The organism is Janthinobacterium sp. GW460-12-1-14-LB5, from assembly GCF_059423585.1.
Genome location: NZ_JBWKYD010000015.1, coordinates 55,136 through 112,200, shown reverse-complemented (window position 1 = coordinate 112,200; position 57,065 = coordinate 55,136). Strand labels below are relative to the sequence as shown.

At 63.5% G+C, this 57,065-nt stretch carries 52 protein-coding genes and 1 tRNA gene (2 of these 53 running past the window's edge); 30 read left to right on the top strand and 23 right to left on the bottom strand.

Going from position 1 to position 57,065, the window contains the following annotated elements:
- The 3 genes from AC07X6_RS17020 to AC07X6_RS17010 all read right to left on the bottom strand — a co-directional run.
- A protein-coding gene (locus AC07X6_RS17020; RefSeq protein WP_494791725.1) for a glycosyl hydrolase family 18 protein crosses the window boundary here: on the bottom strand, positions 1-5,960 show its 5' portion. The gene continues 1,645 nt to the left of window position 1, outside the view; only the first 5,960 of its 7,605 coding nucleotides appear in the window; its start codon is at positions 5,958-5,960; the stop codon falls past the left edge of the window.
- Positions 5,961-6,047: 87 nt separating this feature from the next.
- On the bottom strand, positions 6,048-6,383 hold the full coding sequence (locus AC07X6_RS17015; RefSeq protein ID WP_230537666.1) for an immunity protein Imm33 domain-containing protein: 336 nt from the start codon (positions 6,381-6,383) through the stop codon (positions 6,048-6,050).
- A gap of 7 nt (positions 6,384-6,390) precedes the next feature.
- Positions 6,391-6,771 carry a hypothetical protein gene (locus tag AC07X6_RS17010; protein WP_494791724.1) on the bottom strand — a complete coding sequence of 127 codons (381 nt, stop codon included), beginning with the start codon at positions 6,769-6,771 and terminating at the stop codon, positions 6,391-6,393.
- 289 nt (positions 6,772-7,060) lie between these two features.
- Between AC07X6_RS17010 and AC07X6_RS17005 the strand changes: the two genes are divergently transcribed.
- Entirely contained in the window at positions 7,061-7,375 is a 315-nt protein-coding gene (locus AC07X6_RS17005) for a hypothetical protein (RefSeq protein WP_494791723.1), read from the top strand.
- A gap of 179 nt (positions 7,376-7,554) precedes the next feature.
- Positions 7,555-7,803 carry a DUF3297 family protein gene (locus AC07X6_RS17000; protein WP_010398340.1) on the top strand — a complete coding sequence of 83 codons (249 nt, stop codon included), beginning with the start codon at positions 7,555-7,557 and terminating at the stop codon, positions 7,801-7,803.
- Positions 7,804-7,890: 87 nt separating this feature from the next.
- On the opposite strand, the gene AC07X6_RS16995 is transcribed toward AC07X6_RS17000, so the two are convergent.
- From AC07X6_RS16995 to AC07X6_RS16965, 7 genes are all read right to left on the bottom strand, one after another.
- A complete protein-coding gene (locus tag AC07X6_RS16995) occupies positions 7,891-8,760 on the bottom strand; it encodes an HvfC/BufC family peptide modification chaperone (protein WP_494791722.1) in 870 nt (289 codons plus the stop codon).
- Entirely contained in the window at positions 8,750-9,685 is a 936-nt protein-coding gene (gene bufB, locus AC07X6_RS16990) for an MNIO family bufferin maturase (RefSeq protein ID WP_494791721.1), read from the bottom strand. The genes AC07X6_RS16995 and bufB overlap by 11 nt, the downstream gene beginning before the upstream one ends.
- Positions 9,685-11,709 (bottom strand): ferritin-like domain-containing protein, encoded by a 2,025-nt coding sequence (locus AC07X6_RS16985; RefSeq protein ID WP_494791720.1) that lies wholly within the window; start codon positions 11,707-11,709, stop codon positions 9,685-9,687. Before AC07X6_RS16985 ends, bufB begins: the two co-directional genes overlap by 1 nt.
- A gap of 282 nt (positions 11,710-11,991) precedes the next feature.
- Positions 11,992-12,639, bottom strand: coding sequence for a hypothetical protein (locus AC07X6_RS16980; protein WP_494791719.1), 648 nt, complete (start codon positions 12,637-12,639; stop codon positions 11,992-11,994).
- A complete protein-coding gene (locus AC07X6_RS16975) occupies positions 12,636-13,490 on the bottom strand; it encodes a hypothetical protein (RefSeq protein ID WP_494791718.1) in 855 nt (284 codons plus the stop codon). The genes AC07X6_RS16980 and AC07X6_RS16975 overlap by 4 nt, the downstream gene beginning before the upstream one ends.
- 80 nt (positions 13,491-13,570) lie before the next feature.
- Entirely contained in the window at positions 13,571-14,389 is an 819-nt protein-coding gene (locus AC07X6_RS16970) for a glutaminyl-peptide cyclotransferase (protein WP_494791717.1), read from the bottom strand.
- Positions 14,390-14,415: 26 nt separating this feature from the next.
- A complete protein-coding gene (locus AC07X6_RS16965; RefSeq protein ID WP_494791716.1) occupies positions 14,416-15,324 on the bottom strand; it encodes a LysR family transcriptional regulator in 909 nt (302 codons plus the stop codon).
- A 103-nt stretch (positions 15,325-15,427) separates the two neighbouring features.
- On the opposite strand from AC07X6_RS16965, the gene AC07X6_RS16960 reads away from it, so the two are divergent.
- Together AC07X6_RS16960 and AC07X6_RS16955 are read left to right on the top strand one after the other, a co-directional pair.
- Positions 15,428-15,886, top strand: coding sequence for a CidA/LrgA family protein (locus AC07X6_RS16960; protein ID WP_494791715.1), 459 nt, complete (start codon positions 15,428-15,430; stop codon positions 15,884-15,886).
- The gene (locus AC07X6_RS16955; protein WP_494791714.1) at positions 15,883-16,572 is read left to right on the top strand and encodes an LrgB family protein; all 690 of its coding nucleotides are present in this window, start codon (positions 15,883-15,885) and stop codon (positions 16,570-16,572) included. Before AC07X6_RS16960 ends, AC07X6_RS16955 begins: the two co-directional genes overlap by 4 nt.
- Here the strand turns inward: AC07X6_RS16955 and AC07X6_RS16950 are convergent.
- Entirely contained in the window at positions 16,569-17,252 is a 684-nt protein-coding gene (locus AC07X6_RS16950; RefSeq protein ID WP_494791713.1) for a TetR/AcrR family transcriptional regulator, read from the bottom strand. The two genes, AC07X6_RS16955 and AC07X6_RS16950, sit on opposite strands and share 4 nt — an antisense overlap.
- 89 nt (positions 17,253-17,341) lie before the next feature.
- Here AC07X6_RS16950 and AC07X6_RS16945 point away from each other — a divergent pair, with 89 nt between their 5' ends.
- The 12 genes from AC07X6_RS16945 (at position 17,342) to AC07X6_RS16890 (ending at position 27,169) form a co-directional block, all read left to right on the top strand.
- Positions 17,342-18,484, top strand: coding sequence for an FAD-dependent oxidoreductase (locus AC07X6_RS16945; protein ID WP_494791712.1), 1,143 nt, complete (start codon positions 17,342-17,344; stop codon positions 18,482-18,484).
- A 79-nt stretch (positions 18,485-18,563) separates the two neighbouring features.
- Positions 18,564-19,652, top strand: a complete 1,089-nt coding sequence (gene mnmH, locus AC07X6_RS16940) for a tRNA 2-selenouridine(34) synthase MnmH (RefSeq protein ID WP_494791711.1) — start codon at positions 18,564-18,566, stop codon at positions 19,650-19,652.
- Positions 19,653-19,697: 45 nt separating this feature from the next.
- Positions 19,698-20,762: a selenide, water dikinase SelD gene (gene selD, locus AC07X6_RS16935; protein WP_494791710.1), complete on the top strand. Its 1,065-nt coding sequence runs from the start codon at positions 19,698-19,700 to the stop codon at positions 20,760-20,762.
- A gap of 25 nt (positions 20,763-20,787) precedes the next feature.
- Positions 20,788-21,657 carry a putative selenate ABC transporter substrate-binding protein gene (locus AC07X6_RS16930; protein ID WP_494791709.1) on the top strand — a complete coding sequence of 290 codons (870 nt, stop codon included), beginning with the start codon at positions 20,788-20,790 and terminating at the stop codon, positions 21,655-21,657.
- Positions 21,658-21,756: 99 nt separating this feature from the next.
- Entirely contained in the window at positions 21,757-22,569 is an 813-nt protein-coding gene (locus AC07X6_RS16925; RefSeq protein WP_494791708.1) for a phosphonate ABC transporter ATP-binding protein, read from the top strand.
- Positions 22,563-23,399, top strand: coding sequence for a PhnE/PtxC family ABC transporter permease (locus AC07X6_RS16920; protein WP_494791707.1), 837 nt, complete (start codon positions 22,563-22,565; stop codon positions 23,397-23,399). Before AC07X6_RS16925 ends, AC07X6_RS16920 begins: the two co-directional genes overlap by 7 nt.
- Positions 23,396-24,193, top strand: a complete 798-nt coding sequence (phnE, locus tag AC07X6_RS16915) for a phosphonate ABC transporter, permease protein PhnE (protein WP_494791706.1) — start codon at positions 23,396-23,398, stop codon at positions 24,191-24,193. The genes AC07X6_RS16920 and phnE overlap by 4 nt, the downstream gene beginning before the upstream one ends.
- A 24-nt stretch (positions 24,194-24,217) precedes the next feature.
- Positions 24,218-24,583, top strand: a complete 366-nt coding sequence (locus AC07X6_RS16910; protein ID WP_494791705.1) for a hypothetical protein — start codon at positions 24,218-24,220, stop codon at positions 24,581-24,583.
- A 96-nt stretch (positions 24,584-24,679) separates the two neighbouring features.
- Positions 24,680-25,102: a DUF4019 domain-containing protein gene (locus tag AC07X6_RS16905; RefSeq protein ID WP_494791704.1), complete on the top strand. Its 423-nt coding sequence runs from the start codon at positions 24,680-24,682 to the stop codon at positions 25,100-25,102.
- Positions 25,103-25,360: 258 nt separating this feature from the next.
- Positions 25,361-25,732, top strand: a complete 372-nt coding sequence (locus AC07X6_RS16900) for a DUF2147 domain-containing protein (protein WP_474291286.1) — start codon at positions 25,361-25,363, stop codon at positions 25,730-25,732.
- On the top strand, positions 25,729-26,223 hold the full coding sequence (locus tag AC07X6_RS16895) for a GNAT family N-acetyltransferase (RefSeq protein ID WP_494791703.1): 495 nt from the start codon (positions 25,729-25,731) through the stop codon (positions 26,221-26,223). Before AC07X6_RS16900 ends, AC07X6_RS16895 begins: the two co-directional genes overlap by 4 nt.
- A 274-nt stretch (positions 26,224-26,497) precedes the next feature.
- Positions 26,498-27,169, top strand: a complete 672-nt coding sequence (locus AC07X6_RS16890) for a hypothetical protein (RefSeq protein ID WP_494791702.1) — start codon at positions 26,498-26,500, stop codon at positions 27,167-27,169.
- Here the strand turns inward: AC07X6_RS16890 and AC07X6_RS16885 are convergent, their stop codons facing one another.
- The 7 genes from AC07X6_RS16885 to cyoA all read right to left on the bottom strand — a co-directional run bounded on the left by AC07X6_RS16885 (position 27,170) and on the right by cyoA (position 33,959).
- Positions 27,170-27,706 carry a response regulator transcription factor gene (locus AC07X6_RS16885; RefSeq protein ID WP_034788474.1) on the bottom strand — a complete coding sequence of 179 codons (537 nt, stop codon included), beginning with the start codon at positions 27,704-27,706 and terminating at the stop codon, positions 27,170-27,172.
- On the bottom strand, positions 27,696-29,045 hold the full coding sequence (locus tag AC07X6_RS16880) for an ATP-binding protein (protein WP_230537643.1): 1,350 nt from the start codon (positions 29,043-29,045) through the stop codon (positions 27,696-27,698). The genes AC07X6_RS16885 and AC07X6_RS16880 overlap by 11 nt, the downstream gene beginning before the upstream one ends.
- A complete protein-coding gene (locus tag AC07X6_RS16875) occupies positions 29,029-29,790 on the bottom strand; it encodes an SURF1 family protein (protein WP_494791701.1) in 762 nt (253 codons plus the stop codon). The genes AC07X6_RS16880 and AC07X6_RS16875 overlap by 17 nt, the downstream gene beginning before the upstream one ends.
- Positions 29,791-29,867: 77 nt before the next feature.
- Complete coding sequence (gene cyoD, locus AC07X6_RS16870; protein WP_034748058.1) at positions 29,868-30,254, bottom strand: cytochrome o ubiquinol oxidase subunit IV; 387 nt, start codon at positions 30,252-30,254, stop codon at positions 29,868-29,870.
- Positions 30,251-30,889 carry a cytochrome o ubiquinol oxidase subunit III gene (gene cyoC / locus AC07X6_RS16865; protein ID WP_034788486.1) on the bottom strand — a complete coding sequence of 213 codons (639 nt, stop codon included), beginning with the start codon at positions 30,887-30,889 and terminating at the stop codon, positions 30,251-30,253. The genes cyoD and cyoC overlap by 4 nt, the downstream gene beginning before the upstream one ends.
- Complete coding sequence (gene cyoB, locus AC07X6_RS16860; protein WP_230537641.1) at positions 30,882-32,885, bottom strand: cytochrome o ubiquinol oxidase subunit I; 2,004 nt, start codon at positions 32,883-32,885, stop codon at positions 30,882-30,884. Before cyoB ends, cyoC begins: the two co-directional genes overlap by 8 nt.
- Positions 32,886-32,975: 90 nt before the next feature.
- Positions 32,976-33,959 carry a ubiquinol oxidase subunit II gene (cyoA, locus tag AC07X6_RS16855; protein ID WP_230537640.1) on the bottom strand — a complete coding sequence of 328 codons (984 nt, stop codon included), beginning with the start codon at positions 33,957-33,959 and terminating at the stop codon, positions 32,976-32,978.
- A 217-nt stretch (positions 33,960-34,176) separates the two neighbouring features.
- Between cyoA and AC07X6_RS16850 the strand changes: the two genes are divergently transcribed.
- The gene (locus AC07X6_RS16850) at positions 34,177-35,523 is read left to right on the top strand and encodes an MFS transporter (protein WP_230537639.1); all 1,347 of its coding nucleotides are present in this window, start codon (positions 34,177-34,179) and stop codon (positions 35,521-35,523) included.
- Positions 35,524-35,607: 84 nt separating this feature from the next.
- Here the strand turns inward: AC07X6_RS16850 and AC07X6_RS16845 are convergent, their stop codons facing one another.
- Positions 35,608-36,060 carry an Hsp20/alpha crystallin family protein gene (locus tag AC07X6_RS16845; protein WP_230537638.1) on the bottom strand — a complete coding sequence of 151 codons (453 nt, stop codon included), beginning with the start codon at positions 36,058-36,060 and terminating at the stop codon, positions 35,608-35,610.
- Positions 36,061-36,342: 282 nt separating this feature from the next.
- On the opposite strand from AC07X6_RS16845, the gene AC07X6_RS16840 reads away from it, so the two are divergent.
- The 4 genes from AC07X6_RS16840 to AC07X6_RS16825 are packed head-to-tail and all read left to right on the top strand — an operon-like array spanning position 36,343 to position 44,790.
- Entirely contained in the window at positions 36,343-39,822 is a 3,480-nt protein-coding gene (locus AC07X6_RS16840) for a response regulator (protein WP_494791700.1), read from the top strand.
- 13 nt (positions 39,823-39,835) lie between these two features.
- A complete protein-coding gene (locus AC07X6_RS16835) occupies positions 39,836-40,717 on the top strand; it encodes a CheR family methyltransferase (protein ID WP_494791699.1) in 882 nt (293 codons plus the stop codon).
- On the top strand, positions 40,707-41,897 hold the full coding sequence (locus tag AC07X6_RS16830) for a hybrid sensor histidine kinase/response regulator (RefSeq protein ID WP_494791698.1): 1,191 nt from the start codon (positions 40,707-40,709) through the stop codon (positions 41,895-41,897). The genes AC07X6_RS16835 and AC07X6_RS16830 overlap by 11 nt, the downstream gene beginning before the upstream one ends.
- Positions 41,898-41,904: 7 nt before the next feature.
- Positions 41,905-44,790, top strand: coding sequence for a hybrid sensor histidine kinase/response regulator (locus AC07X6_RS16825; RefSeq protein ID WP_494791697.1), 2,886 nt, complete (start codon positions 41,905-41,907; stop codon positions 44,788-44,790).
- Here AC07X6_RS16825 and AC07X6_RS16820 read toward each other — a convergent pair.
- A complete protein-coding gene (locus AC07X6_RS16820; protein ID WP_494791696.1) occupies positions 44,784-48,023 on the bottom strand; it encodes a PAS domain-containing protein in 3,240 nt (1,079 codons plus the stop codon). The genes AC07X6_RS16825 and AC07X6_RS16820 overlap by 7 nt on opposite strands.
- A gap of 100 nt (positions 48,024-48,123) precedes the next feature.
- Here AC07X6_RS16820 and AC07X6_RS16815 point away from each other — a divergent pair, with 100 nt between their 5' ends.
- From AC07X6_RS16815 to AC07X6_RS16795, 5 genes are all read left to right on the top strand, one after another.
- Positions 48,124-49,029 (top strand): alpha/beta hydrolase, encoded by a 906-nt coding sequence (locus AC07X6_RS16815; protein WP_494791695.1) that lies wholly within the window; start codon positions 48,124-48,126, stop codon positions 49,027-49,029.
- Positions 49,026-49,463 (top strand): hypothetical protein, encoded by a 438-nt coding sequence (locus AC07X6_RS16810; RefSeq protein WP_494791694.1) that lies wholly within the window; start codon positions 49,026-49,028, stop codon positions 49,461-49,463. Before AC07X6_RS16815 ends, AC07X6_RS16810 begins: the two co-directional genes overlap by 4 nt.
- Positions 49,445-49,786 (top strand): hypothetical protein, encoded by a 342-nt coding sequence (locus AC07X6_RS16805; RefSeq protein WP_494791693.1) that lies wholly within the window; start codon positions 49,445-49,447, stop codon positions 49,784-49,786. The genes AC07X6_RS16810 and AC07X6_RS16805 overlap by 19 nt, the downstream gene beginning before the upstream one ends.
- A 135-nt stretch (positions 49,787-49,921) precedes the next feature.
- Positions 49,922-50,380, top strand: a complete 459-nt coding sequence (locus tag AC07X6_RS16800; protein WP_494791692.1) for a hypothetical protein — start codon at positions 49,922-49,924, stop codon at positions 50,378-50,380.
- Between the two features lie 191 nt (positions 50,381-50,571).
- Positions 50,572-51,213: a DUF4304 domain-containing protein gene (locus tag AC07X6_RS16795; protein WP_494791691.1), complete on the top strand. Its 642-nt coding sequence runs from the start codon at positions 50,572-50,574 to the stop codon at positions 51,211-51,213.
- A gap of 186 nt (positions 51,214-51,399) precedes the next feature.
- On the opposite strand, the gene AC07X6_RS16790 is transcribed toward AC07X6_RS16795, so the two are convergent.
- Entirely contained in the window at positions 51,400-51,621 is a 222-nt protein-coding gene (locus tag AC07X6_RS16790) for an ATP-binding protein (RefSeq protein WP_494791690.1), read from the bottom strand.
- Positions 51,622-51,719: 98 nt separating this feature from the next.
- Between AC07X6_RS16790 and AC07X6_RS16785 the strand changes: the two genes are divergently transcribed.
- A complete protein-coding gene (locus AC07X6_RS16785; protein WP_494791689.1) occupies positions 51,720-53,024 on the top strand; it encodes an SIR2 family NAD-dependent protein deacylase in 1,305 nt (434 codons plus the stop codon).
- Positions 53,025-53,357: 333 nt separating this feature from the next.
- On the opposite strand, the gene AC07X6_RS16780 is transcribed toward AC07X6_RS16785, so the two are convergent.
- Both AC07X6_RS16780 and AC07X6_RS16775 read right to left on the bottom strand, forming a co-directional pair.
- Positions 53,358-53,729 (bottom strand): SRPBCC family protein, encoded by a 372-nt coding sequence (locus tag AC07X6_RS16780; protein ID WP_494791688.1) that lies wholly within the window; start codon positions 53,727-53,729, stop codon positions 53,358-53,360.
- Positions 53,692-53,774 (bottom strand) — tRNA-OTHER (locus AC07X6_RS16775). Before AC07X6_RS16775 ends, AC07X6_RS16780 begins: the two co-directional genes overlap by 38 nt.
- Before the next feature lie 244 nt (positions 53,775-54,018).
- Between AC07X6_RS16775 and AC07X6_RS16770 the strand changes: the two genes are divergently transcribed.
- The 3 genes in view from AC07X6_RS16770 to AC07X6_RS16760 are tightly spaced (at most 41 nt apart) and all read left to right on the top strand, a layout consistent with a single transcriptional unit that may run on beyond the window.
- Entirely contained in the window at positions 54,019-54,453 is a 435-nt protein-coding gene (locus AC07X6_RS16770; RefSeq protein ID WP_494791687.1) for a MarR family winged helix-turn-helix transcriptional regulator, read from the top strand.
- 41 nt (positions 54,454-54,494) lie between these two features.
- Positions 54,495-56,000, top strand: coding sequence for a DHA2 family efflux MFS transporter permease subunit (locus AC07X6_RS16765; RefSeq protein WP_171985157.1), 1,506 nt, complete (start codon positions 54,495-54,497; stop codon positions 55,998-56,000).
- A gap of 17 nt (positions 56,001-56,017) precedes the next feature.
- Positions 56,018-57,065 carry the 5' portion of an efflux transporter outer membrane subunit gene (locus AC07X6_RS16760; RefSeq protein ID WP_494791686.1) on the top strand. It continues 386 nt past the right edge of the window, so the window shows 1,048 of its 1,434 coding nt (coding positions 1-1,048); it begins with the start codon at positions 56,018-56,020; its stop codon lies off the right edge, out of view.

Here is a 57,065-nt window from a genome sequence, read left to right as displayed (position 1 = left end):
GCTTGCCGCGTCTCGGCGCGGCCGGCGGCAAAGCCTTCGTCCATCTGCGCCGACAGTTCCGCCATCTGGCGCCCCAGTTCGCGCCCCAGGCCGTCGATCTTGTCCTCGATGCCGTCCAGGCGGTTGTAGATGCCGGCCTGCATCGACGCCAGCTGCTGCGACATGGCGGCCAGGCTTTCCTGCAAGGCCTTGCCCACCTCTTCGATCTGCTTGCTCAAGGCCTTGTACATTTCCTCCATCGGGTCGGGCGGCGGGCCGAAGATGGCGCACTGCACGATATTGAACGCGGCCATGCCGATGGAAAACATCATCGAAATGCCGCCGCCCTTGCCGATCGACCCGAGCCCCTGCATGGCGCGCATCTGTTTCCAGCCATAGGCGATGGTGGCCACGGCGATGCCGATCTGCACGATGCGGTTGGCCCACGTCAGTATGGTCTTGGCCACTTCCGCAAACTTGCCCGAGATCACGCCCTTGTCGTGCAGCCAGTCGAGCGCCGAGGCGCCATAATGGGCGATGCTGTCGGCCAGCAGCGCGTAATCCTGCATCTTGCTGAGCTTGCGCTGGGCCGCCTCCAGCTGTCCCTTGAGCTTGGCCTGCTGCTCGAGCTGGCGCAGGCGCTGCGGGTCCATGTCGCGCTTGCGGCGCAGGCCGTCGACTTCGCCGATCGCCTTGCTGCGCGCCGCGAGCGCGTCCTTTTCCACGCCGTCGAGCCGCGCATGCTCGTGCTCGAGAGCGTCGTCATACAGGTCGTCGGGCAACAGCTGATCGTCGCGCATGCCCGCCGGCAACTTGACGTCGATACCCGCCTTGCGCAGCTCGGCCGCCGACATGCCGAACGGCTTGTTTTCCAGGTCCCGGACCAGCTCGCGGCGCGCGCGGGTATTGCTCAGGGTCGCATCGGCCTGCGCCGCATTGCGGGTCAGCTCGTCGATGCGCGCCGTGTACGGGCTTTTCAGCAGGCGCTCGTCTTCCTGCGCCTGCAGCTTGCTGTCGACCAGCATATTGTTTTGCCACGTCTGCACCATGAATTTCATCTGCGTGGCGCGCACGCTCTGTTCCAGGCGCCGCCTGCGGCTGGCTTCTTCGTCGACGTCGGGCGCGGGCGGCACGGCCGCCGCGCCGGCCGCCGCGAGCACGCGGCGCACGGGGGCATTACTGCTGCGCGCCGGCAGCGGCGTGACGGCGTCCGTCTGCTCGGGCAGCGCCGTCGGGTCCTGCGCCAGATAGGGCGGATCTTCCGCCCAGCTGAACCACTGTTGCGCATATGCATTCACATCGCCTTGCGGTATCCAGGGCGCGGGCGCGCGCAGGGCCAGCAAGGCGGCGGCGGAGGGCAAGGCCAGGGCGGCGCCCTGCGGCGTCGTGCACGACCACAGCAGCAATTGCTGCATGGCCAGGCCGGCCATGGCCGCGCCGCCGGAAAATTCCCCCAGTGCCGTGTACGGATCCTGCACCGCCGCCAGGTCGGAAGCGACCAGCCGGCGGGCGTCCAGCTCCTGCTGGTGATAGTCGCGCACGACCACGCCCATGCCGCTGACCAGGGCATCGGCCGCGGCCCCCATGGGAGCGGCCATCCACGGCGCCATGTCCAGCAGGGCCGTCACCTCGTTGGGCAAGCCCTGCACGGCCAGCCCGGGGCGCAGCACGGGATCATCCCAGCCGTTCGGCGTCAGGGCGTCGCGTCCGGCCTGCATCAGCATGCGGTAGTGGGCCGGGGCGCGCCGGGACAGGGGTTCCTGCGGCGCACCAGCGGGCGCCGGCCAGCCCAGCTCCACCAGCGCGGCGTAATGCAGCAGCGCCAGGTCGCAGACGGCCGGTTCGCTGACGAGGCGGTAGGCGTCCGGACGCTTGGGACGCGCGGCGGCGGCCACCAGCTGGCGGCACTCCTGGCGGCGCCAAGGCCGCGCCTTGTCCGGCGCCGTCCAGACGGCATCGATGGCGGCGATGAAGGCGTCCGGGTCGGCATGGCGCTGGCCCAGCAGCTGCGCCAGCACCTGCCGCAAATCCTCGCCCACGCCCTCGGCCTGCTTGCAATCATCGGCCCGGGCGCCGTCCGGCACCAGCACATGCATCAGGCAGGTATCGCCTTCCCCGCGCGCGGCCGCCAGCAAGGCATCGTCGATGGCGTAATCCTGCACCAGGTGCTGCACTTGCCGCGCCGTTTCCGGCAACACCGGCGCCAGCGCCGTGGCGATCAGGGTGGCGAGGCGCGGATTGTCGCTCAGGAAGGCCGCCGTCGCGGCCGCGATCGGCGCGCCCGCCAGCGGCAGGTCGGGCAGCAGGTAAGGCGTGCTGGCCAGCAGTTCCGGCGGCAGCAAGGCGGCCAGCACGGGCTCGTTCAGCAAGGCGCTCGTGCGTTCGGCATTGCCGCCGCTCCACAAAGGGGCGCCGGCGGCCGTCAGCTGGGGCACGATGGCGCAGTGCTGCGCGCGCAAGGCCGTTTCGGCCACGCTTTCCTGGGCGCCGCTGGCCGCATCGGTGGCCTGCAGGTCGGGCGGCGCGCCTTCCGCCAGCGCTTGCGCCATGCCGGCCTGGTTGCCGGCGGCCGCCAGATGATGCAGCCAGGAACGGCCGTCGTCCCCGTCGCGCCAATTCCAGCTGGGCTGGAGACAAGCTTGCGCGCGCGGCCAGCTGCGTGCCGCCAGGTAGCGCAATTCGGCCCCCCTGGCGATCACCACGTCGCCGTTGTCCAGCACGGCAGCCGCGTCGGCCGAACGGCTACCGCTCAGTCTCTGCAGCATCACATAACCATCGCCGCGCCGGCCCCAGAACATGTACGCGCCGTCGCTAATGCTGAGAAAGCCGCCCTGCGGCAGCGGCAGCAGCGCCCGCCCAACCTGCTCGCCGTCGCTGAGCGCGCTCCACGCGGCGGGCTGCGGCCGCTCCGGCTGCAGCGCCGCCGGGCCGTAGGCCTGGTAATTGCCGTACGCCGTCAGGGCCGCCACGGCGCCGTCGGACAAGACGCTCAGGAAGGCGATGGCGCCCCAGTCTTCCGGCTTGGAACGGGGCACGGCCGCCTGCAATGCCAGCTTGCCACCCTCGATCTTCCACACGGCCACCGAAGGCATTTCATCGCTGCGCGTGCCGCCGCTCAGCAGCAAGCCGCCCGGCAGCGCGACGAGCGCGTTGGCCGCCAGCGGCATGGGCGGCGACACCTGCCATTCCTGCCCGGGTGCCGCAGTGACCGCGACCGTGCGCAGCACCGTGCCGTCGAAGAGCAGCGCCTGCTCGCCCCAGCCAGCAAGCAAGCTCCCGGCCCGCGGCGCCAGCCCGGCAGCGAGGCGCAGGACGGGCGTCTTGCTGTCTTGTACGTCGATGCGTGCCAGGTCGCCATTTTGCTGCAGCACGAGCAGGCGCCCCGATGGCAAGGCCAGCAGCGAGACCGCGGGCGCGGCCAGATGCCAGGCGGACCTGGTTTCCCACTCCCACGGCGCGACGGCACGGTTGGGCGCCATGATCTGCACGGCGCCGTCCGCCAGGGCCAGCGCCAGGCGTCCTCCCGGCAAGGCCGCCATCGCCAGCACCCCGGCGCTCACCGCCATGTCGCGGCTTTCCAGCGAGGCGCCATAGTCGCGCCCCACGTTCCACAGGGGCCGGGCCGGCAGCGCCGTGCCTTCTTTGGCCGCGCGCCGGTACAGGCTGAAATCGGGCAACTCCCGCAGCTCAGGCTGCGCGGGCGGGCGTTCCTGGCGCAGTTCGTCGCCGATGGCGCGCAGCAGCGAGCGCGGGTCGCTGGCCGGCAAGTCGCCCGACAAGTCCCAGGCCATGACGCCGCCCAGCGATTCCGTCTTGGCATAGCGGATCTTCTCGCGTATCGATGCGGGATCGTCATACGTCACGGAAATGGCCGGCTGGCCATCGCGCGCCGGCACGTACAGATACGGCGCCCTCGCCTTCGGATGCAGGCCGGGCGCCACGAAATTGGGAAACTTGTCGGAGCGGCTGCCCAGCTTCATCTGGCTGGCGATATGGCTGTACAGATAGGTGCCGGGCTGGTCGGCGAACTGCCCTTCGGCGGGGCCATCCGTGCGGCAATTGATGCCCAGGCGCGCGTCCGGATCGCGCTGGCCGCCCGCTTCCGGCACCACTTTCACGCCGCGCCCGTAGATGGGCAGGCCCAGCGACAGCTGCTGGCGCGTGAAGCACAGGCGGTCGGCATAGCCGAGCATGGTGGTGAGCGTTTCGCGCACGCCGCTCGGCTGTTCACCCGCGCCCGCGTCCGAAGCGGGCAGCATGGGCGCGTTGAAATCGGAATATTTCAGCCATGGCCCGCCGTAGTCGTACGTCATCATGTGGATGGTGTCGACCAGCCGTCCGATGGGGCGCCAGTAGGTGTCTGTGCCGGACGGCAATGTCCCGCTGTCGATCAGACGGATCTTGGCCGCCGCGGCCGGCGAGGCGATGCCCAGGTAAATCTTGCGGCGCTCGGGGTTCAAGCTGGGGTTGGCTTCGGCGGCGCGCAGCGCCTCGAGGATGCGCACGTAGGCGGGGCCGTCCTCCTTGCCCGGATACTCCCAGTCGATCTCGATGCCGTCAAAGCCCATCAGCACCACGCTCTGCACCATCGCCTCGGCAAAGCGCCGGGCCTTGGCCGGGTCGGTGCCGACCATGCTGAACAGCTCTGCCGACGGCTGGATTTTTTGCTGCAAGGCGGCCGCAAGCGCAAGCTGGATACGCACGCTGTATTCCGCCGGATAGTCCTGGCGCCTGCCGTTGCCGACAATCGCGCTGCCAAGCACCAGGGCGACATTCCCCCAGTACCCGCTCAGATACTGCGTCAAGAAGCCCTTGCCCCAGGCAAAGCGCGTGGCTGTCGCGCTGGGTTGCAGCACGCTGCCGTTCACCGTCAGCGGCTGCCACAGGCGGTAGTACATTTCGCTCCCGTCCTCGCCCTCCTTGACGCGGTACAGGCTGATCGTGACACCGTCGTTGAGCGGCACATCGCGCGCCGCAGACTCCTGCATCTCGCGCAGGGTGACGCAGTCGCCCACGTCGAATTCCACCACCTTGGGCCAGCCGCCGACGATCAGGTGCACTTTCAGGTCGGGATTGAGCTGCTTCATGAACTGCAGCGACGACAGCTGCCAGTCGTCGCCCCAGGGATCGGAACTGGCCGGCGTGCCGTCCAGGTTGATCGTAAACATGCCGTATGACAGCTCGTTGATGTTCTGGAACGGCACGTCGCGGATGAAGACGTCGCGCAGATAGCCGAAATAGTTCGCGTAATAGCCGAGCGAGCGGCGCGAGAAAGCGGCGGCCGAGACGAGGCCGCGGCAGGACTGGTCGATCACGCGGCTGCGCTTGTCGCCCATGCTCGCTTGCAGCAGGTCGAGCGGCACTTCCAGCCAGTCGCTGCTACCGTCAAGCTGGACGCGGATCGATGGCAGGCGGGTCAGGCCATCGATCGAGGAGCGGCAGACCAGGTATTTGAAACTGCTGACATATGACAGGTCGCGGCCCAGGTTGGCCGGGATCACGGCCGGCTTGCGCAGATAGCGGACCTGGTAGACATATTCCGGCATGCCGCCCGGGTCCATGCGGCCCGCTGCTTCCGTGCCGACACTGACCACGGCCACATAGTCGCCGCCCTTGTAGCTCACCGCGCGCGAATATTCCGCCGGATGCTCTTCCGACGAGGCCAGCGCGCCCCATGGCGCAAAGAACACGTCCGTGGCGGCGATGGCCCGCTTGTCCAACGGGCCTTCGTGCTTGTTCATTTCCTCCAGGAAAAACTCTTGCTTCTTCGCCGGCCAGTCCTTCTCTTCTATCTTTTTCGCCACCATGATGGCATCGAGGCTGTTTCCGCCCACGAGCGTGCCGATGGCGATATTCAGGGTGATTTCCAGGCTGGAAATGTAGAGCTCCTGCTGGCTGGCGTTCAGCAACACGATCGTGTCGACACCGTTGCGCTTGTGGAACTGCCATTTCAATCCGACTTCCGCGGTAGACTTTTTCATCTCGGCTCCGTATGCAGGGAGATTAAGGAAATGAAAGTCTAGTCCACAAGAAATATTTATAACTGAGCAAAACTTACAGGCACAGGCCTAGTCCGCCGCCTCCAGCCACACATCCTCATACCCTTCCCGGTCGAGGATGAACCTGGCGCCGCTGGGCAAGGCCAGGTAATCGAGCACCTGCGGCAGCATCTCGTGCAGGTGTTCCGCGTGCAGGGGCTGGTAAAAGCCGCTGGCGTCGTCGTGTTCGCCGCAGTGGATGAACCAGCTGATGGTGCCGTTTTCGGGCAGCGCGACGCGCGTGCCGTAGATGGGCGAATGGGCCAGGCTGCCGATGGCCAGGGCCACCATGGGTTCGGGCGCTTGCGCCGGCAAGCCGAATTTGTCGCAGATGCGCTGTTGTGTTTCGCTGATCGGTACGGTCATGGTGCTTTCAGGATCCAATATATCGGTAATGGAGGCGCAGCGCGCCCTCGTGGCCGGACATTTCCAGGTGCAAGATCGCTTCGCCCGGTTTGCCGTCGGCCAGCAAGCGGCATTCCAGGCCCAGCGGGCCGGCGTCGCTGGCATATACATCGACGGCGGGACGGCCGCCCTGGCCCGGCACGAACGCCTGCGCCAGCGGCGCCAGGGACAGCGCCTGGTTCGCCGCAAAATAGCTGTCGAGCATCTCGATGATCTCCCCGGCAACCGCCGGCGACAGGGCCCAGTCGCGTTGCAGCGCAAGCGGGTCGCGCCCGTCCAGCGTCCGCACGAAGGCCGCGGCCTGCGCGTAGGCCTGCTGGCGCAGGCTGTCGGTAACGGCCATTTCCATGCTGCGACTCCTTGTTCTTGAACAGGCGCCATTATAGTGCGCGGCCCGGCACGCGCGCCATACGCTTGCCACCGTCCGCTGGCTAAGCCAGACGAAGCGCGGCATTTGCAATAATTGGTTGTCACGCACCACGGAGTTTTCCTACGCCGCGACAAGTAGTGTCCCTATGGTTAAGCCAGCGACAGGCCGGGAGAATGGCCTCAACGGTGCAAGGCAGCACCGGATGTCAGGCAGGAACATCCGTGACGGGATGACCACCCATAGCGTATCAACCATAGAGGAAACAACCATGACTTCGAACAGCAACGACAAATCCGGCAACCAGGCGGACAAACAGCAATCGGGGCAATCGGGCAGCCAGCAGTCGGACAAGCAGCCGGGCAGCCGCCAGTCGTCGGGCGGCACCCAGGGCGGCACGCACGAGCAGCATGTAGAAGCGGGCCGCCAGAGCCACAAGAATGACGGCGACAAGCAGTCGGGCTCGCAGCAGTCCGGTCAACAGTCGGGCCAGCAATCGGGTTCCGGTTCCGGCATGCGCGGCGGCACGCATGAGCAGCACGTGGAAGCGGGACGTCAAAGCCACAAGAATGACGACAAATCCTGATTGCCGGGCCAGGATTGCCGGCCAGTCAGCCGGGAATCCGCCGCCGCATGGACCGGTGCGGCATGGCCGTGCCGGTTCATGGCTACCCGGCGGCCGCGCCCGCCTTTTTGCGCGCCGCCAGACAGACGGCGCGCGAAAGGCCGTTGTCTGGATCGGCATTCTGGGCGATAATTACGCCCATGAACGATACCACTACCTTACCCCCATTGCCCGATCGCCTGTCGATCGACCCGAGCAGCCCTTACCACGTTGCAGCCGTGTTCGAAAACGACGTCGGCATCCGCTTCAACGACAAGGAACGCCTTGACGTGGAAGAATATTGCATCAGCGAACGCTGGATCAAGGTCGCTTCCACCAAATCCCTCGACCGCCGCGGCCGTCCGCTGCAGATCAAGCTGAAGGGCAAAGTCGAAGCGTTTTACCGCTAAGCAACACTCAGCAACACCTGCGGTTATCGCTGCAGTTGTCATCAAGGCCGATTTGCATCGGCCTTTTTTGCGTCCGCCGCTTTCCACTCACGCCTCGCCGCTGAAGACCAGCCCGGCCGCGGCCGCCATCGGCAACCACAGCATGGCGTCGGCCAGCACCTCGTCCGGCGCCCTGCCGCTGGACTGCGCCGCCTGCTGCGCGCACTGCGCCAGCGTCGCGCCCCCGCCCAGCGCCTGCAGCCAGTCAAATTGCCAGGGTTGCAACTCCTGCATGGCAATCCGGTAATGCATGCGCGAAATGGCCACGTAGGCGGGACTGGCCTGCGGCTGGGCCGGCATGGCATCGTCCGCCGCGGCCTGTGCCTGTTGCCAGAAAGCACATAAAGGAAACGACAGGGCCAGCAGCCGCGCGCACGGCGCCAGGCGCCATGTTTGTGTATTTCCCAGCAGCAAGTCCAGGCCGGACGGCAGGGGGGCCGGCGCCCGCTTTTCCAGGCCCGGCGCCCTGCCCGCCTCGCTGCGCGCCCGCTCCAGCCGCGCCAGTTCGACGGGAAAGCGCAAGGCCGTCCCCTGCGCGCCGGCCGCGCCCTGGCTGGCGGCGAGAAAATCGGCAAAGCCGACGCCCAGGTCGTACAGGGTGGGCGACGCGGACGGGTGGCGCCAGACATAGGCGCGGGCAAAGAACGCGAACAACTCGTCGCCCATGACCTTGCGCAAGACGGGATAGTCGGCCTGCAGGCATTCGAGCAGGCGCTGCACATAGCCATCCGCATGGATGTGCAGCGGCGCCGGCCCGCCCCGCGCCCGTTTCAGCACTTGCTCCTGCGTCAGGCCGTGGCGCTCGCTGGCCAGCTGCGCACCGCGCGCCACGCCGCCCGGCGCCGTCATGGCCGTCAAAAACCACGCCTGCAACTGCGCCAGCGGGGCGCGGGCATCCCCATCGGCGCTACGGCGCATGGGCAGCCTCCAGATGAAAGCCCAGCGGCGCCGAGACGGCGGCGGCAATCTTGGCCGTGGCGGGCGCCGCGTCGGAAAACTCCCCCCGCCCGGCCGCGCGCGCCTTGTCCAGTTCAGCCAGCAGCTGCGGATAGGGCGGAATGTCCGCATCCCATTCCAGCAGGGCCGACACGCCGCCCGTCAGCTGCTGCGCCAGCGCGTACAGGCGCCAGACGGCGGCCGGCACGGGCGCGTCGTGCGTGTCGATCAGCACTGCGCCGCAGACGGTGGGCCCGGCCAGGTGGATTTGCACGATGTGGTCGTGCGGCAACTGGCGGATGTAGGCGGCCGCGTCATAGCCGTGGTTATGCGCGGAAACGTGGACATTGTTGACGTCGAGCAAGATTCCGCAGCCCGTCTCCTCGGCCAGGCGGCCCAGGAATTCCCATTCCGGCATGCTGGACTGGGCAAACTCCACATAGGTGCTGGGGTTTTCCAGGACTAGGGGCCGGCCCAGGAATTCCTGCACTTGCCGCACTCTGCCCGCCACGTGGCGCAGGCTGGCCTCGTCCAGCGGCATGGGCAGCAAGTCGTGGCTGTTGAGCGAGGCGGCGCCCGTCCAGCACAGATGGTCGGAAATCCACGCGGGGCGGAGCTCGGCGGCCAGCTGGCGCAGCTGGCGCAGGTAGGCCAGGCTCAGGGGATCGCTGCTGCCGATCGACAGCGACACGCCGTGCATGACGATGGGCACCTGCGCCGCCACCTGCTCCAGCACGTGGCGCGCATAGCCGTGGTTGCCGATGAAATTTTCGCTGATGATCTCGAACCAGTCCACCTGCGGACCGTGTTCCAGGATGTGCGCGTAATGGGGCGGACGCAGCCCCACGCCCAGGCCCAGGTTCGGCAGGCCCAGGCGCGGCTGCACCCCGTGCGGGACGCCCCGCATCAGGTCGACGGCGGCAAGGCCAGGCGCAGGTCCGTGGGCGCCGGCGGCGCGCCCACCGGCGTGCCGCGCGCGGCCATCACCTTGCCGTAGGCTTCCCAGGCCTTGTCGTAGACATTGTCGCCGAGCGCGAAGCTCATGCTCTGATCCAGCGGAATGCTGTGGTGGTCGGGCGCGGGACCGAAATCGTACAGGGTCATGGTGGCGGGCTCGGGCGGATCCTTCTTCGTGGTGTTCGGATACAGCTGCGAGGCCGAAATCGGCACGGCGCAGCCGCCGAAGCCGCCGCATTTGTTGTCGCTGGGCGCGCTGTAGACTTTATCGTCCTCCGGTGGCGGTGGCGGCACGTAGCACTCGGTGCCCGGCGCCGCCGCAGCCTTGACCGAGTGGCCGCAGGACGAGCCGCCCGTGTCGGGCTGGGCAAAGCCGCAGCCGCCCTGGGCGTGGCAGCCGTTGGAACCGCGGCAAGTGTGGTAGACGGCCAGCGCGGCGCAGGTGGACGACGCCTCGCCCTCCAGGTGCATGCCCTGGCAGGCGTGGTACAGCACGCCCTTCTCGACCAGCGGCACGCCCGTCGCCAGGTTCGGCGCCTGGCCCAGCACGGCCCAGCAGATGGCCATGCGGTCGCCCGCGCCCACCATCGACGGATACGGAAACTCCAGTTTCTGCTTCAGCCAGTACTGGTCCAGCACGGAAGTGATGCCATAGATGGCGCCCGTGGCCACCGTGCTGAGCATTTCCAGGGTGCCGCTGCTGTCCTTCAGGCGGTTCAGGGCGCCCGCCACGGCAGCGGGCGCGGGGATGTTCTTCGGCGCGGTGGCCGGGTTGTAGCGCTCGTTGGTCAGCATGGCCTCGCTCCAGCGCCCGCCTTCCTTGTGCCAGGCGGCCCAGGTTTTCACGGGCAACATGGCCTTCACCTGGCCGAAGCGCTCGTAGTGGTCGTAGGCGGCGCTGTCGTGGCGCGCGGCCGCATCGCGCGATTCGGCATCCTTGCCATTGTTCGCGTACGACGGATAATCGCACTTCAGGGCGGCCAGGTCTTCGCGGTAGTCGGGCTGCACGGCCTTCAGGCGCATGGCCGCGTCGCGGCGGTAGCGCTGGATGGACGTTGCGCTGCCCTCGCCCTGGTCCGTGATGGCCGCCATCATGTCGATGGCCTTGTTGAACGAGCCCGTCTGGCCGCCATCCTGGTCTTGCGGGCCGAAACAGGTGTCGAACTTGGGAAATTCCGCCCGTGCATGGCCCTGCACCTGGCTGTTGAACATGTCCTGCTGCACCGAGCCGTTGACGAACAGCTTTTGCCACAGGGTCTGGCCATCCGTGTATTCGATGCTGATATAGCGCGCGTAGCACTCATACATATAGCCGATGGTGCCGAACAGGGGCAGATCATGCACGTGCTTGCCCGGCGTCCAGCCCACGAACGGCACCTCGGGGAAATATTTGGTGTGGTCGTGCGCGTCGAACTTCGCCAGCTGGGCCCGCGCCTGCTGTTCCGGCTGCTCGATGGCGAGGAACAGGTCGCACTGGTTGGCGTTCAACTCTTCCAGGTTGACGCGCACGTGGCTGTAGTCGGCCGTATCGCGCAAGTCGACGATGTGCGGGATCAGCGTGCAATCCTTGCCGTAGCAAGTCCAGCCGTGGTCTTGCGATTGCAGCTCCGAGCCCGTGAAGCATGGCGCCGTGCCGATCGCCGTGGCCAGGTTGGCCGCCATCTGCAGGTGCAGCATTTCCTGGATGAAGACGCTGAAGATGATATTGAAGGCCTTTTGCTCCGCCAGCTCGGGCCGCGCCGTGGTGCCCATGCCCGGCCACTGTCGGCCTTCGTAATAGGTGATGCCTTTCGAGTTGATCTGGTGCGTGCCCTGGATCGAGTACATGGTGGCCATGTACAGGGGAATCGTGAACAGCTCCACGCTGACGGCCGCCTGGGCGATGGCGCGCACTGCCGCCGTATCGGTGGCCAGCATGTCGAGCGGACGGTTGCTGATGGCGGCCTGGGTGCTTCCTAAAACGGGCATTTTCATTCTGTATCTCCACAGGAAGGATGCGTTTCGGATATCGGGCCGGATCCGCGCCATCTGCGTGCGCGGGTCCCGGCACAGAAATCATACGCCTGAGAAAGATATTTTTGCGACAAGATTTATGCGCTGGCCGCGGTATTGATCTGCGTCAATTCAGCCGGGTTTTCAGCGTACAAATAAGCGTTTTACGCCGTCATTCGATGACAATTGAATAGAATCGGCAAAACGCGCGCGTGTATAAGCGCCGCACCGTCCAACGCCGGCGCGTGGCTTGCATGGTGATAGTCAGGCGGCCGGCGGCGGCTGGTAAGCGCAAAAGCCGGGCCACTGGTCGCGGCTGTCGCACACTTTCAGGCAGCCTTTATTGTCCTTGAAGGTGGCGACGACCTTGATGGGGAAGCCGTATTTTGGCGTGGTGGCCAGGAAGGCGGACGGGCAGCTTTGCTCGTTGCTGAAACGGAAGGTGATTTCTTCGCGGCGGCCCTTGCGCTCAAAGCCCAGCATGAAGGTTTCATTGCTGTTCCACTGCGCCTTGCCCGGCACGCGGAAGCGGTAGCGGGGGCTGCCCGGCTGCTGGCCGTCAAGTTTCTGGCCGAAGACGCGGCTGCTGGCCGTGGCCGTCTCGACCTTGGCGATCGGATACGGCACGGCAAACATATAGGTGCCGGCAAAACCCTGGTCGAAGCCGAGGCCCTTCTGGTAGAACGGCACGACGATATGCGGCGCGCCCCCGTATTCGACGCTGTTGCGTGACGTGGTGCGCGACGTCAGCTTGTCATCGGGCGCTTGCCCGAAGACGACGTCCACTTCCACCAGCGCCTGGCTCTTGTCGATGTCTTGCGCCAGATAGTCCCTGGGGGCGATCTCGCTGTGCACGCAGCCGGCCAGCAAGGTGGCGGCGAGGCAGCCGGCGATCAGTCTAGGTATGCTCATGGCTGTTTTCCCTCCGGCGGCGCGGAAGCGAGGCCCAGGCCCGTCACCTGCCAGCCGCCCTTGCCTTGTTTCCATTGAAATTGCTGGCCGAACCAGGCCAGTTCCAGCTCGCGCCGGATGCGGTTGCTATCCGTGCGGCCCTGGCGCGCCTTGATGGCGGCGCCCGCCTGCGCGGAAGCCGTTTCCGAGATCGGTTTCAGCCACCGTTGATACGTGTCTGGCGGCAAGGCCAGCACGCCGGCCACGCCGTCGTCGCGCGTGGCGACGATGATCCCCACCTTCGTCAGCGTATTTGTCAGATAGGCGCCGCGCCGCCCGTCGGGCGAAACGGAGACCAGCATGGCGGGCGCGTAATCGCCCGTGACGCCCACCGGCACGTCAAACCACAGCAGCTCGCCCGTGTCCGTATCGAGCGCGCGGCCGTCGCGGGCAAACAGCAGCACCTCGGGACGGCCCGGCTGCGGCACGCCCCATTCGGGGTCGCGCTCCGTGCGCACCATGTCGTCGCGCTGCAGGGGGCTGAGGGGGCGCATCAGCGGTTCGCCATTCTGCACGCCGATGAGGATGGTGCCCTGGCCCGTATAGCCCTTGGTAAAGGCCAGCAGCATGGGCTGGCCTTCGCGCCTGGCCTTGAGGGGCCGTACTTCCACCACTTCGCGCGCGCCGCCGGGCCAATAACCGTGCTTGCGGAAAGTCAAGGTGACGAGCGGGTCGTGGCGGTCGCGCGTGACGACAAAGTCGCCGTATTGCTGCATCACCGGCACGTATGGCGTTTGCGCCTGCGCGGCGGGCAACATGGCTGCAGCCAGGGTGGCGGCGGCCGCGAGGCGGTGTAAAGGAAAGAACAGCATGGCATCCTGTGAAGGTCGCACTGGGCGAAGGACGCCATCATAGACGATTCCTCGCCAGCAACACTGTCCAATAGGAAACATCAGCGGCGCTGGATCTCGATCAGCTCGATCTCGAACAGCTTGGGCCACAGCTTGCCCGTGACAAACAAACGCTTGCCCCGCGCATCCCAGGCGATGCCGTTGAGCACGGCGTCGGGATTGGCCGTGCCCCGCTGTTCGGGCGGCAGCAAGCCCGTCAGGTCGATCCAGCCGACGACTTTGCCGCTGGCCGGGTCGATGCGGGCGATTACGTCCGCGCCCCACACATTGGCAAACAGTTGTCCGTCGACCATTTCCAGCTCGTTCAGCCGGTCGATGGGGCGGCCCTCGGCCTTCACTTCGAAGCGGCGCACCTCGGCCATGGTTTTCGGGTTCAGCACGCGGATGGCGGCCGTGCCGTCGCTCATGTAGACGAACTTGCCATCGCTGGCCAGGCCCCAGCCTTCTCCCTGGTAGCTGAATTTGCGCTTGAGTTTGAACGTTTTCAGGTCGAAGACGTAGCCGGTCTGCGAAATCCACGTCAGGCCGAGGATTTCATCACCCATGTCCGTGATGCCTTCGCCGAACACATTCTTGTCGAGCATGCTTTTCTGCAAGACCTTGCCCGTCGCCAACTCCACCTTGCGCAAGGAGGACTGTCCGTTCTGGCCCGTGCTTTCATACAGATGCCCATCCTTGAACAGCAAGCCCTGCGTGAACGCCTGCGGGTCATGCGGATAGGTATTCTTGACGAAATAGCCATACACGGGAATGGCGGCCTGGGCATAGCCCATTTCGCTCATCAGGCCTACGGTGCATAACAATCCCAGCAGCAATGAGCCGGCCGTGCGTTTGAGTCTGGTATTGACGTTAATGTTCATCGGGTCGGGCGGAAGTTGACGAGCGTCTATTGTAAACGTGCCGCGTCCGCCATGCGCGCCCTGACGAGCTCCAGCCAGGCGCGCGCCGCAAACGACAGCCGCCCGCCGCGGCGCCAGGCCAGCATCAAATTCCACTCCACGGGCGGGCCATCCAGGGGAATCACGTCAAATTGCGCGGCATCGAGCGTGTCGCAATACATCTTCGGCAGCAGGCAGATGCCCACGCCCAGCCGCACCAGCGAGGCAATGAAATCCCACTGGCCGCTGCGGCCCGTGATGCGCGGCGCGAAACCGGCCCGCTGGCAGGCGTCCAGCACGATGTCGTTGAGGGCAAACGCGGCGCCATAGAAAATGAAAGGGCTGTCGGCCAGTTCGGCCAGGCCGACGGCAGAGCGGCCCTGCCACGGCGAGCCGGGCGCGGCCAGCAGACACAGCGGCGAGCGCACGAGGGGCAAGGCTTCGAAATCCTGCCAGGTGGCCGCATTGCCCGGGTAGTCGAGCATGGTGCCCAGTTCCACCGTGCCGGTGCGCAAGTCGCGCTCGATCGCCTGCGTGCCGCTTTCATACATTTGCAGCTCAATGCCCGGATAGCGCTGGTGGTATTCGGCCAGCCATGGCGCCAGGGTCGAATGCGTCTGCGGCGACACGCCGACGCGCAATTCTCCCCGCTCAAGGTGTTGCAAGTCGCGCAATTCCACCTTCAGTTCCGCGTGCAGGGCCAGCAGTTCATGCGCGCGCGACAGCACCACCTTGCCCGCGTCCGTCAACGTAAAGCGCTTGCCGGCCCGGTCGAGCAAGGCCAGGTCCAGCGACTGCTCCAGCTGTTGCACCATCTTGCTGACGGTGGGCTGCGTCACATGCAGCTTGCTGGCTGCGCGCGTAAAACTGTTCTGTTCGACCACTTCGACGAAGTAGCGCAGGGAGCGAATATCCATGATGCATTCCAAAATCGAATGATAATCATGAGTTTAAGTCATTTTATCTTTTGATGTGGGCTCACTACAATGAAACCTTCCTCCTGCCGCTTGAAAGCCCGCCGTGAAAGCCTTGCCCTGTCCCACCGCCGCCCTGCCCTCCATCCCTGCCTGGCGCCAGCCCGCGCAGACCGTGTGGCAAGTGGGCGTGCTGATCGCCGCCTGGTGGCTGGCCGACGCGGCCGCGTCCGCCCTGCACTTGCCGTTTTCCGGCGGCGTCGTGGGCCTGTTCGTGCTGGTGGCCCTGCTGCTGGCGGGCTGGGTGCGCCCCAGCGCCATCGAACTGGGCGCGAACTGGCTGCTGGCCAACATGCTGCTGTTCTTTATCCCATTGGTCGTATCCGTGGTGCAATTTACACAACTGTTGAAGTCGCAGGGCTTGATGCTGTTCGTAAATATCGGCCTGGGCTTTGCCAGCGTGATGCTGGCCACGGCCTTGACGGTGGAATGGGTGTGCCGCTATGAACGCAAGTTGCGCCTGCAAAAACTGCTGCGCCAGCGCGCCGCGAGGGCGCAAGCATGAGCACCTTGATCCTGTCGCTGCTGTTTTTGCTGCTGACGCTGGTATTGTTCTACGCCAACCAGGCCGTGCACCGCCGCCACCCGCACTTTCTGCTCACGCCCGCCATCTGCACCTCGGCGATATTGATCGTCATCGTGCAGGCGACCTCGACGCCGTTCGCCACGTATTTCGGCGAGACGCGCTGGCTGCCGTGGCTGCTGGGCCCGGCCACCATCGCGTTTGCGCTGCCCATCTTCCAGGAGCGCAAGCTGATCCGCAAGCATTGGCTGGCCTTGTCGCTGGGCAGCTGCGCCGGCATCGTGGCATCGGTCGCCGCCACCCTGCTGCTGGACCGGGTATTTGGGGTGCACGGCGACATGGCGCGCAGCCTGCTGGCCCGTTCCGTCTCGACGCCGTTCGCGCTGGAAGCGTCGCGCCACATGGGCGGCTCGGCGCAGCTGACGGGCATCTTCGTGGTGATGACGGGCTTGTTCGGCTTGATGCTGGGCAAACCGTTATTAAAACTGCTGCCTCTGCGCATGCGCATCGCCCGTGGCGCCCCGTACGGCGCGGCCGCGCACGGTTTTGGCCTGTCCGTGGCCCGCCGCGTTGGCAGGGAAGAAGGCGCCGTGGCCAGCCTGACGATGATCTTTTCCGGCGTCGTGACGGTGCTGCTGGCGCCGCTGTTGGGGCATCTGCTGGGCTAGCGGCCTGCTTGCAGCGCCTGCATGCCATGCACGATCAGGTCGATTCCCGCCAAAAAATCCGCGCGGTCGTCATGCGCGCGCAGCTGGCCCGCCACCTTGCGGGCAAATGGAAACGCCTGCGCGTCGAGGCGTGACCACGCGCCCGCCAGGGTGTCGAGGAAATGCGCGCGCTCCAGGCCCTGTTCCCTGGCGATGACGGCATTGGCCGCATTCTGCCCGCCCACGCCCAGCAGATAATTGAGCAAGGCGCATGCCGCCATCCACTGCCGCTCCTGCGGCACGCCCAGCGCATCGACCTGCCGGCCCAGGCGTTCCAGGATGCGCACGGTGGGCAGCTGGCCCGGCGCGCGCGACAGGGCCGAGCCCAGCCACGGATGCGCATCCATGGCCTCGAACATGGCCAGCGCCACGGCGCGGATGCCCGCCTGCGGCGTGTCGCCAGACGGGGCGGCCTGCATGGCGCGGGCGACGATGGCGTCGCTGGCGGCCGTGAACAAATCATCCTTGTCGGCCACGTGCCAGTAGATGGCGCCCGCTCCCGTCGCCAGGCGCGCGGCCAGGGCGCGGAAGGTCAGGCCGCCCTCGCCCGCTGTGTCGAGCAGGGCAATGGCGGCGTCGATGATGGTGTCGCGCGTCAGCGAGTCGGCGCGTCGTGGTGGGGTCGCTACGGTATGGGGCATCGCCTATCTTGACACAGATGGCGGCTTGCCGCAAAATTCTCATGGAACATCGTTCCATTGTTATTTTGAAAACCACCTGAAGGATCACCATGCATATCGCCATCATCGGCGCAGGCCTGGGCGGGCTGATGCTCGCCCGCGTGCTGCACGTCCACGGCATCGCCGCCACCGTGTATGAAGCGGACGCGTCGCCCCAAGCGCGCCGCCAGGGCGGCATGCTCGACATCCACGAAGATACGGGCCAGCAAGCGCTGCGGGCGGCCGGCCTGCACGACGCCTTCCGCGCCCTCATCCACGCGGGCGGCGAAGCGAGCCGCGTGCTCGACCGGCATGGCACGGTCTTGCACGACGAGAGCGACGATGGCACGGGCGGGCGTCCCGAAGTGCCGCGCAGCGAACTGCGCCGCATCCTGCTCGAAGCCTTGCCTGAAGGCTGCGTGCGCTGGGGCCACAAATTGACCAGTATCGCAACGCTGGGCGGCGGCCGGCACCTTTTACACTTTGCGCATGGCGCCACGGCGGCCAGCGATCTGCTGGTGGGCGCGGACGGCGCCTGGTCCCGGGTGCGGCCGCTGCTCTCCAGCGCGCAGCCGGCCTACAGCGGCATTGCCTTCATTGAAACGTATCTGTTCGACAGCGACCGCCGCCATCCGGCCAGCGCGCTCGCCGTGGGCGCCGGCGCCCTGTTCGCGCTGGCGCCCGGCAAGGGCATCCAGGCCCACCGCGAAGCCGATGGCGTGCTGCATGCGTATGTGGCCCTGAGTAAATCCGAAGAATGGCTCGCCGGCATCGATTTTGCCGACCCCGCCGCCGCCCGGGCAGCCATCGCCGGCCAGTTTGCCGGCTGGGCGCCGGCGCTCACGGCCCTGATCACGGACGCGGACACGCCGCCCGTGCCCCGTCCCGTGCACCTGCTTCCCGCCGGCCATCGCTGGCAGCCCGTGGCGGGCGTGACCTTGCTGGGCGACGCGGCCCATTTGATGGCGCCGGCCGGCGAAGGCGTCAATCTGGCCATGCTGGACGGCGCCGAGCTGGCGCAGGCGCTTGCCGCGCAGCCGGGCGACGTGGCGGCGGCCCTGCTGGCGTATGAAACGGCGCTGTTTGCGCGCAGCAGCGTGGCCGCAGCGGAGTCCGAGCGCATCCTGCGCCTGTGCTTTGACGACGACGCCCCGCACAGCCTGGTGCGGTTCTTTACGGCCATGCAAGATGGCGGCCCGGCACCCGAAGTGTGAACGGCGGCGCCAAAGCCCCACGCCAGCGGCCTTTATCGGGGATAATACGTCTTTCCCCATTCCAAGCAGCCGCGCCACGATGAAATACCCCGCAGTCCTTCCCTTCAGCGACATCCTGCCACGCCTGCATGAATTCGACGCCATCATCGACGTGCGCAGCCCGTCCGAGTTTGCGGAAGATCATTTGCCGGGCGCTATCAACCTGCCCGTGCTCGACGACGAGCAGCGCGTGCGCGTCGGCACTTTATATAAACAGACGAGCGCCTTCGAAGCGAAGAAGCTGGGCGCGGCGCTGGTGGCGAAGAATATCGCGCGGCATATCGAAGACGGTTTCCTCGCTCATCCGCAGCATTGGAAGCCGCTCGTCTACTGCTGGCGCGGCGGCAACCGCAGCGGCGCCATGGCCCACATCCTGGCGCGCATCGGCTGGCCCGTCACGCAGCTCGACGGCGGCTACAAGGATTACCGGCGCCACGTGAACGCCGACCTGGCCACCCTGCCCGAGCGTTTCGACTTCATCAACGTGCTGTGCGGCCCGACGGGCAGCGGCAAGAGCCGCTTGCTGCAAGTGCTCGACAGGCAAGGCGCGCAGGTGGTCGACCTGGAACAACTGGCGGCGCACCGCGGCTCCGTGCTGGGTGGCTTGCCCGAAGAAGACCAGCCATCGCAAAAGGCGTTTGAAAGCGCGCTGTGGCAGCAATTGCGCCAGTTCGACCCGGCATTGCCCGTGTTCATCGAATCGGAAAGCAAGAAAGTGGGCCGGCTGCGCGTGCCCGACGCGCTGATGGACAAGATGCGCGCGGCCGCCTGCACGGACGTGCGGCTGGCCACGGAGCAGCGCGTGCAATTGCTGATGCAGGACTACGAGCATTTCGTCGGTGATCCGGCGCGCCTGAACGTGCAGCTGGCCCTGTTGACGCAACTGCATGGCAAGGAGAAAATTACCCATTGGCAGCAACTGGCGACGGCGGGCCAGATGGCCGAACTGGTGGAAGAGCTGCTGGTCCAGCATTACGACCCCGTCTACCGGCAATCGATCGCCCGCAACTTCAACCGCTACGCCCAGGCGACGCCGCTGGTCTTGCCCGATATTTCAGAACATGCCTTTGAGCAAGCCGCGCGCGCGTTGTGTGCTATCGTCGGCGAACCCCGTACCGCCAGCGCGTGATGCCTGGCTTGCTACCCAATTACTTATTTCAGCAGGATGACGACCATGTCCGATAGCGCAGCAACATCCAATACCCCCATCCGATTGACCGAATTTGCCCATGGCGGCGGCTGCGGCTGCAAAATTGCGCCCGGCGTGCTGGCCGACATCTTAAAGGGCAGCGGCGGCTTTCCCCTGCCGAAGGAATTACTGGTCGGCATAGAAACCTCTGATGACGCGGCCGTCTACCAGCTCAACGACGAGCAGGCGCTGATCGCCACGACGGATTTCTTCATGCCCATCGTCGACGACCCGTTCGACTTCGGCCGCATCGCCGCCACCAACGCCATTTCCGACGTGTACGCCATGGGCGGCACGCCCATCATGGCACTGGCCCTGGTCGGCATGCCGATCAACAAGTTGCCGGTGGAAACCATCGGCCTCATCTTAAAGGGCGGCGAAACCATCTGCGCCCAGGCCGGCATCCCCATCGCGGGCGGCCACACCATCGATTCCGTCGAACCGATCTACGGCCTCGTCGTGCTGGGCCTCGTGCACCCGTCGCAGGTGAAACGCAACGCGGGCGCGCGCGCCGGCGACAAGCTGGTATTGGGCAAACCGATCGGCGTGGGCATTTTGTCGGCTGCGCTGAAGAAAAATGCGCTCGATGCGGATGGCTACGCTTCCCTGATCGACAACACCACCAAATTGAATACCCCGGGCAAGAAACTGGCCCTGCTGGACGGCGTGCATGCGCTGACGGACGTGACGGGCTTCGGCTTGCTGGGCCACACGCTGGAACTGGCGCGCGGCGCCAAGTTGCAGGCGCGCATCGCCATGGCTGACGTGCCGCTGCTGCCGCAAGTGCAGCAACTGGCGCAGAATGGCAACATCACGGGCGCCTCCGGCCGCAACTGGCAGGGCTACGGCGCGCAAGTGGCGCTGGCCGACAGTCTAACTGCCATCGACAAGGCGATTTTGACGGACCCGCAAACGGCAGGCCCCCTGCTGGTGGCCTGCGCGCCGGAAGCCGTCGAGCAAGTGCTGGCGATTTTCCGCGCCGAAGGCTTTGGCGACGCCGTCGTCATCGGCGAGATGCAGGATGGCAATACCGGGGTTTCCGTATATTAATGAACAATCTTTCAAAGGCAGTCCCATGACCACATTCTCCAACAAATTCCCCGCCATCCTGGCCACCGTCGCCGCCACCCTGGCCATCCACAGCGGCCTGGCGCAGGCGCAGCAAGTGCTGCGCGTATCCGCCATTCCCGATGAAGCGCCGACGGAATTGCAGCGCAAGTTCAAGCCGCTGGGCAATTACCTGGAGAAAAAGCTGGGCATGAAGGTGGAATTTACGCCCGTCACCGATTACGCGGCGTCCGTGGAAGGCTTGATCAATCACAAGCTCGACATGGTCTGGTTCGGCGGTTTCACGTTTGTACAAGCGAACGTGCGCAGCGGCGGCAAGATCGTGCCGCTGGTGCAGCGCGAGGAAGACACGAAGTTCCGCTCCGTGTTCGTGACCACCAGCAAGGACATCAATCAATTGTCTGACCTGAAAGGCAAGAATTTCACGTTCGGCTCGGAATCGTCGACCTCGGGCCATTTGATGCCGCGCTATTACTTGCTGGCCGCCAAGATCAATCCGGACACGGACATGAAGCGCATCGCGTTTTCCGGCGCGCATGACGCCACCGTGGCGGCCGTGGCCGGCGGCAAGGTCGATGCGGGCACCTTGAACATTTCCGTGTGGGAAAAGCTCGTCGAAGCGAAAAAGGTCGATCCAGCCAAGGTGCGCGTGTTCTACACGACGCCTGGCTACTACGATTACAACTGGAGCGTGCGCGCCGACATGAATCCCGTCGTGCGCAAGAAGCTGACGGACGCCTTCCTGGCGCTGGACCCATCCACGCCTGAAGGCAAGGAAATCCTCGAACTGCAGCGCGCCACCAAGTTCATCCCGACCAAGGCCGAGAATTACAAGGATATCGAAGCGGCCGCGCGCGATGCGAAGCTGTTGAAGTAGGCCCAACAGCAAAATCCGGGGTCGGACCCTCAGGGCCCCACCCCAGCCCTTGCTTTTGGGTTAACAATCGCGACACACCACCCCCATACCGAACATCGCATGACATTCCAACTTCACAAGGTCTGCGTCCACCACGCGGGCGCCGCCGGCAATGCGCTGGCCCTGCGCGACGTGGATCTGGACGTGGCCCAGGGCGAACAGATCGCCCTGATCGGCCCTTCCGGCGCCGGCAAGACCAGTCTGCTGCACACGCTGGCGTGCGCGCTGCGTCCCGAATCCGGCACCTTGGACATCCTGGGCATTTCTCCTTGGCAGCTCGCCAGCGGCGAACGCCACGCCTTGCGCGCGCGCCTGTTTTTGGCGCCGCAAACGCCGCCATTGCCGCCGCGCCAGCGCGTCGTCAACGCCGTGCTGGCGGGCCGCTTGCCGCAATGGAGCTTGTGGACGGCCATCCGTTCGCTGGTCGCGCCCGTCGACCCGCGCGCCGCGTGGGAAGCGCTGGGTAAATTCAATCTGCAGGATAAACTGTACGCCAGGGTCGACCGCCTGTCCGGCGGCGAACGCCAGCGTTGCGGCATGGCGCGCGCGCTCGTGTCGGATGCGCAAGTCTTTCTCGTCGACGAACCGCTGTCCGCGCTCGACCCCACCCTGGCTTTGCAGACGATCCACGTGCTGCAGGCGGAAGCGACGGCACGCAACGCCACCCTGATCTGCAGCCTGCACCAGGTGGAGATCGCGCGCGCCTGTTTTACGCGCATCGTCGCCTTGCGCGACGGCAAGATCGTCTTCGACTTGCCTGGCGCCGAGGTCAGCGACGCCATGATCGCCGAGCTGTACCGCAACAAGGCCGATCCTGCGCCCCAGTTCGAATCGGTGGCAGCGCAACTGGACGCCGCGAGGCCCCTTTGCTGAAGAGTACCAACGCCCCCCTACCGCGCGACCCCGCCTGGCGCGGTCGCCTGGCCATCACGGTCGTGGCCCTGCTCGTGCTGTGGCCGATGCTGGTGCAGGCAGAGTTCAAGCCGTGGATACTCTGGGATGCGCAAAGCCTGGCAGCCACCTGGCAGTTTATTTCCAGCTTCGTGCCGCCCGCCCACTCGCCGGAATTTTTGCAACTGGTGGCCACGTCCGCCTGGGAAACCATCGCCATGGCCACGGCTGGCATGGCGCTGGCGATGCTGGGGGCCATACCGCTGACGTTATTGGTGACGGAGCGTTTGTCGATTTCGCGCATCGGCTCCGGCAAGGTTTCACCGCTGGCCGCCGCCCTGCGCCATGGCGTGCGCGCGCTGCTGGTGCTGCTGCGCAGCGTGCCGGAACTGGTGTGGGCATTACTATTAGTACGCATCGTGGGACTGGGACCGACGGCGGGCGTGATCGCCATCGCGCTTACCTATTGCGGCATGCTGGGCAAGGTGTACGCGGAAATCCTCGAATCGTCGGACGCCGCCGCCTGCAACGCTTTACTGCACAACGGCAGCGGCAGATTAAAGGCCTTGCTGTACGGCGCCCTGCCCGAATCGGCGGCGGAACTGGTGTCGTACACGATCTACCGCTGGGAATGCGCGATCCGCGGCTCCGTCGTCATGGGTTTTGTCGGCGCGGGCGGCCTGGGCCAGCGCATGGATGAATCGATGAAGATGATGGCCGGCAATGAATTGGCCACCATGCTGATGGTGTTCGTGCTGCTGGTGGCGGGCGCCGACGCCGTGTCCGCCATGCTGCGCCGGAGGCTGGCATGAAGACGGAACCGATGTTGCCCGTCCCTTCCCCCGTGCGCTGGTCGACCTGGGCCTTGCTGGCCGGTTTGCTGCTGCTGGTCATCGCCAGCTTCGCCACCCTGCCCCTGAAATGGGGAGAATTCTTCAGCGCCGACGCCGTGCGCACGACGGCCGATTTCCTGCACGGCTTCGCCCCGCCCGAGCTGGCCAGCCCTTTCCTGATGAAAGTGGGCATTGCCACCTTTGAAACCCTGGCCATGTCGGCCATCGGCACGGTGATTGCCGCTATCCTGGGCGCGCTGCTGGCCCTGCCTGCCAGCGGCCGTTTTGGTCACTTGGCGCGCAACGCCACGCGCGGCGTGCTCAACGTGCTGCGCTCGATCCCGGAACTGGTGTGGGCCTCGATTTTGCTGATCGCCGCCGGCCTGGGGCCATTCGCGGGCACCCTGGCCCTGGCCTTGCATACGGTGGGCGTGCTGGGCCGATTGTTTGCCGACGCGTTTGAAAATTGCCCGCCCTTGCCGGCCGCCACCTTGCGCATCAACGGCGCCCGCCCCGCCGTGGCCTTTTTGTACGCCACCTTGCCGCAGTGCAGCCCGCAAATGATGTCGTATACGCTATACCGCTGGGAAAACAATATCCGTGCCGCCGCCATCCTCGGCGTCGTCGGCGCGGGCGGCCTGGGGCAGATGCTGAAATACCATTTGTCGCTGTTCCAGATGCAGAACGCCGCCACCGTCATCGTTGCCATGCTGCTGATGGTGGCCGCCGTCGATGGCCTCAGCTACCTGCTGCGCCGCGCCATGACCCGTTAATTTTCACTTTTACAAGGAATGCCCATGTCAGGCTGGTGGACGATTATCTCGACAGAAACGCCGGAGCAAATGGCCGATATGACGAAAATCAACAAGGACGCGTTTCTCGCCAGCTGGGAAGCGGGCCTGTTCGGCGCCGACTGGATCGCGCAACTGTGCGAGCAAGGCAAGGCGAGCCAGCTGACGTTCAACGGCTTTCCCAACCGCTACACGGCCCTGGCGGACGTCATCGCGCCCCTGTTGCTGGCGGGCATCGCCGAAGCGCAGGATGGGGAATTTCCGCAAGACAAGCTCACGGGCTGGCCAGGAAGCATCACCGTGCATGGCGAACGCATCGCCGCCTGCGCGCCGGGACAGTTATTGACCATCGAAGTGTGGGATCAGTCGTAGACGCCTTGCGCGCACACACGGATTTGCAAAAAACGCTTTGCCGGAGCGGGCCTTCAGGATAATCTTGCAGACTGTTCTCTCCTTTCCAGAGCCGCCATGAAAATCCTCGCTCCCGTATGTATTGCCCTTGCCTTGTTGACGTCCCTGCCTGCCGTGGCGCAAGAAGCGCAGGAAGTGGCGGCTGCCAAAATTGCCGCGGAAAGTTGGCTCAAGCGCATGGATGCGGGCGACGAGGCCGGCACCTGGGATGCCAGTGCCGCTTCGCTGCGCAGCGAAATGTCGAAATCGAGCTGGAAGATGCTCATCACGGCCGTGCACTGGCCACTGGGCGAGTTCAAGTCGCGCAAGCTGAAGTCGGCCGCGCTGCAAAAGGCCGCGCCTGGCAAGCCGGGGCCGGACAAGGTCGTCATCGACTATGTGAGCCAGTACGAAAACAAGGCCAACGTGCAGGAAACCATCACGACGGTACTGGAAAAAAGTTCTGGTTGGAAAGTTTCCGGCTATAACATCAACGGCTAGGCAGCAGCGCCATCGGCGAAGTGACGCGCCAGTGCAAGCCGGACGCATGGATCATCCGCCTTTGACGTCAAGACGCAAGCAAAGGCGGCGCGCGCATACAACAGCGGCGCGAACAGGAAGGCCGTACGACGTGGATGCTGTTAATATTGTCAGATACTTCAATGGTGGGCGACGCATGGAGCGTAGCGCCACGCCATTCAAGCATATGTGACGTATTTTCCTGCACCGCAGGCCACTTTTGCATAGGCTGTCAACACCATGAAAAAACTGCTCCTGGGCGCCCTCGCCGCCTGCTGCTCGCTGCACGCCGCCGCCGCCGCCCCCGTCGAAGACTTCATCGGCACCTGGAAACTGGAACGCACCACCGTGCCCAATTATGTCGTCATCAGGCAGGAAGGCGAGCGGCTCGTGGTGCTGCGCTATGCGCGCAATGTCCTCACCAACAAGATCACCGAGCGGCGCTTTCCCGCCAGCTATGCGAACGGCGACATCACCATCGCGGCGGGCGAGACAGTCATCGAGGCGCGCAGCGTGAACGACGTGGCGACCGTCAAGATGCTGGCGGAAGCGTACAAGAAGATTTCCTCGTCCACGGCCATGCCCACCAGTGAAGAAATGTCACAGATTTGAACCGTATCGTCATCCGCCCCACCAGCGCCGCCGATTGGCCGGCGCTGAAATCCACGCGCCTGGCCGCCCTGTTTGACGCCCCCACGGCCTTTGGCGCCAGCCACGCCAGCGCGGCCGCTTTTTCGGACGCCGACTGGCAGCAGCGCGCCGTCAGCACGCCGCAGCGCACGTTTTTCCTCGCCTTTGACGGAGAACAGCCCATCGGCCTGGCCGCGCAGGTCGTGGCCGGCAATGGCGAGTGCCATTTGATCGCCATGTGGGTACAGTCCGACTATCGGGGCCTGGCCGTGGCGCAAGGCCTGGTCGAGGCCGTGAAACGATGCGCCGTGGACAATGGCCATTCCCGGCTGGTGCTCGACGTGGCGCAAGAAAATGCCCGCGCGGCCGCGTTTTACCTGAAACAGGGCTTTGTCTTCTTGCCGGAATGGGAAGCGCTGGAAAGCCATCCGCATATCCAGGTGCAGAAGATGGAATGGCGGGCGCCAGCATAATGGCCCTATTTTCGGCCGGAATTTGCTATGTATCCGGCCAGTCTGCGGCCTGGACATATCTTGCCATCGAATCCGGGAAAACAGCGGTTTCAAGCACTTCATTCATCCCAATTGACGCTCTGTCTTAAAAACCTGCTCATGCCGGTGTTTTTTTCTACACTCGCGTTTTCATTCATGAATAGAAAGATCAGGTATGCGTGCCATTAAAAGAGCGGGGCTTTTGCTGTGTTTGTGCGGTGCTGCGGCGCAAGCTTGCGCTGATACGGAACCAGCCGTGGAACAGGCCGGGCAGGATGCGGCGGCGTCCGTCAACGTGAAAGGCATCCGCGACCCGGACTGGAAGCCTTACAGTGCCATGCTCAAGGGCGTCAAACGCTTCGAGGAAAAACATGCGCTGGCGCCAGGCGCCGAATTGCGTTTCATCCTCGAGCCGCGCCGTCCCGACGTCGACATGCACGCCATCGCGCTGCGGCTGGAAAGCGACGAGGCGGGCATGGCGATACCGCTGGCCGAGCGCAACATCTTCAGCTTGCCCGTCGAGCAGGGTCCGCTGTATGACAAGGCCGAGCTGACCGTGAACCGCAAGGCGGGCTCGGTCAGGTGGATACCCTACGTCCGCAGTGCGGCGACCAGCGACACGCTGCGCCGCCTGGGCGACCTGCGGCTGGCGTGCGAAGTCCATTGGGCCATCGACAAGGAAACCTTGCCTTTCGCCATGCGCACGGCAATGGGCGCATTGGGCGGGCCGTGCAATTTTGTGTCGCAAAAAGGCACCTACAGCTTTGCCGAAGGGCGGCGCATCACGGCCGCGACGATCAGCTACAACGGCAAAAGCGCGCCCGTGCCCTTTAGCGGCACGTCGTTCACGCCGCCATTGCGGGAACAGGACTGGAGCGACGACAGTACGATCGAATTGGTATTCGACAACGACCAAACTGCGCAGTGACTATTTCACCCGCTGCTTTTCCAGCTTGCGCGCCAGGGTGCGCCGGTGCATGCCCAGCCTTCTCGCCGTTTCCGAGATATTAAAATCCGTCTCGGCCAGCATTTCGTGGATGCGCTCCCATTCCAGGGTCTTGATGTTGGTGGCGCGATTCGTCAGTTCGATGTCGGCATTGCCGGCCACGTGGCCGAAGGCCGCTTCGATGTCGTCCGTGTTCGATGGTTTCGCCAGGTACTGGCAAGCGCCCAGTTTGATGGCTTCGACGGCCGTGCCGATGCTGGCGTAGCCCGTCAGCACGACGATCAGCATTTCCGGGTCGTGCTGGTGCAGCATCTGCACGCAGGCCAGGCCCGAGGTATTGCCATTCAACTTCAAATCGACCACGGCGTAGTCCGGGCAATGCTGCTCCAGCAAGGCGCTTGCCTCGTCGAAATTGGTGGCCAGGATGACCTGGTAGCCGCGCCGCTCGAACGAGCGGCCCAGGGTGCGGGCAAACGCGGCGTCGTCTTCCACGATCAGTAACAGACGGTCATCCTGCATGGTGGTCGCTTTCTCTTTCCAGTTTGATGGCCGCCAGCGGCAAGGCCAGGTGCACCACCGCCCCGCCCTGCACCCGGTTGCGGGCCGTCACCGTACCACCCAGGGTACGCGCGACATTCACCACCAGGAACAGGCCCAGGCCGCCGCCGGGCTTGCCCTTGCTGCTTTGATACGGTTTACCCAGGTGCGTCAGCATCGACGGCTCGAAGCCGGGGCCCGCATCGGTAATGACCAGATGCAGGGCGTCCGCTTCGCGCGTCGCTTCGAAGCGCAGCCACTCGGGCGACGCTTCCAGCGCATTGTCGAGCACATTGCAGATGGTTTGTTTCAGGGTCGAATCGAAGACGACGGGTACGTCGTGCTCGATGCGGTTATCGTACTCGAAACCCTGGATCGGGCGGCTGCTGCGCCACTCGTCCACCAGGTCGTTGAGGAAAGTATTGATCGTCGTTTTCACGGAAGATTCCCCGCGCGCCTCGCCCGCCGACAATAAAATGCCGCTGACGATGCTCTTGCAGCGCTGCAACTGTGCCTGCATTTCCGTGATTTCTTCCAGCAATTCGCTGTTCTTGCTCAATTCAGGCATGCGGCGCCAGTCGCCGAGGATGACGGACAAGGTCGCCAGCGGCGTGCCCAGCTCGTGCGCGGCGCCCGAGGCCAGCAAGCCCATGCGGATGATGTGCTCTTCTTCCGCCGCGCGCTGGCGCAAGTCGGCCACCTTGGCGTCGCCGGCGCGCTGGTTGCGGTTGATGCGCGTAATAAACAGCACCAGCAAGGCGGCGTTCAGCGCAAAGCAGATCAATAATCCCTGCACGTACAGGCTGGAAAAGCCCCGCTCCGGGTCGATCGGCAGGAACAACGGACCGGGCAGCAAGGCCAGGCCGGCCAGGCACAGGCTCGTAATGGCCACCATGATCCACGTCGACCACACTTCCAGCAGCACGGCGCTGAGGATGACTTGCAACAGATACAGGAAGGCAAACGGGTTGCTGATGCCGCCGCTCAGGTAGAGCTGGGCCGTCAGCACGGTGACGTCGACCAGCAAGGCGAGGAACAGCGCCGTGTTCGAGACGGGCTGGCGTTCGTGCCAGCGCAAGAGGCTGGCCAGATTGAAGGCGATGAGGCAGGACAGCACTTCGAGCATGTAGGGCACGGGCAAGGCGATGCCCAGTCCCACGCCCACGCCGAAAATCGTGCTGATCTGGCCGATCACGGCCAGCCAGCGCAACTGGATCAGCAGCTTCATGTTCTGGTGGCCGGCCGGATGTTCCATCTCGGCCGCCACGGCGCCGCGTTCTAAGACCTCGCGGTTGGGCAGGATCTCAATCCTGCCCGGCATGGTCGCTTTCTTGCGATGGATCAAGCTTCTTGCCACGTGCGCGGCGGCGTTTGTCCTCGCGCACGATCCACCACGTGATACCGGCTACCATCAAGGCAAGCGCGAACCACGTCAGCGCATACACGAGGTGGCTGTTGTGGAACGAGATCACGGTCAGGCCGCCGACGGGGGCGTCACTGGCCGTTTCCGACTTTGCTTTCGCGTCGACGAAGTATGGCGCCACGTTGGCGAGCATGTGCGAGGCGGCGATGGCGGCCACGTCGCGCGAATACCAGTGCTGCGTGGCAGGACTGTTTTCGCGCAGGAAACCGCCGCCCGTCTCGCTGATGCGCAGCAAGCCGTCGACCTCGACGATGCCGGGCGGCGTGCCGGCGCCGATGCTGGCGCGCTTGGCCACGAAGCCGCGGTTGACGAGTACGGTGCTGCCATCGGCCAGGCGCAAGGGCGTGATTAACCAATAGCCGCTGCCCAGTGCCGTCGTTGCCTGCACCAGGGTATTGAAAATGGGGAGATAGGTACCGGAGAGTCGCACATGGCGGTATTCATCCGTTTGAGGCGTGATACTGGCCCAGGCTGCGGGTCCAGGTGCGTCCGTTGCGGGCGCATGTACGCGTTGTTCGACGCGCTCGATCAGGTCAAGCTTCCAGAAGAGGCGCTTGACTTGCCAGGTTCCCAGGATACAGAAACCGGCAAACAAGATCCCCGCCAGCAAGGCCAGTGCAATTTTTGAATAATGCACAGCCATGCCGCGTGGGCCTGGCGCGGCATCTTGCGATGCGGCGCCAGGGGCGCGCCCGGTGCTGTCTGGGCGCGTTTGACTCATCACGGAGCCGTTTTCGTATGCATGTACTCAGGCATCAGATCCGGCATCATGTTGTGGTTCATGTGGTACATGACCCACAGGGAACCGGCCATGGCGATGCCCACGATCATGATCGTGAAGATCAGCGCCATCATGTTCCAGCCGCCTTCCGACTTGGTGTTCATATGCAGGAAGTACACCATGTGCACCACCACTTGAACCGCCGCGAACGCCAGCAGGACCAGGCCCATGGTGCCCGAGTTGGTGATGGCTTTCGTCATCACCAGCCAGAAAGGAATGGCCGTCAGGATCACCGACAGGATGAAGCCGATGGTGTAGCTTTTCAGGCTGCCATGATCGTGGTTGTCATGGTGGTGGCTATCGCCGTGTGTGTGGTGGTCGCTCATGGCAGCACTCCCATCAGGTAGACAAAGGTGAAGACGCCGATCCAGATGACGTCCAGGAAGTGCCAGAACAGCGACAGGCACATCATGCGGCGGCCGTTTTCCGGGGTCAGGCCATGCTTGTTCAACTGGAACATCAGGGTCACGAGCCAGATCACGCCGAACGTCACGTGCAAGCCGTGGGTACCGACCAGGGCAAAGAACGACGACAGGAACGCGCTGCGCTGCGGACCGGCGCCTTCGTGGATCAGATGAATGAATTCATACATTTCCAGCGACAGGAAGGCCAGGCCGAACAGGCCCGTGATGCCCAGCCAGACCAGGGTGCTGCGCAATTGCTTGCGCTGCATGGCCAGCATGGCGAAGCCGTAGGTGATCGACGACAACAGCAGCATGGCCGTGTTGACGGCCACCAGCGGCAGGTCGAACAGCGCGGCGCCCGTCGGGCCGTCCGCATAGCTGCGGCCGACCACGGCGTACGTGGCGAACAGACAGGCGAAGATCAGGCAATCGCTCATCAGGTAGAGCCAGAAACCCAGCAAGCTGCCGTTTTCCGGGTGGTGCTCGCGCACAAAGTAGCTGCGCGTGCTTGGTGCGGCGCCAGCGGCGCCGGTGTTATGGGCGATGGTATCAGACATGGCTGCTCAGCAATTTAGTATAAGCGTCTTCGGTACGGATGACTTCTTCCGCAGGAATGTAGTAATCGCGCTTGTAGTTAAAGGTATGGACGATGATGGCAATCATCATGATCACGAAGCCGACGGCGGCGACGAGCCACATTTGCCAGATCAGGCCAAAACCGACCAGTGCGGACAGTGCGGCGATCACGAAACCAGCCCAGGTGTTCTTCGGCATGTGGATCTTCGTGAAACCGGACGTCGGACGCTGGTAACCGTGTTTCTTCATGTCAGTCCATGCATCGAGTTCGTGCACTTGCGGCGTGAAGGCGAAATTATAGTCTGGCGGTGGCGACGACGTCGACCATTCCAGCGTACGGCCGCCCCATGGGTCACCGGTCACGTCGCGCAGGGCGTGACGGTTGCGGTAGCTGACGAAGAACTGGATCAGCATGGAAGCGATGCCCAGCGCAATCGAGACGGCGCCAAACCAGGCGATGATGGTCCAGATTTGCAGCGATGGATCTTCAAAGTGGTTGACACGGCGGGTCACGCCCATCAGGCCCAGCACGTACAGCGGCATGAAGGCCAGGTAGAAGCCGACGAACCAGAACCAGAACGAGCACTTGCCCCAGAACGCGTCGAGCTTGTAGCCGAAGGCTTTCGGGTACCAGTAGTTAATTGCAGCAAATACACCGAACACCACGCCGCCGATAATCACGTTGTGGAAGTGGGCAATCAGGAACAGGCTGTTGTGCAGCACGAAGTCCGCTGGAGGTACGGCCAGCAACACGCCGGTCATGCCGCCGATGGTGAAGGTGACCATGAAGCCGATCGTCCACAGCATCGGCAGTTCAAAGCGGATACGGCCGCGGTACATGGTAAACAGCCAGTTGAAGATCTTCGCGCCCGTCGGGATCGAAATGATCATCGTCGTGATGCCGAAGAAGGAGTTGACGCTGGCGCCCGAACCCATGGTGAAGAAGTGATGCAGCCATACCAGGTACGACAGGATCATGATGACGCAGGTGGCGTACACCATCGAGGCGTAGCCGAACAGGCGCTTGCTGCTGAACGTGGCGACCACTTCCGAGAACACGCCGAACAGCGGCAGGATCAGAATGTAGACTTCCGGGTGACCCCAGATCCAGATCAGGTTGACGTACATCATGGCGTTGCCGCCCAGTTCCGTCGTGAAGAAGTTAAAGCCGGCAACGCGGTCCAGCGACAGCATGGCCAATACAGCCGTCAGCACCGGGAAGGCGGCGACGATCAGGATGTTGGTGCACAGTGCGGTCCAGGTGAAGACGGGCATTTTCATCCAGGTCATGCCAGGCGCGCGCATCTTGACGATGGTGGCGATCAGGTTGACACCGGACAATAGCGTCCCGACCCCGGCAATCTGCAAGGACCAGATGTAATAGTCTACCCCCACGTCCGGACTGCCGACGATGCCCGACAGCGGCGGATACGCCAGCCAGCCCGTGCGGGCGAATTCGCCGACGAACAGCGAAGCCATGACCAGGGCGGCGCCCATGGTGGTCATCCAGAAGCTGAAGTTGTTGAGGAATGGGAAAGCCACGTCGCGCGCGCCGATCTGCAGCGGCACCACGTAGTTCATCAGACCCGTCACGAAAGGCATCGCGACGAAGAAGATCATGATCACGCCGTGGGCGGTGAAGATCTGGTCGTAGTGATGCGGCGGCAGGAAGCCGGCATTGTCGCCAAAGGCGATCGCCTGCTGGGTACGCATCATCAGCGCGTCGGCAAAGCCGCGCAGCAGCATGACCAGGCCCAGGATCATGTACATGATACCGATTTTTTTATGGTCGATACTGGTGATCCAGTCGCGCCACAGGGTACCCCAGACGCGGAAATACGTCAGTGCCGCAACGAGTGCGATACCGCCCAGGGCGACCATTGCAAAGGTCGCCAGCAGGATAGGTTCGTGAAATGGAATTGCATCCCAAGTCAGACGGCCGAATATAAGCTTCGTCAGATCAATATGGTCTAGCATTGTTACTCTCAGAGAAAAAAGGGAGGCGCCAGGCAAGCGGCGCCAGTATCTGCAGCGCCACTACGATGCGCTGCGGGATTCATGCAGTGGTTACTTGGCTTGAACGCCCTTTTCCACGACTGCATCGCTAGCGACTACTGCCGTTACGGCCGCTACCGGGCTTTTTGCCATCGTCAATTTGTATGGCTCGACCGGCGTCACGCACAGGGCGTCGGAAACGATGGTGCGGTTCAGAATTGCCTTGTACAGATCGTTAGGCACGGCGCTGTAGCGGCGCACCGGATCGCGTTCGCTAGGCTGGGCCAGCGACAGGTAGTCGTCGCGGTTCAGCGCGCCGCCACCGGCACGTGCCGATTCCACCCATTTGTCGAAGTCCGCATCATTCACGCCGTGGAACTTGAAGCGCATGCCCGAGAAACCGGCACCGCTGTAGTTCGCGGAGAAGCCCTTGTACACACCAGGCTTGTTGATGACGGCATTCAACTGCGTTTCCATGCCCGGCATGGCGTAGATCTGACCTGCCAGTGCGGGGATGAAGAACGAGTTCATGACGGACGAGGCGGTGATCTTGAAGCGGATCGGACGGTCGACGGGCGCGTACAGTTCATTCACGGAAGCGATGCCTTGCTCCGGGTAGATGAACAGCCATTTCCAGTCCAGCGCCACGACTTCGACGATCATCGGTTTGTGGCTGGCGGGAATCGGGCGGTTGGCGTCGATACGGCTCAATGGGCGGTATGGATCGAGGGTGTGGGTACTGATCCAGGTCAGCAGGCCCAGCACGATGATGATCAGCAGGGGCGCGCCCCAGATGATCAGCTCGAGGCGAGTCGAGTGGTCCCAGTCCGGCTCGTATTTGGCCGCGGTATTGTTTTTTCTATAGCGCCATGCAAACAGCAGGGTCAGGGCGATTACCGGAACGATAATCAACAGCATCAGCAATGTCGAGATGACAATCAGATTGCCTTGCTGAACTGCGATGTCGCCAGACGGATTCAGTACCACCGTATTGCAACCAGCCAACAATGCGAGAGGTAAAAGAAGCAGTCCGCGACGAACTTTTAATGAAAACATACAGGAAAGTCCAGTACAGGGGATGAAGATATGGTACTGTATTCTCACTGGAGCGCGTTGGCAATTGGACGTTTTGTCCTACCCCTTGCTCGGATTTTCACTTGGTGGTTGAGGAGTTTTCCTACAGCTATCTATTGAATAGTCCTACTCCGGGCGTGAGACACCCGGGGTAAGTTACGCGTTGGCCGAACTCGAAACTATATTGGAGACGATCATCATGTCCAGCACGCGCACACACAGCGGGGACGTACCCGCCGACTTTTCCCCCCACTCCCTGCGCGACGCACGCGGGGCCGGCACGGTCGAATCGCATATCGACCCCGGTGAGATCGCCGTCGGCGTGATCATCGGCCGCGCTTCCGAATACTTTGACTTCTTTGTCTACGCCATCGCTTCGGTGCTGGTGTTTCCGCGCGTCTTCTTCCCGTTCGAAGAACGCCTGGAGGGCACATTATATGCTTTCCTGATCTTCTCGTTCGCCTTCATCGCCCGTCCGTTCGGCACCGTGATCTTCATGGAGATCCAGCGCCGCATGGGACGCAGCGCCAAGCTGACGTTCGCCCTCTTCCTGCTGGGCGTGTCGACGGCCGGCATCGCCTTCCTGCCGACCTACGCCCACCTGGGCTTTGCCGCCATCGTCTGGCTGTCCGTGCTGCGCATCGGCCAGGGCGTGGCGCTCGGTGGTTCCTGGGATGGCTTGCCGTCGCTGCTGGCCCTGAACGCGCCGGAAAACAAGCGCGGCTGGTACGCCATGCTGGGCCAGCTGGGCGCGCCCGCCGGCTTCCTGATCGCCGCCGGCCTGTTCTGGTTCATGCTGACCACCCTGACGGATGAAGAATTCCTCGACTGGGGCTGGCGCTATCCCTTCTATGTGGCCTTCGCCATCAACGTGGTGGCCCTGTTTGCCCGCTTGCGCCTGGTGTCGACAAATGAATATGCGCGCCTGCTCGACGAACGCGAACTGCAGCCCGTGAGCGTGTTTGAAATGGGCCGCGGCCAGGGCCGCAACGTGCTGATCGGCGCCCTCGCCGCGCTGGCCAGCTACGCCCTGTTCCACCTGGTGACCGTGTTCCCGCTGTCATGGATTTCCGTCTACCAGACGCGTTCCGCTTCGGACTTCCTGCAGATCCAGATGCTGGGCGCCGTGCTGGCCGCCGTCGGCGTGGTGATTTCCGGCTTGCTGGCCGATAAAGTGGGCCGCCGCACCACCCTGGGCGTGCTGGCCGTGCTGATCGCCATCTTCAGCGCCTTCGTGCCGACCCTGATGGGCGGCGGCAATACGGGCCAGGACGTGTTCATCCTCGTCGGCTTCAGCCTGCTGGGCTTGTCCTACGGCCAGGCAGCCGGCGCCGTGACGGCCAACTTCCCTGCCCGCTTCCGCTACACGGGCGCGGCCCTGACGTCCGACCTGGCCTGGCTGGTCGGTGCCGGCTTCGCTCCGCTGGTGGCGCTGGGCCTGTCGGCCAACTTCGGCCTGGCCTATGTCAGCTTCTACCTGCTGTCGGGCGCCGTCGCCTCGCTGGCCGCGCTGAGCCTGAACCGGGCGCTGGAAATCCGCGACTGACATATATATAGTGGGTAGCGTGCACCGCACTGAAAAAACGCCGGCACCGTCCGGCGTTTTTTCATGTCCGGGCCTTGGCCAGGCTTACTGTATCGCCAGCTGCCGCCCGCCCGTGCCCTCTTTCTTCGGCAAGTCCAGCAGCAGCACGCCGTTTTCGTAGCGGGCCTGCGCACCGGCCTCGTCCACCTCGTGCGGCAGCACGAAACTGCGGTAGTGCTGGCCGTACTCACGTTCGCTGCGCACGGTCTTGCCGCCGCCGTCGCGCGTCACTCTTTCATCCTTGAGTTCGGCACTGATGGAGACGCGGTTGCCGTCGATGGAGACCTTGATATCGTCCTTGTTGACGCCAGGAATGTCCGCCTGCACCTGGTAGGCTTGCTCGGTTTCAGAAATGTCGACGCGCATGCGCGATGTACCCCCTTCGCGCAGGCGCAAGGCGGGCGCAAAAAAGTCATGCATGAATTCTTCCATGTCGCTGAACGGGTCGAAACGTGCCAGCGGGTTTTGCGTATCGCGACGGATCAATTGATTAGCCATGATGTCCTCCTGCAAAGGCTGGTTTGCACACGGCGGCCGTCCGCAGGGACGCCGCCACCTCCTGCATCTTAGGATGCGAACCGCTAATCTCGTTGATCTGCCTCAATCGTGGCAAGCTTGATTTTTTCGCTACTTTGCTCTGTGCGTTGCCGCGCTTTGCACAGGCTTGCAAGTCGGCAATTGAGCGCAAGGCTGTTATGCTAGCGCACGCTATGCTTGACCACCAGAAAACTTGCATTTCAATTAAAATTGATTTTTTCGCGACAGCCTTACACGGACATGATGAATACCAAGACCCCGATCGATTCCTTCAGCTTTCGCCGCATCCTCGCCCGCAACGTCACCTTGCCGCTGGTCATCGGGGTCGTCACCGCCCTCGTGTTTGTCGGCCTGATCGCCTACCTGCTGTCGGCCCTGCGCTCGGTCGAGCATTCCGAACGGGTGATCGGCAACGCCAACGAAGTCATGAAGCTGTCCGTCGACCTGGAAACAGGCATGCGCGGCTACCTGCTGACGGGCGATGAAACGTTTTTGGCGCCATATAAGTCGGGCAAGGCAAAGATCGCCGTGGAAATGAGCACCCTGCTCGAACTCGTGTCCGACAGCCCCATCCAGGTGGACCGCTTGCGCCGCATCCGCGCGCTGCAAGGCCAGTGGATGGAGTACGCGGAAGCCGTGATCGGCCAGCGCCGCAATAACCAGGAATTCCTCGCGCGCGTGCGCCAGGGAGAAGGCAAGCTGGAATTCGATGAAATCCGCCGCGAATTCCTCACTTTCCTGTCCATGGAGCAACGGCTGCGCCAGGAACGGGCCGACACGGCCGAGGGCCGCACCATGCTGGCCGTGGCGGTATTCCTCGTCCTCAGCCTGGGCATGTCGGGCTTGCTTGCCTATCTGGGCCGGCGCGAACTGCTGCGCCTGTCCGACATCTACAATGAAGCGCTGGAACAGCGGAGCAAGGACAACGACGTGCTGCAGGAACAGGCGTGGCTGCGCACGGGACAGACGGAGCTGGCGGCCCACACGAGCGGCCAGCTGGGCCTGCCGCAGCTGGGACGGCACGTGCTCGATTTCCTCGCCCACCGGCTGGAAGTGGCCGTGGCCACCCTGTACGTCGTCGATGAAGACGGCAGCCTGCGCCGCACGGCCGTGTACGGCTTCAACGAACAGGGCGTGAAGGAAAAACAGGTGTTCAAGCTGGGCGAAGGCCTGGTGGGCGAGACGGCGCGCGAAAAGCGCCTCAAGCATGTGCAGCAAGTGCCCGAGAATTATCTGACCGTGACGTCGAGCCTGGGCAGCGGCGCGCCGCTGGAACTGGTTTTGGTGCCCGTCAACAATGAAGGCGTCGTCAACGGCGTCATCGAACTGGGCTTTACGCATCCCGTCAGCGCCCGCGCCAAGGAATGGCTGAACCTGATTGGCGCGAATATCGGCACCTCGCTGGAAGCGGCCCTGTACCGCCAGCGCCTGCAAAACGTGCTGGAAGAAACCCAGCAACTGAACGAAGAGCTGGAAGTGCAGCAGGAAGAATTGCGCACGGCCAATGAAGAGCTGGGCGAGCAGTCGCGCGTGCTGGAACAGTCGCAAGCCCACCTGGAAGAGCAAAAGGCGGCGCTGGAGCAGTCGAACGAGCAGCTGGCCGTGCAGGCGCTGTCGCTGGACCAGAAAAACATGGCCATCGTCGAGGCGCACGCCCAGCTGGAAGCGCGCGCGGACGAGCTGCAGCGGGCCAGCCGCTACAAATCCGAATTCCTGGCGAACATGTCGCATGAGCTGCGCACTCCGCTGAACAGCTCGCTGATCCTGTCGAAGCTGCTGTCAGACAACAGCAGCGGCAACCTGACGCCGGAACAAGTGACGTTTGCGCAAACCATTTATTCGGCCGGCAACGACTTGTTGACCCTCATCAACGATATCCTCGACATTTCCAAGGTCGAGGCGGGCAAGCTGGAATTGACGCCGGACGCCGTGCCCTTCGACGAGCTGCTCAGCAGCATGAAGATGCTGTTCGGCGCCCAGGCGCAGCAAAAGAAACTGGTATTTGACGTCAAGGTGGCGCCGGACACGCCGCCGTCCTTCGTCAGCGACCGCCAGCGCCTCGAGCAAATCCTGAAGAACCTGCTGTCGAACGCCATCAAGTTTACGGATGCGGGCACCGTGTCGCTGCACGTGAGCGCCGATGCGGCCGGCCAGGTGCGCTTCCAGGTGCAGGATTCGGGCATCGGCATCGCCGACGACCAGCAGCACAAGATTTTCGACGCCTTCCACCAGGCGGACGGCACCACCAGCCGCCGCTATGGCGGCACGGGCCTGGGCCTGTCCATCTCGCGCGACCTGGCCGCCTTGCTGGGCGGCAGCATCGAGCTGGCCAGCACGCCGGGCCACGGCAGCACGTTTACATTGATGCTGCCGGCCATGATGCCGGAACGGGCGGTGGAAACAGCAAGCGCGCCCGCCGCCGCACCGCAAGCGCCCGCAAAAACCGCCGCCGCGCCGAAGGCGGCGCCCGCCGCCAAGCCCGTGCCGCTGCCCACCTTCCAGGATGACCGCGACAGTGTGCCCGCCGTCAAGACGGGCCAGCGTTCCGTGCTGGTGATCGAGGATGAACCGTCGTTTGCCGGCATCCTGTTCGACCTCGCGCATGAAATGCAGTACCGCTGCCTGGTGGCGCACGGCGCCGATGAAGGCTTGCGCCTGGCGGAAGAATTCCTGCCCGACGCCATCCTGCTCGACATGGGCTTGCCGGACCGCCCGGGCTTGCTGGTCTTGCAGCAATTGAAGGAAAACCCGCTGACGCGCCACATTCCCGTGCACATCGTCTCCGGCAACGACCAGATCCAGGAAGCCATGCAGCTGGGCGCCATCGGCTACGCCACCAAGCCGCGCACGCGCGAACAGCTGAAGGAAGTGTTCCGCAAGCTCGAATCAAAATTCACGCAGCAGATGAAGCGCATCCTGCTGGTCGAGGACGACGAACGCCAGCGCGAAAGCGTGGTGCACCTGATCAGCGACGACGACGTGGAAATCACGGCCGTGGCGCTGGGCGAACAGGCGCTGGAACTGCTGAAGACACAGATTTTCGACTGCATGATCATCGACTTGAAGCTGCCTGATATCCAGGGCAACGAATTGCTCGAACGCATGGAGCATGAAGAGCTGTGCTCGTTCCCGCCCGTCATCGTCTACACGGGCCGCAACCTGAGCCGCGAGGAAGAGGCGGATCTGATGAAGTATTCGCGCTCGATCATCATCAAGGGCGCCCGTTCGCCCGAGCGCCTGCTTGACGAAGTCACCCTCTTCCTGCACAAGGTGGAGTCGGAACTGTCGAGCGAGCGCCAGGGCATGCTGCAGCAGGTGCGCAGCCGCGAACGCGTGTTCGAAGGGCGCAAGATTTTGCTGGTGGACGACGACGTGCGCAACATCTTTGCCCTGACGAATGCGCTGGAACAGAAAGGCGTGGTGGTGGAAATCGGCCGCAACGGCTTCGAAGCCATCAGCAAGCTCAACAGCGTGGACGATATCGACCTGGTGTTGATGGATGTCATGATGCCGGGCATGGATGGCCTGGAAGCGACGCGCCTGATCCGCGCCGATGGCCGCTACAACAAGCTGCCCATCATTGCGATTACGGCCAAGGCCATGAAGAATGACCAGGAAGAATGCCTGCAGGCGGGCGCCTCCGACTACCTGGCCAAGCCGATCGACCTGGACCGCCTGTATTCGCTGCTGCGCGTGTGGATGCCGAAGATGGAACGCATGTGATGGAGCGATACTGATGTCCCTGCGCACCACGGACGCGCAACTGCACGCGCTGATGGAAGCAATCTATCAGCGCTACAGCTATGATTTTCGCGACTACTCTTTGCCCTCGCAACGCCGGCGCCTGAACCAGGCGCTGGAGCGCTTCCACTGCGCCGACCTGCCCGCCTTGCAGCAGTTGGTGCTGGACGACGCGACCGCCTTTGGCAAGCTGCTGCAGATTTTGACCGTGCCCGTCACGCAAATGTTCCGCGACCCGGCGTTTTTCCTCGCCCTGCGCGAACACGTCGTGCCCGTGCTGAAAACCTACCCGTCGCCGACCATCTGGGTGGCCGGCTGCTGCACGGGCGAAGAAGCGCTGTCGCTGGCCATCATGCTGCACGAGGAAGGCTTGCTTGAACGCAGCACGATCTACGCCACCGACATCAATCCGCAAGCGCTGGCCACGGCCGCGCGCGGCGTATACCCACTGCACCGCATGGCCGACTACGGCGACAATTACCTGGCCGCGGGCGGCCTGGGCCAGCTGGCCGAGTACTACACGGTCGAACATGCCACGGCGCGTTTCCAGCAGCACTTGCTCGACAGGATCAACTTTGCCGACCACAGCCTGTCCACGGACAGCGTTTTTATCGAAACGCAATTGATTTGCTGCCGTAACGTGCTGATTTACTTCAATAAAACCTTGCAGGAACGGGCCCTGGGCCTGTTCCACGATTCACTGTGCCACCGGGGTTTCCTGGGCCTGGGCAGCAAGGAAAGCACGCATTTCACGCGCTTTGCCGCCGACTTCGAACCCTTGCCGGGCCCCGAAAAGCTCTACCGCAAGCGTGCGCCGTCGCACGCCGCTTCCCATTACGCTGGACGGCACATGCCAGGAATGAAACATGATGAATGAAACAAGCACCAAACTGCTGATCGTCGACGACTTGCCGGAAAACTTGCGCGCGCTCAATGCGCTGATCCGCGAGAGCGACCGCAGCGTCTACCAGGCCTCCTCGGGCGAGGAAGCGCTGGCCCTGCTGCTGGAGCACGATTTCGCGCTGGCCATCCTCGACGTGCAAATGCCGGAAATGGATGGCTTTGAGCTGGCGCAATTGATGCGCGGCACGGAAAAGACGCGCCACATCCCCATCGTCTTCGTCACGGCGGCCGGCAAGGAAATGAATTTCGCCTTCCAGGGCTATGAAAGCGGCGCCGTCGATTTCCTGCACAAGCCGCTCGACATCAATGCCGTGCAAAGCAAGGTCAACGTTTTTGTTGCCCTGCACCAGCAGCGCAGCGAGACGCGGCGCCAGGTGCAGGCGCTCGAGCACAGCCGCCAGCAACAGGAAGCGTTATTGAAAGAATTACGCGCCACGCAGGCAGAGCTGCAGCGTTCGCTGCGCCTGCGCGACGAATTCATGTCCATGGTGGCGCACGAACTGCGCACGCCGCTCAATACGCTGTTCCTCGAGACGCAGATGCGCACCGTCAACCTCGAACGGGGCAACCTGGCCGCCTTCGAGCCGGAAAAACTGGGCAAGATGGTGGCGCGCGACGGGCGGCAAATCCGCAGCATGGTACGCCTGATCGATGACATGCTCGACGTCTCGCGCATCACCAGCGGCAAGCTGTCGATCCGCCGCGAAGCCGTCGACCTGACCAGCCTGGTGCGCCGCGTGGCCGACGACCTGGCGCCGTGTGCGGCCGCCACGGGCAGCGTGCTGGAAGTGCTGGCCTTCGAAGCCATCCACGGTTACTGGGATGCCTTCCGCGTCGAGCAGATCGTTGTCAACCTGATCAGCAACGCCGTGCGCTACGGCCAGGGCCAGCCCGTGGAGATCAGCCTGGCGCACACGCAGAACAGCGCCGTCATCGAAGTGCGCGACCATGGCATCGGCATCAACGCGCGCGACCAGGAACGCATCTTCGACGCCTTCGAGCGCGTCATGCACCAGGACCGCACGGGCGGCCTGGGCCTGGGCCTGTTCATCACCAAGCAGCTGGTCGATGCGCATGGCGGCGCCATCACCCTGCAAAGCCAGCCCGGCAATGGCGCCCTGTTCAGCGTCACCCTGCCGCTGGCCGGCAGCTGAGACCCCCATGAGCAGCACACCCGCCTCCAGCAGCCAGACCGGCGCCAGCGCCGTCGCCTTTCTGTTGCAGCTGGAACGCCGGCTGCGGCTGCTGCAAGACACGGGCGACATCCTTTCCCTGTCGGCGCAGCTGCTGGGACAGCGCCTGGGCGCCCAGCAAGTGGCCTGTTTCGATATCGACCAGACCCTGCAATGCCCTACCCTGCAGCATGCGTGGAGCGACGGCCTGGCGCCCGGTGCCGCCGGCGAATATTTCCTCGGCGATTATGCGGCCCGCCTGGCCGAGGCGCTGGCGGCCGGCCAGGCGCTTGCCGTCAGCGATGTGGCGAGCGACCCGCGCACGGCCATGCCGGCCGCGCTGTCCACGTTCGCGCGCCTGGGCATCCGCGCCTTCCTGAACATTCCCATTGCCAAGGAGGGGCGACTGGCGGCCCTGTTCGTCGTGCACAGCCGCGCGGCGCGGCTATGGCATGCGGACGAGATCGAACTGGCCGTGCAAGTGTCGGAACGGGTCTGGTCGACCATTTTGCGGGCGCAGGCGGAAGCACGGCTGCGCGCCCTCAGTGCCAGCATGGAAACGCAGGTGGCCGAGCGCACGCGCGAATTCGGCCGCACCTGGAACGTCAGCCCCGATTTGCTGGGCGTGCTCAACCTGGACGGCTATTTCGAGCACTCGAACCCCGCCTGGCAAGCCACCCTGGGCTGGTCGGCGGAGGAAATCCGCACGACGCGCTTCCTGGAACTGATCCATCCCGAAGACTTGCCGCGCACGCATGCGGCCTGGGAAGCGGCCAACCAGGGCCAGCCGGCGCTGCGTTTCGAAAACCGCTACCGCCACAAGCTGGGCGGCTGGCACTGGCTGTCGTGGGTGGCCGTGCCCGAGGGCGAGAAGGTGTATTGCAGCGCGCGCGACATCACCGTGGAAAAGAAGCTGGAAGCGGAACTGGCCGCGCGCAACAGCGAGCGCGAGCGGCTGTGGCGCAGCGCGCAAGACCTGATGGTGGCCATCGATGCCGACGGCTGCTTTGCCGCCGTCAACCCCGCCGCCAGCGCCATCCTGGGCTGGCTGCCCGAGGAAATGCTGGGCCGCAGCCTGTTCGACTTCGTGCTGCCCGAGGATGCCGCCGCCACGCGCCAGGCCTTGTTGCAGGTAAGCAAGGAATCCATCCCCAGCTTTGAAAACCGCTACCGGCACCGCGAGGGCGGCCACCGCTGGCTGTCGTGGGTGGCCGCAAGCGAAGGCGACCTGGTGTTCGCCACCGGGCGCCACGTCACGCTGGAAAAGGAAGCGGAAAGCACCTTGCGCAGCATGCAGGAATCCTTGCGCCACAGCGAAATGGCGCTGCTGCAATCGCAAAAGCTCGAAGCGCTGGGCAAGCTGACGGGCGGCGTGGCCCATGATTTCAATAATGTCCTGCAAATTATCTCCGGCAATCTGCAGTTGCTGCAGCTGGGCCTGGACGACGACCCGCTGGCCGCCAAGCGCATCGCCAGCGCCTCGGCCGCCGTGGAACGGGGCGCCAAGCTGTCGGCGCAGCTGCTGGCTTTTGCGCGGCGTCAACCGTTAAAACCGCTGGTAACGGACCTGGCGCAGCTGCTGCGCGCCACGGAAGACCTGCTGCGGCGCGCCACAGGCGAAAGCATCGAGACGCGCTTGCTGCTGGCCGACGATTGCTGGCGCGCCCTGGTCGACCCGCACCAGCTGGAAAACGTCATCCTCAACCTGGCCATCAACGCGCGCGACGCCATGGCCGGCCAGGGCCAGCTGACCATCGAACTGGGCAACAGCGTGCTGGACAGTGCCTACGCGGCCCGCCATGCGGACGTCACGCCCGGCGACTACGTGCAGCTGGCCGTCTCGGATACCGGCACGGGCATTCCCACCGAGCTGCTGGACAAGATTTTCGAACCGTTCTTCACGACCAAAAGCGAAGGCGAAGGCACGGGACTCGGTTTGAGCATGGCGTACGGCTTCCTGCGCCAGAGCGGCGGCCACCTGACGGTGGACAGCGTGCCCGGCCATGGCAGCACCTTCCGCATCTACCTGCCGCGCTCGCTCGAAGCGGAAACGGAACTGCCGCTGCAACTGGGCGGCCCCGTGCTGGGCGGCAAGGAAACCATCCTCGTCGTGGAAGACGACGTGCAGGTGCAGACGACGGTGGTCGACATGCTGCGCGGCCTCGGCTACGCCGTGCTGCGCGCCAGCGATGGCGAAAGCGCGCTGGCCATCGTCGGCAGCGGCGTGCCCATCGACCTGCTGTTTACGGACGTGGTGATGCCGGGCAAGGTGGCCAGCACGGAACTGGCGCGCCAGGCCCGCGTGCTGCTGCCGAAGCTGGCCGTGCTGTTCACTTCGGGCTACACGCAGGACGCCATCATGCAGGGCGGCCGGCTGGAACCGGGCGTGGAACTGTTGAGCAAGCCCTACCGGCGCGAAGACCTGGCGCGGCGCATCCGCCACCTGCTGGCCAACCGCCAGCACGTGACAGCCCTGCACCAGTACCGCGAGCAACTGGCGCCGCAGGCCGCTCCGGCGCGGCCGGAGGGCAGGCATATCCTGCTGGTGGAAGACAATAGCGATGCGCGCGCCATGACGGGCGATCTGCTGGCCATGCTGGGACACACGGTGCTGGCCGTGGGCACGGCAGAGGAAGCCTTGCCCCTGCTGGCTACGCCGGGACTGGAACTGCTGCTGACCGATATCAGCCTGCCGCGGATGTCGGGCGCCGAGCTGGCCGCACGGGCGGCGCGCGAACAGCCGCAGCTGGAAGTGGTGTTTTCCACGGGCCACTCCCCCGCCAATTCCGGCGTGCTGGACCCGCAGGCGCGCTTTCTGGTGAAACCATTTACCGTCGAGCAATTGCAGCGGGCCTTGCTGCCGCCAAATCAGTAGACGTCGAGCCGGCGCGCCTTCAGTGCGCCGGCCAGTTCTTCCAGGCCGAACGGCTTGCGCAGGAAACGCGCGCTGGCGTCCTGCATCAGGCTGGCGCCCCAGTCGTGCCCGGAAGCAAACACCACCTCCAGCTGCGGCCAGTGCGCGCGCGCATGGCGCGCCAGTTCCAGGCCGGACATGGTGGGCAGGCTGATGTCCGTCACCAGCACGTCCAGGCCCGGCATGGCCAGGAGCGGCATGGCCGCTTCCGCGCTGGCCACGCCATGCACGGTGTGGCCCAGCATATTGAGCATTTCCGTGGTCATTTCGCGCGCATCGTCGTTGTCTTCCACCAGCAGGATGCGCCGCCCGGACGGGTCGGGCGCGCCCACCAGGCGGCGGTCGGCCAGCAGGTGGCGCAGGCGCCGCGCCAGGTCTTCGCGCTGGTAGGGCTTGCTCAACAGCTCGACACCCGGGTCCAGCCGCCCGCCCTGCATGATGGCGTTGTGCGTATAGCCTGACGTAAACAGCACGGCCAGCTCGGGCAGCAGCAATTTCGCCTGCTGCGCCAGCTCCTTGCTGCTGACGGGACCCGGCATGACGACGTCCGTAAACAGCAGGTCGATAGCCACGCCCGTGCCCAGCAGGGCCAGCGCCGAGGCGCCGTCGTCCGCATGCAGCACGTCGTAGCCGAGGCCGCGCAGCATGTCGACCACCGTGTGTTGCACCGGAGCATCGTCTTCCACCACGAGGATGGTCTCGCCGCCGCCCAGCACGGGGCCCGTCAGGCCCGGCGGCGGTTCGGCCAGCTTTTCCAGCGAGCGCGGCAGATATATCTTGAAGGTCGTGCCGGCGCCGGGCGCGCTGTGCACCTTGATATGGCCCGCGCTCTGGCGGATGAAGCCGTAGGCCATGGACAGGCCCAGGCCCGTGCCCTCGCCTTCGCGCTTGGTGGTAAAGAAGGGCTCGAAAATCTGGTCGATCACGTCGCGCTCCATGCCATGGCCCGTGTCCGTGATGGTCAGCAGCACGTATTGCCCTTCCAGCACATCGGCATGCAGGCTGGCGTAGGCGGCATCGAGCGTGACATTACTCAAGGTAAACGTGAGCCGGCCGCCCTTCTCCATCGCGTCGCGCGCGTTGATGGCCATGTTCAACAGCACGTTTTCCATCTGGTTCGGGTCGACCAGGGTATGCCACAAGCCTTCGCTGATGAAGGTTTCCTCGGCAATCGCTTCGCCCAGGGCGCGGCGGATCAGCTCATGCATGCGGCGCAGCAGCCGGCCCAGGTCCGTCACCAGCGGCTTCAACGGTTGACGCCGCGCAAAGGCCAGCAGTTGCGACGACAGCTTGGCGCCCCGTTCGACGGCCGAGGCCGCCGAATCGAGGCGCCTGGCCGCCTGCGGATTGTCGGACACCGTCAGTTTCAGCAGTTGCAGATTGCCGGAAATGATTTGCAGCACATTGTTGAAATCGTGGGCCACGCCGCCCGTCAGCTTGCCGATCGATTCCAGCTTCTGCGCCTGCAGCAAGGCTTGCTCGCTGCGCACCAGCGCCAGCCGCGCCTCCTTCTCGTCCGTGACGTCGCGGCCGATGGCGTGGATCAGCTTTTGCGCCGGCACGGCCGTCCAGGAAATCCAGCGGTAGCCGCCATCGCGCCGGCGGTAGCGGTTTTCCATGCGCAAGGTGGGCGCGCCGTGGGCCAGGCGCGACAGGTCCTTCAAGGCCGCCATGCGGTCGTCGGGATGCACAAGGCTGATGAAGTCCATGCCCAGCGATTCGATTTCCGGCCGGTCGAGGATCTTGCTCCAGGCGGGATTGACGGCGATGATCATGCCGGCCAGGTCCGCCACCAGCATGATGTCGGTCGACAGCCGCCACATGCGGTCGCGGTCGGCCGTGCGGTTGGCCATTTCCACTTCCAGCGAGGAATTCAGGTAGGCCATCTTTTCCAGCACGTTCTTCTGTTCCTGCACGTCCGTATTCGTGCCCACCCAGCGCAGCACCGTGCCTGCCTCGTCGAACAGGGGCAAGGCGCGCGCCAGGAACCAGCGGTAGGCGCCGTCGCTGGCGCGGCGCATGCGGAACTCGTGTTCGTAGGCGCTGGCGGTGGCGACGGCCCGCTCCCAGCTTTTTTGCGTGGCCTGCACGTCGTCCGGGTGCACGCACTGGCGAAAACCGGTGGACACGAGCGACTTCATCGATTGCCCCGTGTATTCGCACACCTGTTGGTTGACCCAGTAGGTGGCGCCGCTGCCATGCGCCAGCCAGGCCTGGTTGGGCATGGTCGAGGCCAGCGAACGGAACTGCGCTTCGCTGTCGAGCAAGGCGTTGCGCGCCTGCCAGTGTTCGTCGATATCCTCGCAGGAACCGTACCATTTCACGGGCTGCCCCCGCTCGTCGAGCCGGCAGTAGGCGCGCGAATGCACCCAGCGGTAGCGGCCGTCCTGCTGGCGCACGCGCATTTCCTGGTCCAGCGGCTGGCCGCTGCCCACCGCTTCGCTCCACGCCGCCAGTGTACGGGGCACGTCCTCGGGATGGATGGCATCGAGCCAGCTGGTAGCGAGGCCGCTGCCTCCCGTCCAGTCGCGCCAGCGCTGCGCCACATAGTCGAGCTTGCCGTCGAGGTCGGCCGTCCACAGCACTTGCGTGTTCAGCTCGATGGCGTAATGGAAGTGTTCGCGGCTGTCGTGCAGCGCTTTTTCCAGCTGGCCCCGCTCAATCACATGCGCGGCCACGCGCGCGGCCAGCGCCAGCAATTCGATCTCGGGCTGGGTGGGATGGCATGGCGCCTGGAAAAACAGGCCCAGCACGCCCAGGATATGGCCCTTGGCGCCGAAGACGGGAGCGACCCAGCAGGCGCGGTAGCCGTGCAGCATGGCTTCCTTGCGTCCCGCGCTCCAGTGCACGTCGCGCGTGATGTCGCCGCAATATACGGGCGCGCCGGAAAAGGCGGCCGTGCCGAACGGGGACGGCTGGTCGCCGCCGTGGCGCAGGGCCAGGCACAGGTCTTGCGGCAGGCTGGGCGCGGACAAGCCGCAAAAGCGGTCGGCCTCGTCGATGAGCACGAGGCAGGCGTGCGCGCCGCCCTCGGCCAGGTCTTGCAGCGCCAGCAACAAGTGTTCCAGTGCATGGGCCAGGTCGGCGCCTGCCGCGATGCTGCCCAGCGCACTATGCTCGGCGTCCAGCAAGGAAAGAATGTTGTTTGCGTGCACCGTGTCGATAAGGGGAAAACTGATGCCGAAATATACCATGGGGCAACGCTCTTGCAGGAGGAAAACAGCATGCCGCTTGATCTCTGCCGCCACGCGGCCCTATGCTACAGTGTTGCTCTCTTCTCAAGCGAATCCCAGCATGCCTACCTCCTTGCCGTCTTCCCTGATCGCCACCGCCCTGCTCGCCTCCGCCCAAGGCGCCGTCGCCGTCCCCATGAGCCTGGACGACTACCTGGCCCTGAACGGCCCCGCCCCCACGGCGCAGATCGCCTATGGCCCCGCGCCATCGCAATACGCGCAGCTGTTCCGGCCCGAAGGCAGCGGCCCGTTCCCCGTCGTCGTGCTCGTTCATGGCGGCTGCTGGACGGTGGCCTTCGGCGGCATCAAACAGATGCGCAACGTGGCCGGCGCCCTCGTGGCGCAAGGCATCGCCGTGTGGAATGTGGAATACCGGCGCGTGGACGAGCCAGGCGGCGGCTATCCGGGCACCTACGAAGACATGCACGCGGCCCTGGACAGCCTGCAGCAACACGCGCCCCAATACCAGCTGGACGTGAAGCGCATCCTTGCCATGGGCCACTCGGCCGGCGGCCAGCTGGTGCAGTGGATCGCCGGGCGGGAAAAACTGCCAAAGACCAGCCCCCTGTACCGCGCACAATATCTGCCGATCAGGAATATCCTCAGCCTGGGCGGCCTGGCCGACCTGCGCCATGAACAGGAATTGATCAAGACCAGCTGCGAACGCGACATCGCGCAACTGGCAGGCAGCGCCAGCACCGAGCGCCCCGACATCTACAGCGACACCAACGCCGCCGACCTGATGCCCAACGGCAGCCGCACCGTCCTGGCGACCGGAGAGCTCGACACCATCTCCCCACCCAGAGTCGCGCACGACTATGCGGCCAAGGCCAAGCTGGCCGGCGACCATGCGGAAGTGCTGATCTTGCCTGGGGCCAGCCATTATGACGAGATTGCGGCGACGTCGAATGCTTGGGGGATGATTTTGCCGGTGGTGCGGGAGATGCTGGGGATGGCGGCGAAATGATGAAAGTGGTGCCTGAAGCGGGCGATATGGCAAAAGTGGCGTTCAAGGCGCGCGCATATCTGCCATCAAACGGGGTGCAGCCCAACTCCGATATTGCATCCGTCAACTATGCCGACGGCACACTCATCGTGCTGATCGCCTGTTCGCGTAAGCAAAATGACGTCAGCGGCCTGAAAATCACCTTCCCCGACGTGGACGGATTTCGCTTACTTGAGGAATTCGACCTGGCGCGATACTGGAATTCCAGTGACTTCCCATGCGGCAGCCACCTCCTGGAAGTGCTGGCAGGCGGCTGGAGTGCGGAAGAGAACATGTTGCAGGGTGTTGAAGGCACGCAGCGCGAATGGCTGGTCGTCACCGGAAACGCCTGCCTCAGCGCATTTTGCCTTGCAGAGCCTGTGTTAGAGGAGGCAACATGGAAGTTTCAAGTCTAAACAGAGATACAAGAAAAATGTCCGTACAGATCGAACGCTACGTTGACGACACCTTTCCGGGCGTGGTCGCGTGCGTGCTGAGCGATGCCGATGGCGGCAGGCATGAATTCATTGAGAAAGTGCCAGTGGTCAGTAGCAGCGATCTGCGTGCGGACAGCAGCTATCCGCAGGCGGGATACATTGCTTGCGTTGTCGAACACGAATGGGTGGACACGGCTGGGCGCAAGCTGGTGCGCATCAATACACAATACCCTTGGGACATTGCGTCTGTTTCAGGGGTAACGGTGTTTAACGTACTGGAAGTGCAACTCATCGGCAAGTGATGACGGACGGTTAGCGCCTGCGACGTCAGCTAAACGAAGTGACAATGCGTGACTTTTTTCGTTTGCTAATTCGTTATGCTGATGGGCCGCTGTCGGCCAGAAGCGGTCTTTCAACGTTCGAGGATTAAGAGCCACATGAAGAACATCATCCTTGAAAAAACGAGTCAAGTTCGCTGGTACACGAACATGCGCGACGTGTTCGAGGCCGCCAACATTTCGCCGCAAGACTATGACTGGTACGTCAGCGACATCGAAACGAACTGGAGACCACCAGGTTTCTCGCCGGATGATCAATGGTTCACTGGCGACGAGCTTGCAGCCTTCCTGCATGCCTATGAGGTCCAGTTTATCTGGGCAGTATTCAGCGCGGTACCTAAGGGGCTTCGTCCGATACCTGCTCCCGCGCCATACGTCGAGGACAATCCGCAGTATTGGGACGGTACGGAACCGGAGCCGCAACTAGATGGCGCGTTGTTCGAGATCGCTTGTTGGGACAGCAGTGGAACGATTCTGATCAACCTGCCTGAACAAGCCATCCATTCGTTCTTGATACGATACCCAGACGCAAAGCCGTTGGCGACCGCGCGTTCCTGATGAGTGCTGAAACGTCTGCTTTGGGGCGATACCTAGCAACGACGGCAGTTGGCCAGAAACGGTCGTTCATCTAATGGGACGACAAAGTCGCTAGTTGAATGGCGGTGTCGCTATTCATTTCGCGCAGCATTACGGTCTGGCTCTACGCTATGTCTACCAGTAGCCTGTTACTTTGAATTTTGGGAAACACAATGTCCATTGAAACTACGCGTATCGAAACCATTATCAAGGTTCACTTGGCTCCAGAACTTCGTGCAGAAGGCTTTACGGGATCTGGAAGGACGTTCCGCCGCACTCGGGATGGTCAAATCCATGTGGTCAATATTCAGGGGTCGAGCTACGGAGGACAGTTCGCGATCAATCTTGCTATTCAACCAGTTGCAGTTCCTGATGTACTAGGTAACGCACCCGCCCCAAAGAAGATCGCTGAGTCCGCGTGTGAGTTCAGGAGGCGATTGTCGGAATCCGGGGCAGATCAGTGGTGGCGCTATGATGATCAGGCATCACTTGAAAGGGCAATGAACGATGCAGCCAAGGTCTACGTGGCATACGGTCGCCCGGTGTTTGACACGATGTCGATGCCGCCCTCTCCACTCGACACAATGAAAGTGGAACACTTGGTGGAAGGTCCGATGGAGTTCAGTGGATTTGGGATAACGAACGTTCGCTTAGCTCTTGTACTCGCGCGTCTGCGCGAAGTGGAAGGGAGAATCCGCGATGCCGTTTCATTTGCAACGTACGGACTCCAACATGCAATCAATGCATTTGGACTTAGATCGGAACTGGAGCGAATCGCAGCACTGCCCCATAGTCCGCCGGACCAAGTAAGCTAGCGGCACTAGTATCCAGAACATCGGAACGCTGCTCTGAGTCTTTACCAATGTCCCCAATGGGGCTGAAACCGCCGACGACGGCAGCCGGCCAAAAGCGGAAGTTGGTTCAGCCTAGTTCCGCAGTAGGATCGCTGAACGCATTTTTCCACCGAGGTCAGTCGTGTTTTTAGTTGTGTTGTCACGTAATTAGGTGGAATTGACAGCTGCCGCCCACCAGCATTGGACCCGAGGTGCTGTGATGGGGCTCCTGGACGGGCGTACCTTCCAGTGCGCCATATTGAAAGAGCCGGCCAGGGAGCGCACCGCTGCCGATTCCGGCGCTTCCTCGTCGCTCTTGGGCGGCAAGAGACTGGCAAAGCGGGTGGCCAGCGTGGTCTTGCCCGAGCCGGGCAGACCGACCAACAGCATGGTGGGTCAATAGAACCCCATATTGGTTTTTCCTTGCAGAATCCGAACATATCACACATAGTATTGCACTGGTGAAACTATATGGGTAACAAAAAGTCATGAGCGCTTATTTCGATATCGCCTACGCTGCTGCCACAAGACGGCTTTGCTTGTTCACGGGTACTGGGTTCTCAAAGGCAGTCACGAATAAACTCGCACCGGGATGGCAAGAGCTCCTCGAAGGTGCGTGCGATCCACTGCCTTATGCCGCTGACCTTAGAGCAGCATTGTTTCCGCCTGGAGGGGTCAACCCTTTGAGTTTGGAGGAATCTGCGCAGGTTATTGCTCTTCAACTGAAGAAAATCGGACAGGACATCCATGAGGAAATAGCTAAGCAGATCAAGGCGCTGAAACTTTCCGGTGATAACGCAGTCATATCCGAATTTTTTCAAAAATATCCTCTTCGTATCATCACGACGAATTATGACAAACTTTCTGAGGAACTATGTGGGACGACTAGTTGCCAGTCCATTTCGCCCGGCTTTCCTATTCCTCGGGCCCCGGCCGATGTGAAGGTGTACCATGTCCACGGCTCGGTTGATTGTCCGCGTGATATGGTGGTTACCTCCGATAACTACTTTAAGTTCATGCATGGCGAGTCGTATTTCTCGCGAAAGCTGAGTACTGTGCTCCACGAAAACACAGTCGTGATCTTAGGGTATTCGTTAGGCGATACTAACTTGAAAACGATCATGAACGATTACCGAGCATTTTCACGGAATCACGTTATCGGTGGAAGTCTTTTCTTTGTATCGCGGGGAAAGGTGAATCAGCATGTAAAAGACTACTATGCCCATTGCTACGGCATCAGGGTCATAGATGAGACCACTGTACATCAGTTTTTCAAGGAGCTAACCACTTGGATACCTAAAGGAGAAGATCAGGCTGAGCGTGCACTCCCAGCATTGCAGCGGGTTATCTCTACACGATCCCGGTTCACGGATGACTATATAAAATCCGAATATTCATTCTTTGGGATTACCGCTTCGGTTGCCGCTATTGGTAGGAGTATTGATGATCCCGGAGTTGTGAAAATTCTGGACGGAGCACTACAGAAAAAGATTGGATTCACCGCTATACGGGATGCGTGGCCGCAGTATTCCCATTTAGCCAAATGGCTATGCCATCTAGGGAGTATTTTGGAACTCGAGGGAACTTCCATACAAAAAACCTACTTGGATGCTGTGTTAGCCTCAATGAATACAATGTCAAAGCAACATGCGCCCGGCTATTCTTGGGAAGCCTATAGCTCTTGGGATACTTTATGGGCTGATGTCTTGGCTCCTAACCGCAAATTGATATCAGATTTCATCAACGAACACACTACCGACCGGGACGCGCTGGAAATCGTAGGTCGCGGATAATAGGATGAAATGGCGGTCAATTTCCGCATATGCAAACGCATAGGTTTGAACCCCGTAAAGCATATCAGCCCTACAGGGTGCCTAGAAAGTCGAACTTCCGCTTAGGGGCGAAAGCTGACGCTCCTCAACCGCGAACTGGCAACAGCAAGAAGAATAGGCCCACCCACTCAACCCAGGCTCCCCGGGCCCAGCGGGCCTGAAAAATGGCCAGGGCAAGGCGCGCGGGCGAAGACAGTACGCATGTACGGCGAGCCCAAGCAACGCAGCCATGGCCGTTTTCTCAGGCTCGCGACTCCGGCCCGCAGTTTTTAATAGCCAGCGTTCAATACCATCCTACTGAACACGGGCAAGATACTGTGCCAACTGGCCAAACGTCGCCTTGAACCCCTGCGTCATCGACTCATGCCCTTCCAGGAAAGTCCGATGCTGCTCATCGGTGGCCTTGTGCGGCGTCGACCGCAAAGTCATCGTCGTCTTGCCGTTTTCTTCGGTAAGCGTCATGACATTGAACGATTCCAGCGGCCAGGTCGCGCTGACCGGATGCTGCACGGCATTGCCCTGCTTGTCGGCGAATGACAAAATCGAAACGATGCGTTCAGGCGCTTCGATGGCCTGGTAAGTGAACTTGCCCCACATCTCATAGCCATTGTCGGCGCGCATGCCGTAGTGGAAGACGCCACCGGGCTGCAAGTCCAGCGCCAGCACGCTCAATTCGAAGCCGACGGGGCCCCACCATTGGGCCAGGCGTTCCGGCTCCACCCACGACTGGAACACCAGTTCGCGCGGCGCGTCGAAAGTTTGCGTGATGACAAAGTCGCTGCTGTCGCGGTGCTGGCCGTCCTGCTTCTGTTTTTCCGTCGTCATGCTGTCTCCTGATGGTGGTGGGCTGACTGTTAATGTAACAGCGGCGTAGACAAACGGGAAGGCCTGTACGCCTGCCAAACGGCCATGCTAGAATATTAGTTAGACACCTAACCATTAGACGACTCACCTTATGATTTCTATCGAAGAGCGTTTTTCCGCCGCGCTCCACAAGACGGCGCGCGGCTGGCGCCATGCGATCGACCGGCGCCTGAAAGACCTGGACCTGGGGCAAGCAAGCTGGATGTGCATTGCCATGATCGCCAAATCGCCGCAGCCGCCCTCGCAAAGCGAGCTGGCCCATCAATTGGGCGTGGAAAACCCCACCATGGTGTCGATGCTGGACCGGCTCGTGAAATCGGGCTTCGTGCAGCGCCAGCCGTCGGCAACGGACCGCCGCGTCAAGCTGGTGGTACTGACCGAGGCGGGCCTGCAGGTGTATGACACCGTGCGCAAGGAAGCGGACGGCTTCCGCAAGGAGCTGCTGCAGGGCATTGACCCCGATCAACTACGCGCCGCCACCGAACTGCTGGAAGCGCTGCAGGCGGCGACGGAGAAGTTTGCGTGACTTCCCTTCCAGCCTCGCAAGACCCCACGCTGAACCGGCGCATGATCACGATTTCGATCATGCTCGCCACCATCATCCAGGCGCTCGACGGCACCATCGCCAACGTCGCCCTGCCCCACATGCAGGGCAGCCTTTCCGCCTCACAAGACCAGATCACCTGGGTGCTGACCTCCTTCATCGTCGCCGCCGCCATTGCCACGCCCCTGACGGGCTGGCTGTGCGACCGCTTCGGCCAGAAAAACACCTTTCTCGTCTCCGTGGCCGGCTTTACGCTCGCCTCCGTGCTGTGCGGCCTGTCCGGCACCCTGTCCGAGATCGTCGCCGCCCGTTTGCTGCAGGGCGTGTTCGGCGCGGCGCTGGTGCCGCTGTCGCAGGCGGTCTTGCTCGATATCAATCCGCGCGAAAAACACGGCTCGGCCATGGCCATCTGGGGCATGGGCGTGATGATCGGCCCCATCCTGGGTCCGACCTTGGGCGGCTGGCTGACGGACAGCTACAGCTGGCGCTGGGTCTTCTTCATCAACATCCCCATCGGCGCCATGGCCTTCTATGGCATCTGGCGCTACATCCGCAAGGATCCGCCCAACCGCCGCATGAACTTTGACATGTTCGGCTTCGCCACCCTGAGCCTGTCCATCGGCGCGCTGCAGATGCTGCTGGACCGGGGCGAGCAGAACGACTGGTTTTCTTCCACGGAAACGTGGATCGAAGCCATCGTGCTGGCCATGAGCCTCTGTTATTTCATCGCCCACACGGCCCTGCGGCCGGCCGGCAAGTCCTTTCTCGACTACCGCCTGCTGAAGAATTCGAACTATGTGAGCGGCTTGCTGTTCATCTTCATCGTCGGCATGGTGCTGTTCGCCACCCGAGCGCTGACGCCGTCGATGCTGCAAGGCTTGATGAACTACCCGGCAGCGATTGCCGGCCTGGTGACGGCGCCCAGCGGCCTGGGCACGATGCTGGCCATGCTGATCGTCGGCAGGCTCACCGGCAAGATCGATACGCGCATCCTGCTGGGCGTGGGCTTTTCCATTACCGCGTTTTCGCTGTGGCAAATGGCCAATTTCACCCTGGACCTGGTGCCGAAGACGGTCGTGTGGAACGGCATCATCCAGGGCATCGGCCTGGGCCTCGTCTTCGTACCGCTGAGCGCGGCCACGTTTGCCACCCTGTCGCCGCAGATGCGGGCGGAAGGCACGGCCATCTACAGCCTGGTGCGCAACATCGGCAGCAGCATCGGCATCGCCCTCGTGCAAACCTTGTTGGTGCGCAATACACAGATCGCCCATGCCTCCCTGACGGAACACATCAATATTGCCAACCCTGCCCTGCATGACCCCGGCATCGCCCAGGTGTTCGACCTGGGCACGAGCACGGGCATGGCGGCGCTGAATGGCGAAATCACGCGGCAGGCGTCGATGATCGCCTACCTCGACGACTTCTGGCTGATGATGTGGCTGACCATCCTCGTGCTGCCGCTCTTGCTCCTGATCAAACCACCGAAGAAAAATGCGCCTGTCGTGGTCGACCACGCGGCCATGGAATAACCCTCATGCACACACCGATGAAACTCTCCCTCAGCGTCCTGGCGCTCAGTCTATCCCTGGCCGGCTGCGCCAGCATTGCGCCCGACACGCAGCAGTTGCCGCAGCAAGACCTGGCCACCGTGCAACTGGCGGCCGACATCCACCTGGCCAGCGAAGGCTGGCCCGCCGCCCAGTGGTGGCGCCAGTTCCGGGACGATCAGCTGGATCAGCTGATCGAACAGGCGCTGTCCGCCAGCCCGAACCTGGCGGTGGCGAATGCCCGCATCGGCTCGGCCCTGTCCGCGTTTGACGCCCAGCATGCGGAGCGCGGCCCCAGGGTCGACCTGGGAGCCAACGCCAGCCGCCAGCGCTATTCGGGCAATGGCTTGATGCCTGCCCCCATCGGCGGCAATTACTACAACGAGGTCACGGTGGGCGTGCAAGCCCATTACGACCTGGACTGGTGGGGCAAGCACAAGGCGCAGATCGCCGCCAGCCTCGGTGAAGTCAACGCGCGGCGCGCCGAATACGCGATGGCGGAACAGATGCTGGCAGCCGAGATCGCCCGCCACTACTTCAGCATGCAAAACGGCTGGGCACGCATGAACAACCTGCATGCACTGGTGCAACTGCAGCAGCTGCTGGTGCTGGACAAGGAAAAACGCATCGCCAACGGCCTCGGCGTCAGCGACGACCATCTGTCCGCGCAAACGCGTTTGAGCTTGCTGCAGCAACAGATCGCCCTGCTGGAAACGCAGGTCGTCACGGAACGGGAAGCCTTGCGCGCGCTGTTGGGTGCGGATGCCTCGGCCCTGTCCAGCCTGCAGCCGAAACAGGCGCAGCCGCTGCCGCACGCCCTGCCCGGCAAGCTGGGCATGGAATTGCTGGCACGCCGGCCCGATTTGCAGGCGGCGCGCTGGAGAGTACAGGCGGCCATGAGCAAGATCGAGGCGGCGCAAGCGTCGTTCTACCCCGATATCGACCTGGGGGCCTCGTTCGGCCTCGATGCGATCAGGCTGGGCAAGCTGCTGCAATCGGGCAGCCGCACCCTGTTCATCGGCCCGGCCCTGTCGCTGCCCCTGTTCG

Bases quoted from the DNA above. Each gene is read 5' to 3' on its own strand.
- AC07X6_RS16875 (WP_494791701.1), bottom strand. From the start codon at position 29,790: ATGGCTGTGCATTATTCAAAAATTGCACTGGCCTTGCTGGCGGGGATC.
- cyoD (WP_034748058.1), bottom strand. From the start codon at position 30,254: ATGAGCGACCACCACACACACGGCGATAGCCACCACCATGACAACCAC.
- AC07X6_RS16950 (WP_494791713.1), bottom strand. From the start codon at position 17,252: ATGCCCCATACCGTAGCGACCCCACCACGACGCGCCGACTCGCTGACG.
- AC07X6_RS16785 (WP_494791689.1), top strand. From the start codon at position 51,720: ATGAGCGCTTATTTCGATATCGCCTACGCTGCTGCCACAAGACGGCTT.
- AC07X6_RS16955 (WP_494791714.1), top strand. From the start codon at position 15,883: ATGAGCACCTTGATCCTGTCGCTGCTGTTTTTGCTGCTGACGCTGGTA.
- AC07X6_RS16840 (WP_494791700.1), top strand. From the start codon at position 36,343: ATGAATACCAAGACCCCGATCGATTCCTTCAGCTTTCGCCGCATCCTC.
- AC07X6_RS16970 (WP_494791717.1), bottom strand. From the start codon at position 14,389: ATGAACATTAACGTCAATACCAGACTCAAACGCACGGCCGGCTCATTG.
- AC07X6_RS16980 (WP_494791719.1), bottom strand. From the start codon at position 12,639: ATGAGCATACCTAGACTGATCGCCGGCTGCCTCGCCGCCACCTTGCTG.
- AC07X6_RS16985 (WP_494791720.1), bottom strand. From the start codon at position 11,709: ATGAAAATGCCCGTTTTAGGAAGCACCCAGGCCGCCATCAGCAACCGT.
- selD (WP_494791710.1), top strand. From the start codon at position 19,698: ATGTCCGATAGCGCAGCAACATCCAATACCCCCATCCGATTGACCGAA.
- AC07X6_RS16805 (WP_494791693.1), top strand. From the start codon at position 49,445: ATGGAAGTTTCAAGTCTAAACAGAGATACAAGAAAAATGTCCGTACAG.
- AC07X6_RS16790 (WP_494791690.1), bottom strand. From the start codon at position 51,621: ATGCTGTTGGTCGGTCTGCCCGGCTCGGGCAAGACCACGCTGGCCACC.
- AC07X6_RS17005 (WP_494791723.1), top strand. From the start codon at position 7,061: ATGACTTCGAACAGCAACGACAAATCCGGCAACCAGGCGGACAAACAG.
- cyoC (WP_034788486.1), bottom strand. From the start codon at position 30,889: ATGTCTGATACCATCGCCCATAACACCGGCGCCGCTGGCGCCGCACCA.
- AC07X6_RS16965 (WP_494791716.1), bottom strand. From the start codon at position 15,324: ATGGATATTCGCTCCCTGCGCTACTTCGTCGAAGTGGTCGAACAGAAC.
- AC07X6_RS16835 (WP_494791699.1), top strand. From the start codon at position 39,836: ATGTCCCTGCGCACCACGGACGCGCAACTGCACGCGCTGATGGAAGCA.
- AC07X6_RS16995 (WP_494791722.1), bottom strand. From the start codon at position 8,760: ATGCGCCGTAGCGCCGATGGGGATGCCCGCGCCCCGCTGGCGCAGTTG.
- AC07X6_RS16880 (WP_230537643.1), bottom strand. From the start codon at position 29,045: ATGCCGGGCAGGATTGAGATCCTGCCCAACCGCGAGGTCTTAGAACGC.
- bufB (WP_494791721.1), bottom strand. From the start codon at position 9,685: ATGCGGGGCGTCCCGCACGGGGTGCAGCCGCGCCTGGGCCTGCCGAAC.
- AC07X6_RS16815 (WP_494791695.1), top strand. From the start codon at position 48,124: ATGCCTACCTCCTTGCCGTCTTCCCTGATCGCCACCGCCCTGCTCGCC.
- AC07X6_RS16810 (WP_494791694.1), top strand. From the start codon at position 49,026: ATGATGAAAGTGGTGCCTGAAGCGGGCGATATGGCAAAAGTGGCGTTC.
- AC07X6_RS17000 (WP_010398340.1), top strand. From the start codon at position 7,555: ATGAACGATACCACTACCTTACCCCCATTGCCCGATCGCCTGTCGATC.
- AC07X6_RS16975 (WP_494791718.1), bottom strand. From the start codon at position 13,490: ATGCTGTTCTTTCCTTTACACCGCCTCGCGGCCGCCGCCACCCTGGCT.
- AC07X6_RS16820 (WP_494791696.1), bottom strand. From the start codon at position 48,023: ATGGTATATTTCGGCATCAGTTTTCCCCTTATCGACACGGTGCACGCA.
- AC07X6_RS16885 (WP_034788474.1), bottom strand. From the start codon at position 27,706: ATGCAGGATGACCGTCTGTTACTGATCGTGGAAGACGACGCCGCGTTT.
- AC07X6_RS16900 (WP_474291286.1), top strand. From the start codon at position 25,361: ATGAAAAAACTGCTCCTGGGCGCCCTCGCCGCCTGCTGCTCGCTGCAC.
- phnE (WP_494791706.1), top strand. From the start codon at position 23,396: ATGAAGACGGAACCGATGTTGCCCGTCCCTTCCCCCGTGCGCTGGTCG.
- AC07X6_RS16945 (WP_494791712.1), top strand. From the start codon at position 17,342: ATGCATATCGCCATCATCGGCGCAGGCCTGGGCGGGCTGATGCTCGCC.
- cyoA (WP_230537640.1), bottom strand. From the start codon at position 33,959: ATGTTTTCATTAAAAGTTCGTCGCGGACTGCTTCTTTTACCTCTCGCA.
- AC07X6_RS16850 (WP_230537639.1), top strand. From the start codon at position 34,177: ATGTCCAGCACGCGCACACACAGCGGGGACGTACCCGCCGACTTTTCC.
- AC07X6_RS16765 (WP_171985157.1), top strand. From the start codon at position 54,495: ATGATCACGATTTCGATCATGCTCGCCACCATCATCCAGGCGCTCGAC.
- AC07X6_RS16770 (WP_494791687.1), top strand. From the start codon at position 54,019: ATGATTTCTATCGAAGAGCGTTTTTCCGCCGCGCTCCACAAGACGGCG.
- AC07X6_RS16930 (WP_494791709.1), top strand. From the start codon at position 20,788: ATGACCACATTCTCCAACAAATTCCCCGCCATCCTGGCCACCGTCGCC.
- AC07X6_RS16905 (WP_494791704.1), top strand. From the start codon at position 24,680: ATGAAAATCCTCGCTCCCGTATGTATTGCCCTTGCCTTGTTGACGTCC.
- AC07X6_RS17015 (WP_230537666.1), bottom strand. From the start codon at position 6,383: ATGACCGTACCGATCAGCGAAACACAACAGCGCATCTGCGACAAATTC.
- AC07X6_RS16825 (WP_494791697.1), top strand. From the start codon at position 41,905: ATGAGCAGCACACCCGCCTCCAGCAGCCAGACCGGCGCCAGCGCCGTC.
- cyoB (WP_230537641.1), bottom strand. From the start codon at position 32,885: ATGCTAGACCATATTGATCTGACGAAGCTTATATTCGGCCGTCTGACT.
- AC07X6_RS16845 (WP_230537638.1), bottom strand. From the start codon at position 36,060: ATGGCTAATCAATTGATCCGTCGCGATACGCAAAACCCGCTGGCACGT.
- AC07X6_RS16925 (WP_494791708.1), top strand. From the start codon at position 21,757: ATGACATTCCAACTTCACAAGGTCTGCGTCCACCACGCGGGCGCCGCC.
- AC07X6_RS16910 (WP_494791705.1), top strand. From the start codon at position 24,218: ATGTCAGGCTGGTGGACGATTATCTCGACAGAAACGCCGGAGCAAATG.
- mnmH (WP_494791711.1), top strand. From the start codon at position 18,564: ATGAAATACCCCGCAGTCCTTCCCTTCAGCGACATCCTGCCACGCCTG.
- AC07X6_RS16795 (WP_494791691.1), top strand. From the start codon at position 50,572: ATGTCCATTGAAACTACGCGTATCGAAACCATTATCAAGGTTCACTTG.
- AC07X6_RS16830 (WP_494791698.1), top strand. From the start codon at position 40,707: ATGATGAATGAAACAAGCACCAAACTGCTGATCGTCGACGACTTGCCG.
- AC07X6_RS16800 (WP_494791692.1), top strand. From the start codon at position 49,922: ATGAAGAACATCATCCTTGAAAAAACGAGTCAAGTTCGCTGGTACACG.
- AC07X6_RS17010 (WP_494791724.1), bottom strand. From the start codon at position 6,771: ATGGAAATGGCCGTTACCGACAGCCTGCGCCAGCAGGCCTACGCGCAG.